Here is a 57,671-nt window from a genome sequence, read left to right as displayed (position 1 = left end):
ATCTTGTATTTTTTAATATCTATAGTCTTGAGTATGACTATCAATAAGGGTGGTACCATCATTAATAACCCAAATAAAAATTGATTATTAAGACTAATACTAGAAACAAGCGATGATGAGATAGTTGTAACAGCTATCTGTATGAATCCGAATATTGCCGATGCTACGCCAATCTCTGTATGTATATCCTTATAAGCACAAATGTAAGTAGCTGTATACTGAAAGACATTCCCACAAAAGGCTAAAGCACATAATACAACAATTACCTTAGCATCTAATCCAAAAATAAAATATGATAAAGCCAGTAATATACCACTTAATGCAGAAAAAGATCCACAATAAAGTATTACCTTATCCATATCTAGTTTACTGATCTTATTTTTAAAGATTATTAAAAATATTGCTGAAGGGACAATTACAGCTGCTGATAAAAATGAAAACTCAACAGCAGAAAATCCTAATTTTACTTGGAAGAAAAATGGTGAAAGTGTTGCAAATACAAAAACCAGCGATAATGCCAAACCGCTACATATTGCATTAAGGGCAAAGACTTTATGAGATAATATTCTCTTATATGACTCTAGAAGCTTGTAATTGCTTTTTGGAATAGCTTCTAAATGTAAATACTTAACAATCAAAACTGTAATAGTAAGTGCCATTATTGAATGCAAAGCAAAATTACCACGCCAACCAATAGTCTCTTGGATAATTCCTCCAGTAATCGGGGCTAGAGGCGGAGTTAATGAAACTATACTAGTGATTACAAGACTAGCCTTTGCAAGTGATTGGCTATCACTGAAAACATCTTTCATAATTGCACGAAAAGATACAAAAGAACTACCCATTCCGATCCCTTGCAAAAAGCGAAAAAATAGTAACTGAGATTCACTCCGAGCCAACATACAAAGTATACTTGCAATACAAAATACAAAATAACCTGCTAGCAATGCCCGTTTGCGTCCATATTTGTCAGATAAATAACCAAATCCAAGCATAGAGCACGTCATACCAAAGAAATATATCCCGACAGTTAACTTAATATCTTTTGCAGCAGCATGAAAATAATCAGCAATATGAGGTAATGACGGTGTAAAACTATCAGTAGCAAATTGTGACATCAAACCAAAAAGACAAATTATGAGAATAACTGTTTTATCAGATGATATTTTTTTAAAAGGATCATTAGGCATTCACTAATCCTAAATTTTTAAAATGATTGAATTCTGAAGAGATTATAGACTAAATATTAGCTTTGGAAATATTTTTTAAATGAATCTTTATATTTAACTAGTTCATCATAAGTAAGTAAAAACACACCATCACCACCATCAGCAAAGCTTAACCACGTAAAAGGAATATCAGGACACATCTCCATAAGAGCATACTGACTATTGCCCACCTCAACGATCAACACTCCCTTTTCTGTCATATACTGGTCAGCTTCAAGAATTATTCTTTTAGCTAAGTCTAACCCATCATCTCCAGCCTCTAGAGCAAGTTTAGGTTCATAATGATACTCTTGTGGCATACTATTTAAATCTTCTCTATCAACATACGGAGGATTTGAGACAATCAAATCAAACTTTTGGTCCTGAAGACTACCAAATAAATCAGACTTAACAGCTTTTACCCTATCACCTAACTGGTGCTTTTTGATATTATGATTTGCTACAGCTAAGGCATCATCAGATATATCAACCAAAGTTATATTTGCATCTTCAAAAACATTACTACAAGCGATGCCTATACAGCCACTACCCGTACATAAGTCCAATACATTATTAACATCATCAATATCATTAATCCATGGTGAAAACTCATTACGTATAAGCTCAGCTATTGGTGAACGAGGAATAATAACTCTCTCATCAATATCAAACTCCATACCTGCAAACCAAGCTTTTTTTAGAATATATGGTAAAGGTCTGCGCTGACAAGCTCTTTGATAAACATAATTAATAATTATTTTTTTCTCTTCTTTGAGCAATCTTGAGCCTACCATATTACTATCAATATCATGAGATACATTTATTGCACTAAGTACAAGGTGTACAGCCTCATCCCAAATAGATTCAGAACCATGACCAAAATAAACATTATTTGCTGTCATCTCTGAGATTGTCCAACGGATATAATCTCTAATTGTATGTAGATTATCTATAATATCTTGTTGTTTTTCACTTGAATACATCTATTAACCTTTCTTCCATGTAGTACCAGTTGCACTATCTTCTAATATTATTCCCTGATTCTGAAGCTCATTTCTAATCTCATCAGCTCTAGCATAATTTTTATCTTTTTTAGCTTGAGCACGCTCTGCTATAAGCTTCTCAATTTCGCTAGCATCTACATCATCACCCTGCTTGAAGTAATCTTCTGTATCAGTAAATAAAATACCCAATACATCACAAAGCTTACGTAGTAAAAATGCATAACCACTAGCTTTATATTTATTTGTTGTTTTTAATGTATTTATCTCTTTAGCCAAGCTAAATAGAACTGCTAAAGCTTCCGGAGTATTAAAGTCATTGTCCATAGCTTTGATAAACTTCTCTTCATACTCGTTAGCATCATCAGGCAGATTTATCTCAACTGGCTCTATATCTCGAAGAGCATTAAACAGCCTTTCGACAGACGCTTTGGCATTATCAAGATTCTCTTTCGAATAGTTGATTTCACTTCTGTATACAGTAGAAGCCAAGAAATATCTTATAACTTCAGGATGATATTCTTGTAATACCTCTTTAATAGTAAAAAAATTATTCAAAGACTTTGACATCTTCTCTGCATTAACTTTTACCATACCAGAATGTAGCCAATAATTTACATATTTACAATCATTACAAGCTTCTGATTGAGCTACTTCATTTTCATGATGTGGAAATCTAAGGTCTGAGCCACCAGCATGAATATCAAAAGTATCACCCAAAATCTTCTTTGACATTGCTGAACACTCTATATGCCAACCCGGACGACCAGCACCCCAAGGCGACTCCCAAGCAGGCTCACCCTCTTTTGCTTTTTTCCAAAGTACAAAATCCATTGGGTTTTCTTTTTCTTCAACAACGTCTACTCTTGATCCTTGCTCAAGTGCTTCGAGATTTTGCTTACTCAATTTACCATAATCAGCAAACTCAGCTACTCTATAAAACACATCTCCATTTGCACCTTGATAAGCAAAGCCTTTCTCAACGAGAGTTTCAATCATAGCTATCATTTCTGGGATGGTTTCTGTTGCTTTAGGTTCAAAAGATGGCTTAAGAATGTTAAGTTTATCAAACACTTCATGCATTGCTTTAATATTTCTATCAACTAGCTCAGTAGTAGATTCACTATTTTCTTTAGCTCTTTTGATAATTTTGTCATCTATATCTGTAATATTACGCACGAATGTAACATCAAAGCCACGATACTTGAAATATCTATTAATAACGTCAAAAGCTATGTATGTTCTAGCGTGACCGATGTGACAATCATCATACACTGTAACCCCGCATGCATACATCTTAATTTTATTAGGCTCAACTGGCTTAAATTCTTCTTTTTTACCAGATAAAGAGTTATAAAAAATCATAAACTAAAAGTCCATCTCTCGAATCTTATAATATAAGTTATCAGTATAACTAAATTTTAATATTTTTGGAAAAAATCTTAACTGTCCAAGCTCTTATGGACTATATTTAGATATGGATCAACATTAGTCAATTCAGCAAGAGCATCACAACCACCTGCATAATCAGCACATCCAGTTTCAAAATAAACTCTACTACCGCAACTAGAACCTACTGTACAATTCAAGCCATCATCTAACGCATATATCCTACCATCACTAGCTCTATGTATTTGATAATTTGATCCAGTAGCTACCAATCTACTAATGCGCGAATTATCTGTAGGATTCATGAGATAAATATAGCTATTTGTAATGACAAAAATCACCCCATACTTAGCTATTATCTTTTGTATTTCCTCTCCTGGAAAAGGCTCTGGAGGTAGTGCTGTCAGAGATGATCCTAGACTATATAGATATTTATAATAAGTATCTCCATTGAAAACTATCATATACATCTGTGTAGTATTCTTCTTAATCATGATTGGTTTTTGGCTTGGCTCTACTGATAACGTATCTTTTGTTGTTGATGAGCCACCTCCTGTACCTAATAGATATGTACCTAGCCTATTATAATCAAATATATTATTACCTTGAAATATAAGAGGAACTCCTGCATCTAGCATAAACATAGTATCAGGAATCACAACATGAACATGTGACTCATCAAAATCTGTAGATCCAGTTGTAAAAGTATCTGATAAAATTGCTGTAAAAATCCTAGTAATACTATCATAAGTCGATCGATACACATCTAAGTCGTAATTACCGTCACGAGGCATTTTTCTTAATACCAGTGGCTTAGGTACCTGATTATTGAAGTCATGATACCAAGTAACTAATATAATATTGCCTTCAGGATCACTCCCAGCGCCACCATCATCGCCATCTTCATCTCCTGAATCAACAGGTCCTACTAGATCCCATGCAGATGACCACGCACTTCCTGTACCTGGTGCATAATACGATGCAGCCGTACTAGAGCACCATCCCCATTCTTTACAACTATATAAATTCTCTCCAGATATTACAATATCTCCGTTTTGATATGATGTCCCTGCTGAGTATGTTGGATAACTATCAGAACCTCCTCCCTCACTAGGAGCACCACCAGACTCAACAAGATCCCATGCTAATGACCATGCACTTCCTGTGCCCGGAGCATAGGCGTCAATATTAGCTTGAGCATCACTAGAACACCACGAGACAACTTTACAACTATATAAATCACCACCTGAATTAACTACATCACCAACTTCATAATCTGTACCTGGCGAATACGTAGGAAAGTTTGAAGCATACCCTCCTGGTAAATCAGCGATAGCTTGCCAGTTAGATAAATCTTGTTGTGCTTGTGCCTGTCCTGCCACAAGGTTTCGTAGAGTTGTAGAAGAGGTGTATACTTTATTGCCATCATATATAGCTAAAAATATACTCCAACGACCATCTTGTAGATCCCAACCAATAGCCAAAGTATAGCTGAGAAGTGATAAGTCATTTGGTACAGTAACATTAAAACTACCACCAGCGTTACTTATAGTTAAAATACTGCTGTTTTTATGGATATAGCCTATATAACCTCTTTCTAAATCTTGTAATCTACCCTCTTGATCTAACTTATAGCTTGCTAGAGTTCCGCTCATACCAGCTACATTGACAAATGGTACATTTACTGGAAAATAATCCTCGTCATAGCGATTCATCAAAGTGCCCGGCAATGTGTTATAAACCAAACTCCTAACATACCTTGAAACATCTCCTTCAAAGAATTCATGCGAAATATCATAACTTATCACATAAGGGATTCCATAATAAAGTTCGGAATTAGTATTATGATGATCAAATCTAGATGTAACAGAATTCGATGTTGTTAAAAACCTAAAATTATCTACTGTTTCATCATGATTCTCAGTAAGATCAAGTGCAGCAGGTATACTATTAAAATAGCCCTCATCAACATGCAAACTTTGTTTTTCATTAACGATAGTTTCTATTGCCAAAGAATCCATTCTAAAATTATATGCAAGTGCTGATATTACTACCAATATAACAAAGGCAAATATTAAAGATGCTAATAATGCTGAACCTTTGATATTCTGATACATAGCTAACCCTTATAAATTAATTATTCTGCTAAATGTCTGCTCACCAATACTAAATGATATTCTTAATGCTAGCGAATTAGAACCACTTAAATCTAGTTCTGAAGGAATGCTATTCCACGTCAAAGTACTATTAGCAACTGTCGCCGTTTCAATTTGTAAATTTTGCACACCTCTAACTAACTCATAAGATATTCCATTAGAGTCACTATCCTTGATATATACGTATAAAGAGAAAATGGCTTGCCCAGATTCATCTACAGCACCACTATCTCGTATGTATAACACCTCTAAAGAGTATCTTCCAACATAGTCACCTGGATAATAATCACTTCCCTGAGGGGACTCTGATAAGTTAACAACACTACTACCACTACTTATGCTAGCAACCTTTAACAAATTAATATCATTTTTATTACATAGGAGCAAGTAATCTCCTACTGAAATATCCTCCACCGAGTCTAAGGATAAGTTTGAGCTAAGAGAATTCACATCAGTAAGAAAAGTCCTAGACTCTTCTCTTTTTATCATGATATAGTCTGTACCAGGCTGAAAACACTCACCTGAACAACCAGTCTCAAGAGCTTCAGAGATATGATCAGACGTTGCCAAAGGTAACTGGCCAACTCGAATCATTGAAGAGTCATGAAAAAAATCATCTAAAGAATCTGATGTTCTATCATGATACGTTTGATTCTGACTACCAAACTGACATGCAAATCCTGTTCTTTTAATAAAATTATAAAAAATACTCTTAACCTGTAGTTCTTTAGCGTCAGCTGTAGTTTTATCTTTATACTCCTGATAAGAATTTTTAACTCCTATATAAGTACTAATTAAAGCAGTTAGTACCACTATAGCTATCACAGTAGCTACCAGAAGCTCCGGTAATGAAGTCCCAATTATTTTACGCCTATTAAACTTCAAATTCATATATTACCTAGCTATAAAACACACCATGAAGGTAGTAAATCACCATCAAACCCACCAACTGCTACACAATGCCAAGTTAATCCTTCTGAGGTAACATCAGCATCTGTTCTAAGCTCTATCCTAAGAGCGACATTTGCTTGATCAATAGGAGGATTATCCATTGGTACAGTACTAGATACCGCGGTAGTTCCAACATTTAACAACACATTTGTTATATGTCCTGAAGAAATCATTGTACTACCCCCATCATCTAAATAATCTCTTCTAGCCTGTTCAACGGCTGCTCTGAGTTCAGGGCTCTCATCAAGGCGAGTCGCTCCAGCACTACGATATATCTCCCATACGGCAGCCATATAAGGACCGAGAACCTGAGTTATCGCATCATTTGCTGGTGTAACTGCTGAATATGTTCGTTTAACCGCCTGTAACGAATAATCCGGATTAGTAGCAACAAACTCACGTATTGCACTACTCCCATCATCAACTCTTGAGAAAGTGATATTACCCTGCGCACTATCATCAAAATTTCCTGTTAACATATAGTTGTCAACTCTAGCCTCTAACTCATCTACAAGCTCAACTTTTTTTTCAGATAAAACAGCATTAGAGAGTATATTGCCAATCGCATAGAAAGCCGCAATAAGAGCAAATACACCTAGTAATGAAGCAATTAGAACTTCAAGAAAGGTAAATCCTTTATATTTTTTAGTATTTAAGTTCTTTTTGTACTTTCTCAAGATATAAATCACATCAGCATTTCTATATAGATAACTAATATAATATCATAAAAACACTCATCTATCCTTTACTAAATTTAATATTAATCTAATTTTTGGTAAATAATGCCAAAATTTAGATAACCCAAAACTTTTTGTAACGATTTATGATTTTCTAAATTATTTTGATTTAGAAGCTTTATCCTACCATCACAATCATCATTTAATGTACATTTGAAGCCATCTTTAATTGCAAAGATATCTTTTGATGTAGTTCTATAAAACTGAGGATTATTACCACTACTTTTTTGAATTTTGTATGAGTTTTTTACAATTCCGCCCCAAAGAACCTCATAATTCAAGTTACTATTCTTTTTCACAGTTATTTTTAGTTTTACTGGTTTATCCTTATATGCAAAATAATCAAAGTCGATAAACAAAGTTTTTTTTGAGATATTTAAACTAACTCTTTTAACATTTTCAGCAATATCATTAACAGAGTATTTAACATCTGCATTTGCAAGATCTATTGAATCAACATCAACACCTTTTCCAATTAGGTAAAAAACAATTTTATTATCATCAAGCGATATTTCCGCATCACAACTAAACTCTAAAAATCCCTTATAGCCACTCTGATTATCAATAAGCTGACAACTACTAGCATATACCAAATTAGAGACCAGAAAAAAAATAGATACTAATACAACATATTTTAGCTTTATCAAGTTATTCACCTATATCTCAACTGTCTCAATACGCTCATTATTAAAGCTCTCTATATAAATTTTCATCCTAGTAACTATAAACTTTAGACCGTATTTAACTATTATATTTTGGATTTTTTCTTTAGGATATCTTATTATTTTTACAACTCTAATGAGTTTAGTATTATTAGTATATAAATACTGATAATAGTGATCCCCATTATAAGCCAAAATATAATTACTATATTGATTTTTCCTAACAATTATAGGAGGGTTCTCAACAACTTTACCTAAATCAACCTCTTTTTTACTAGCTTTGAAAGAGTTATCTAAACCATAAACTATTAATTTATTTCCAATGAATAGATACAGTAAGCTTTTTGAAAGAGTTCTACTTGGGTCTAATGCCTGTACATAAATATTACTATTATTAGTTTCCTCATTCGCATTTATTATATCTTTTATCAAAACTGTATATCTACTATTAGACTCGTCATATTCAACATCTTGAACAATAATACTCATACTACCTGAACTATCTCTACGTGTAGATAAAACTACCAAACTAGGTTGCGTTTCATCTAACTGATAGTACCAACTTAATGCTGCTATATCCTTGGGTGTATTAATTATTTTACATGGCGTTGACAAATCTAAAATTGCCTTAGAAAAATTATTTGTCAGATCGCTTAGCCTAGTTTTGAATATATACAAATGCTGACTATCATATATGGCTAATAATAAGTGCCAGTTACCCTTACGAAGCTGCCAACCAACTTTAATATTATAATTTTCAGACAAATCTAAATTTTTCAGATTTATAATTTGGATATTATTAATCGATACCAACAGCCAATCATACTCTTTTTTGATGTATCCTATATAGCCTCGCTCTGAGTCACTAATCTCCTGATTTGTATTAAGTCTATAAAACTTCTGTGAACTACTCATTCTTGCAACATCAACATACGGAACATTAATTGGTATCAAAGATGAGTGATAGTCAGTCATCGAATGTTTTGGTAACTCTTTATAGATTATTTTCTTAGTTAACATTAGCTTATTTTTATAAAAAAGCTTATGCTGCATATCCATACTTATTGCCGTCGGCTCCGAATCATATAGATTTACCACAGTATTACTATTAGAGAAAATAGCTTGTCTATTACGCTGTAACGCATTTTCTATGAGATAATCGCCAAATTCAGAACTTCCTGTAGCTATAGCTCCTTTGCGAGATATTTCTTGAATATATTGCTGCTCCACCGTTGATATTATTTCTTGTGACTGGAGACTTTTTATGCTCAATAAATTGTACCTAACAATATATGCAAGGCTTGATACTGTAACTAACACCACAAAGGCAAATATCATTGCCGATAATAATGAGGATCCTGATTCTCTTGTCAAACTCATTAAACGAAAATATTTCATAATAAAACTACTTTATCATAATACTGATTATCCAATTTAAATGATATTTTTAGTGCTTTAGCTCCTATTTCATTCAAGCTTGTATCTTGATATATTTCTTTCCAAGAAAGATTCTTGTTATCTGAAGCAGCATAAGTTAACTTAAGATCAGAAACCCCTTCCACGATGGGATATACTGTTGCATGAACTTGACCATTTTTAACTAACATATACAAAGAATACTTATATTCACTTGGTTTCTTAGGATCGACTGTAGCAGCTGTAAAAAAAATTTGAATATTTATCTTACCTATATAATCACCCTTGTTAAATTCATTAGCTGGCGCTGAGGCAAGTCTTATTTGTTCTGTTTCATTATTAGTGCTAGATATTTTAACAATATCTATATAGTCATTATTACAAAGTGCTAGATAATCACCATTCTGCCATTGCTGAGTTTTGTCTAAATACAAACTTAAATTTAATGGTTTTTGCGTAAGTTCTGCAGATGAGTTTTCTGTTTTAACCATCAAGTAATCTGTACCAGAATGGAACAAAAATTTTTGCTTAGAAGAGTTTTTTAATAAATTTTCTATGGTCGATAACTTTCCTAATCTAACTGAGTAATTATCGTAAAAAAACTTAAATTTACGAGGGTCTTCTCCAGTTCTATTGACATAAAGTTGATGATCTGATCCATATTTACATGATAAACCTGCATTTACAATAGCATCAGAAAGCACTTTCTGCGCTGAAATAACTTTTATATTTTGCTCAATATTAAGCTTTGCTTTTTGATAACTCCTTTTTGTAGACACATATATATTAACTGCCATCGTAATCACTATGATAGAAATAGTGATACCAACCATGAGCTCAACTAGCGTAAAGCCTGAAATCAGCCGATTCCTATGAATTTGACACATATTTCATAACTTCCTTAGAAACACAAATATCAAAATTCTTATTTTTAGCGATAAATTTGATCATTTTAGGATTACTAACTCTTTTCTGAAAAAAATAATCACTACTAACTGCCTTAGTATTAAATTTACCAGTTAAAACATAAATAGCTATTTTTTTATCTAACTCCTGTATTAGCTGTGTTTTCTTTTCTGCTATTACTGAAGTGGTTATCGAGGAATTTATTATCAAAAATGATGATGACAAAACAAACAAAATTAACCCTGATGAGATTATACTCTCAACCAAAGATATTCCTTTTTGTTTGTTAGTTTTATAGAACCTAAAGTTAACCATTTAATCATTTTTTCTTAATAAAATTTCTGCCATATACTAACACAGCTATTTTTTTAAGTCACTTTTTCATGCTTTGAATTTTAGGCATCCTACTTAAGCTCTAGAATAACCTCTTCTAGAGAATTACCCTCAAACCTATACGGTCTAATATAAAAACTCTCCTGCTCCCATACATCATCTATTGTTGGCTGATGCCCAAATAAAGCAATTAGCAAATCAATAACAGTATCTACTGGATATTCAGAAAGATCAACATCTGCTAATTTTTCTATTGCGTACACAGGTGCCTGAGCCTTTATCAAGAATTTGTTATTCGCTAATGTTACCCATGGCTCTTTAACAAGATGGAATTCATCAGAGATTCTACCAATCATTATTGTTAATAAGTTATCTAACGTAATAAACCCTATAGGTTTATTTTTTTTATAGACTAATGCAAAGTGAGGCTTACCTTGCTGGAATTTTCGCAAAACATCAATTAATTGATCATTATGAGACACTTTTAATATCGGCCTTAAACTCTCTTGCCGTAAATCATTATCTAATGCACACAGAATATCCTTTGTATGAATTACCCCAATAATATTACCTTTATCTCCTTGATAAACAGGATATCTCGTATAAAGATTGTCTTTGACCACTTCGAGCTTTTGTCTAACTGATGAATCATAATCAATAACTACCATCTCTTCTATAGGCCTCATAGCATCGATTGCCTGTAGATGCGAAAACTCAACCATTCTTAATAAAATATCTCTATGCTCTTCTGTGAGAGGTTTTTTTAGGTGGCTACTTTTTAAAATAATTTTGACCTCATCTGTAGTATACCCATACTCAGCCTCTGCCACAGTGTCTAAATTAAATAACTTCAAAAGCTTGTTTGCTGTAATATTTAATATCCAAATAAATGGAAACATTAACCAATAAAAAACATATAGAGGTATACAAGTAAGCAAGGATAGCCTTTCAGTTTGTCTGATAGCCATTGACTTAGGCATAAGCTCGCCGATCACTATATGCAGAAATGATATAATTGCAAACCCAATTGCAAAAGCAATAATTCTTGAAAGATTCCCTGTAACTCCAAAAAATACAAAAACTGGCTCTAATAGTTCAGAAAAGGCAGGTTCTCCAACCCATCCCAAACCTAATGAAGCTAGTGTTATACCAAATTGACAAGCAGAAAGATAGATATCTATATTGCTATGAACCTTGTAAAGTATTCTACCCTGTAATCCATTTCTCTTACTTAAAACCTCAACTTGCGAACTTCTTATCTTAACTAATGAAAATTCAGCTATAACAAAAAAAGCATTAAGAAGAACAAAACAAAAGGCCACAATCAAAAAAATAAGATTATCATACTCCATCATCAATATTACTCTAGTATTTCGCCCTACCTAATACTAACACGCACAGTATAGTATTTAAAAAAAGCAATATACTTGGCAACATACATAACAGGTATAGATAAAAATCTACTTGGCTATAAAGCTTAGAAATAGAATATATTGCTATTGAAAGACCTAAAATAGAAAAGCTTAATTTACCAAAATTATCATAGATAACCTGAGTCCAGCCTTCAACCTTATCAAAAACCTTACTTGTTGGTTTCCAGCCTTGGGGTTTATTCAAATAGTAGTTAATCTCAGCTTTTATACCACACCAAAATACAAATGATGATAACATAAACATCGCTATATAAATCTGAGAAATTTTACTTATAAAATTACCTTTAATATTTCCATATAAATAATACCATACACTCAATATAACTAATGGGATAAGGGTAACATTTACTATTGATACAAAAGCTACATTACTTCTTGGAAAAAGCACTAATAATAATGCAAATATTGGAAAACCTGAAGCTACAACCTTAAAAAGTAAATACAACATATCAAGCTTAACTCTAAAATTCAGATTTGAGGAGCTTATTATCTTTGACATATACTTATGCATAACTTGCATACCACCAAAAGACCACCTTAACCACATTTTCTCGAATTCTTTGAGAGATGTAGGAACCCACTCACCTGTTTTAAGAAATATCGGCTTACTATTGAACCCTGCTTCATAACATCTAAATCCAGCAGCAATATCTTCTGTTACCATTACTTGAGATCTATAGTACTCTTCCCATTTAGATGTCGCCATCAGAGCTTGCTTACTCCAAATACCATTATGCCCTTGATAGTTACAATATCCATATTTACCTACAAACTCGTTAAAATAGCGAATTGTATTTTGGAAAATACTGGCCACTTTTGTAACTAAATTAGTGCTATAGTTAGTACTTTCTATCAAGAAGCTAACAAAACCAAGCTTAGCGTCTTTTTTAAACTCCGGCAACCCCACTTTTAATGTACTTTTAGGTAACGTTGAGTCAGCATCTAAAAATAAAACATAGTCATAGCAAATATGCTCCATGGCAATATCAAGATTGCGTGGCTTAAATCCCTCTGTGCCTTTTCTATGGATAAATTTACAGCTAACGTCACCTTTCATATTATGTTTACTAACATAGTCTTGCCATTTTAAGAAGTCTGGATGATCTAAGTCACTGTTATCAACAATTATTATCTCAAATTTATCAGCAGGATAATCAAGCTGATACGCCGAATCAAAAGTTAACTTACAAACTTCAAAAGGTTCATTACGAGTAGTTATAACTACGGAGCATCCTAACTCTTGCTCAATTCCCTCATAACTCGTGCTTCTACCAAAAAGACTATCAATAAAGCAATGGATACTCAAAATAATTCTATATCCAAGTAAAAAAAAGGTAGGCAATAAAATACACAATATCAAGATGGATATGAAAGGATGAGAACCATAATCAACATTCAATATAGCTTTTGTCACAAATGTAACAAAAACAAAGCTCAAGCATACGTATACTATAGTTACAAAATTCAACCTGCGAGATTTAGATGTTACAAAAAGATAAATAACAAAACAACACAATAGTGACAACAAAGCTATACTTGCAAGATCTTCACCAGCTTGAGAAAGACCATAAAAAACTAGCAAGGCTGTTATAGATGATAACAGTTTTTTCATAAAAAATTACAGAATTCAAATGATGAGAATTTTACTTGAAAAAAGTAACTCTCACAATAAGTAATTATAATGATTGTTTATATTTTTGATATTCTAACTGCACAGACTCTTCAGGCTTAGATGTTAGTAAGCTAACCAATACTATACATATACTACTTAAAGTAAATCCTGGAACCATAGCATAAACTTTAAACCATCCTCCTAAATCACTAAACATTGGCCAAATCAAAACAGTCAGCGATCCTACCAGAATCCCTGCAATGGCGCCTTTTTTATTCATCCTAGACCAAAATAGTGAAAAAATGACCACAGAACCAAATGAGCTACCAAGTCCGGCCCATGCAAAACCTACTAACTTTAAAATACTTGTCTCTGGATTATACGATAGTATAATCGCAAAAACTGTCACCAATAACACTACCAAGCGGCTAATATTAAGAAGTTCTTTATGGGAAGCATTCTTCCTAAGAAACTTGGCATACACATCAACAGAGAAAGCACTTGATAATGATAACAATTGCGCTGATGACGTACTCATCACCGCTGATAAAACTGCAGCAAGCAAGATTCCTTCCACCCAAGGGTTAAAAAATACTGCCGACAGTTTTAAGAATACAGATTCCGAATTAGTCAAGCCATCACTATAATAGGCAGCTCCAAGAATACCTACACAAGCTGCTCCTATCAATGCTAAAATCATCCATATCATACAAATCCACATTGCTTGTGAAGTCTTATTTGGATCTTTTATGGCCATAAAACGCACAATTATATGTGGCTGACCAAAATATCCCAATCCCCACGCAAGTAACGATACTATAGTAATCAAAGGCACTCCTGAAGTAACATCATAAAAACCCTGAATTTTTATATTTGATAAATTATCTATAATATTCACACTACCTAAATTGAAATAGACTACAGCTGGTACAACCAATAATGCCAGAAGCATTAAAGTTCCTTGGAAAAAATCAATCCAAGATATAGCTAAAAAACCACCAACACATGTATAAATAAATATAATTGTTGCCGTTAGTAACAGTGCTTCATGATAAGAAATACCAAACATTGAGCTAAACAAAATACCACCTGATACAAATCCAGCGCCTGTGTATATCGTAAAAAAGATAACTACTACTATGGCTGTTAACGATCTTATTACTCCTTTACTATCATGAAACCTATTTTCAAAATATGCAGGAATTGTTATCGAATCTTTAGCAATTTCCGTGTAAATACGCAATCTCCTAGCGATAACCCCCCAGTTAACAAAGGCTCCCAATGTTAATCCTAATGGCAACCATATCTGGTTAAACCCCGAAGCCATGAATGCTCCCGGCAAAGCTAATAACAACCAAGATCCCATATCAGATGCGCCAGCACCTAACGCTGCTATTGGAGCACTCAAAGACCGCCCGCCCAACATATAATCCGAAACTTTTTTTGTTTGAAAATATGAATATATTCCTATACTAAATATAATTAGAATATATATTATGAATGTAACCCAAAGTATACTATTTTGACTCATTATCTAGCGACTATTTAAAAAATACATCCTATAAACTTAACATTTTCAAAAGTCATTTTAAAGTTTACTATGCAAGCTTAATAATATAGAGATTTACATATTGGATAAATATAAAATAGAATAATAGGAGTTTGAAGTAAGTTTAAGACATAAACTTCTCAACACCATCCTTAAAATCAAAGCTATGCTCTGCTGTGATATGTCTTACAGTCTTGGTTGTTGAACGCATAACTACACTATGAGTAACAGCATATGAGCCTCTACGAGTACTATTAACTCTCTTCACGCCTCGAAGCATATTACCATCTGTAACACCTGTAGCAGCAAAAACTATATCTCCTGATGCTAAATCATCAATATCGTACTTTTTATCAAGATCTGTAACGCCTAACCTATGCGCTCTCTGAACTTCTTCATCACTATGAAATTCAAGCCTAGCTTGCATTTGACCACCAAGACATTTAAGAGCTGCAGCTGAAAGAACTCCTTCAGGAGCTCCACCGGTACCAATAAACACATCAATACCTGATCCTTCCGTAGCTGTAGAAATAACTCCTGATACATCACCATCATCAATAAGCACAACTCTAGCACCACACTCACGTGCTTCTTTGATAATATGTTCATGACGAGGCCTATCCATAGTACAAACAACTAGCGCAGACATATGCACACCCTTAAACTCAGCAACCCTTCTTAGATTCTCAGTAACTGAGTCATCCAAATCTACTATACCTTTAGGTGCATCAATACCACCAACAGCAATTTTTTGCATGTATACATCAGGAGCATTTAAAAAACCTCCTTTATCTGCTACAGCTAAAACTGTAAGCGCATTTGGACCGCCTTTAGATGTTATAGTTGTACCTTCTAGTGGATCTAAAGCTATATCAACCTCACAGCCACCTGCTCCAACCTTTTCTCCAATATATAGCATAGGAGCTTCGTCTAATTCACCTTCTCCAATAACAACAGTTCCATCAATAGCTACTTCATTTAATGCCTTTCTCATCGCATCAACAGCTGCTTGGTCTGCAGCAATTTTATCGCCTCTACCCATCTGACTCCATGATGCTAAAGCTGCTAGCTCAGTGACTCTTACTGCTTCTAGTGCTACATTTCTATTCATTTGCTTTGGTCCTTTTTTGTTTTATAGTTCATCTACGGTTGGTATTAAAAATTTTTCTACCTCATCTTTCAACTGTATAAGCTTACCATGAAAAAAATGTCCAACCTCATTCATTTTAACTAATGTTAAATCTGATTTAACTGTTTTAAGAGTAAAATCAAACACAGAATTAGGATTTACGGTATCATCATCTATTCCCTGTACAACAAGCCAAGGAATGTTATTAGGCTCACCAAACTTAGTCAAATCAAACCTGTCAACAGCTGGCGCTATGGTTACTAGACCCACAACATTATCAAGTTTATTCAAACCCATATAAGCTATAGCTCCACCAAATGAAAAACCGCACAATATGATTTTTTTGAAAGAAGTATTTTCCTTAATCCATTTACAGACAGAAAGAAGATCTTCCAGCTCACCAACCCCCTCTCCATACTCTCCTTGACTATCTCCAACACCTCTATAATTAAATCTATATGACTCAATATTTAATGTCTTCATAGCTCTAGAAAGAGTTGTCACAACCTTATTGTGCATACTGCCTTGATATAAGGGATGAGGGTGACATATAACTGCGACAATTTCTTGATTAGCACCTTTGACTTTATCATAGACTGCTTCAACTCGGCCAGCCCTGCCTTGAATAAAAAAAGTGTTCATAATGCTACAACTAAGACTCCCTTGAAAGATCACAATCCTCAAGTTTTATTAGTTTTGTTTTTTTGATTATTTTATATGCAAAATATAGTATCACAAATGCAAAGAAACCTACATAAGTTGATAGAAACTCAATTATAACACTAGACCAACTTCTACCCTCCATAGTCAGCATAGTTGCTCCTTGACCAACTATTACGATAGAAACCAAAATTAATGCAATAATCGGAGCCCAAGGGAAGAACTTCGCAACAAATGGTAAATCATTCAAGCTCTTACCTTGTTTAATATATGCTCTTCTAAAGCGATAGTGGCTCAAGGCAATTGTGAACCAAGCTATAAAACCAGCTAAGCTTGATACATTAACTAACCATGTAAATATTTTCCCACTTCCGACAAATGATACAAAAAAGAACGAACTACCAATTAAAGCTGTAATTAAAAGAGCAATTATTGGCGTGCCTTTTGAATTAGTAGTTGCAAAAAACTGAGGGGCTTGCTTAATCTTACCCAAATGCCATAAGACCCTAGTCGCACTATACATACTAGCATTACATGCTGATATTATCGCAGTAAGAATAATCACATTCATAATAGTAGCTGCTGAGCTTAAGCCAACGCTCTCAAAAACCATTGTAAATGGACTAACCGAGACATCATCTCCAGCACTAGACTGTATCAAAGAAGGATTATTATATGGAATCAAGAAACTAATTATCACTACTGCTAATATATAAAATATAAACAAACGCCAAAAAGTTTGTTTAATAGCTTTAGGAATAGACGTATCAGGATCTTTAGCTTCACCAGCTGTCACACCTATAAGTTCACTCCCTTGAAATGAAAATCCAGCAATCATAAATACAGAGATAAATCCCCACCAGCCATTATGAAATGGTGCATCGCCTATACGCCAATTTTCAAAACCTACACTGTCATGATTCCCAACCATACCAAGAATCGATAAGAAACCAACTATAATAAATATAATAACTGTTGAAACTTTGATAAATGATAACCAATACTCAACCTCACCGTACACTTTCACTGAGAATATATTCAAAGCGAATACGAGCACAAAGAAAAACGCACTCCATAATAATATAGAGCTTCCTGGAAACCAGTACTGCATAATTATCGCAGCTGCAATTACTTCAGTTGCCACGGTTATCGCCCAATTAAACCAATAACTCCAACCTGTACTGAAACCCAAAGCAGGATCAACATAGCGAGTTGCATACTCACAAAATGTTCCACTAACAGGACTATGAGCTGCCATCTCACCAAGACTAGCCATTAAAAAATAAACCATTATTGCAATTATGACATACGCTAAAACAGTACCTCCAGGCCCTGCATCGGCTATGGCCCCACCAAGTGCTACAAATAAACCTGTCCCTATACAGCCGCCTAAGGCTATCATTGACATATGACGAGTATGTAATCCACGTTTAAGCTTTTGTGACATCTATTATTTTTCTCTCCCATAGGCAATATTAAAAAATCAAAGAGGCAAATTAATAAGCTACTCTTTACAATTAGGTCGGTATCTAGGAAATTTAAGATTTTTTTAGAGCGATTAAATAGTTAGAAAGTTAGAGATAAAACAATGCTTCTCTATATATTCCAAACCTCTGCCATAAAAATAAAACCTAAATCCATAATACTGCTCCGACCAATATCTTCAATTATGTATGTTTATAACCTATAAATCAACGTTATTTTTCCGGTACATAATTGCATAAACAATCCATGTACATATATAAACGAATACTCCACAGAACACCACATCACTAAAGAAATGGCCTCCTTGTGCTATTCTCATCAACCCTAGACCACCTCCGGCTAATATCGCAGCAGTAAATACTATGGCTTTTTTTCTACGTGTAGCAACCAGTGGCATAAATGCAAATATCCAAAAGCCCATTGAAGCATCACCACACACAAAAGAGCAGTTCTTATCACACTGTGATGATATCACAAACGGGGGTTGAAAGACCTTATCACCACTGAATTCCTGAACCATAACTGGTCTAGGTCTACCCCAGTGATCCTTGAATACATAATTGACAACCAAACCTGGTCCAATCCATAAGCAGACAGCCACAAAGAATATAGCCTTTCTAGCCTTAATCTTAAACTTATCTATGAAAAGGGACCCCAACAAAAATAAAATAACAGCTATAGAAAAAAATATTGGAAAAAATCTCGCAAACCAGTGAAGAAAACCCAAAAAACCATCATAACCACCCGTAAACTGGTGCATAGATGAATCATAAAAATAGCTTGCTATTTGTATGTCGAGATGTGGAAATATTAAAAAAAATACCCACGCAAAAAAGCAAACTATAAAACCCAATACGATATGAAATCTAGCCAAATCTTGTCCCTTTAATACTTATGCTTGATAAATTAGTAGTATAGTCTAACATTTTTAGAGTTTTTTTTGTTAGAATTATGAATTGGTTTTTATCATTAATTTTTAAACATTTTACAAAATCATGGCTGACAACAATATAAACAAAACAAATCATGCGGTAGGTAGGCTTAAGATAACTCTCATAGTTATATTAACCGCGATAATAGTATATCTATTCATAGCACTATTTAGCTTTAATATAAATGATCCAGGCTGGAGCAGTATATCTTCTGAAACTACAATCAAGAACTATGCAGGTCCTGTCGGAGCTTACATATCTAGTTTTATACTCGCAATTTTTGGAATTATTGGCTTCATTCTGCCTTTTCTGCTTATCGATTTTGTTAGGATTCTTCTGCTAAAAAGAAAACAAGAAAGCCTCAGCTACTTGATGTTCACGATCAAAACAGTTGGAATCATTACCTTTATACTCTCTTGTTGTGGGTTATCTGAACTTTATCTTAATTTTTTTAACTACTGGGTGCCCCAGCGTTCAGGAGGAATCTTAGGATATGAAACAGCAAAATTTGTTATAAAATATTTAGGTTCCGTAGGTGGGACATTTACATTACTAATATCACTATTTGTTGGTTTAATACTATATTCAGGCACAACATGGATTTATATATTCAAAAACATAGCTATGTTTTTGGGCAGAGCCTTGAACTACTTATCAAAAGCTAAACCTAAAAATGATAAAGATATACCTGACATAAATGATTTTGACGCATTCGAAGGAAAAACAAACTCAACAAAAAACCTTGAAAAAAATAATTCAAATGAATTATCTGTTGATATAAAAAAGGATAATTCTCCAAAAAAGAATGATAATTTCCGTGAAGTTCTAGAAAACACAGATATTGATAACGAACTTTCATTCAAAGATCCTAAAAAAGATTTAAGTAAAACAACTTCAATAGAACAAGAACCTATCTTGGACCTTGATATCGATTTTGATGACGTCAAAGCTGAGGAGTCTTCCCCTTCAAGTAGAATGACTAAAGAAGATCTAAGAGAAATTACACGCACTCAAACTGTTACTAAGCCTCTAAAAAAGTCTAGTTTACCATCACTGGATCTACTTACAGAACCCGAGCCAAAACAGACTGTTATTTCACAGACACAGCTTAATGAAACATCATCTTTACTAGAGCAAACATTAAATGACTTTAACATAAATGCTAAGGTAGTCGCCGCTTATCCTGGTCCTGTAATTACCAGATACGAGATAGATTTAGCAAGAGGTACAAAAGTTAGCAAACTTACCAATATTGCTCAAGACTTAGCTAGAGCCTTATCAACTACAGCTGTTAGAGTTGTAGAGGTTATACCAGGTAAGCCTTATGTAGGTTTAGAATTACCAAATCCAACTAGACAGATGGTACGCATCAAAGAAGTACTTGCCTCACCTGAATTCATGAAGTCAAAAGCCCCTACTTTAATGGGAATAGGTGTCGATATATCCGGTAAGCCAACTTTTGCTGAACTTGCTAAAATGCCTCATTTACTAGTAGCTGGTACAACAGGATCTGGTAAGTCTGTTGGTGTTAATGCGATGATTCTCAGTATGCTATACAAATGTAGCCCTGATGAGCTTAAATTTATTATGATTGATCCTAAGATGCTTGAGCTTTCTATCTATGATGGCATACCTCACCTACTAACACCAGTTGTTACAGATATGACAGAAGCTGCTAACTCTTTGCGTTGGTGTGTTAAAGAGATGGAGCGTCGCTATGCGCTAATGTCTGCTGCTGGAGTTAGAAATATCGCATTACTTAATGATAAAATTGAGCAGGCAGAAAAAGCTGGCAGACCTCTCAAAGATACAATGTTCATCAAAATGAATCCAGAAAGAGCTCACGAGGCTCCAACTCTTACAAAAATGCCATACATTGTAGTTGTTGCAGATGAATTTGCCGATATGATTATGGTTGTCGGTAAGAAAGTTGAGGAGCTAATTGCAAGACTTGCGCAGAAAGCTCGTGCTGCAGGTATCCATATCATTTTGGCAACTCAAAGACCTTCAGTTGACGTTGTGACAGGACTAATCAAAGCAAACATTCCAACAAGAATGTCATTCCAAGTATCTTCAAGGATTGACTCTAGAACAATCCTTGACCAGCAAGGTGCTGAGCAACTTCTTGGACAAGGTGATATGCTCTATTTAAAGCCGGGTTTTGGAGCTCCTATGCGTATTCATGGTGCTTTTGTTGATGATAATGAAGTACATAGAGTAGTAGAATCATGGAAAGAATATGGCGAACCTGACTATGTACAAGATATTTTAGAAGCCTCTGAGGATGCTGATAATGGTAGTGGTGGCTCTAGCAATGGTAGCGGAGACAGCGAAGATCCACTATATAATGAGGCTGTAGAAATTGTTATCAAAACACAAAAAGCTTCTATATCGGCTGTCCAACGTAAATTAAAGATAGGTTATAACCGTTCTGCAAGGCTGATGGAAGAAATGGAAGAAAACGGTATTGTTTCAGAAATGAATCAAAATGGTATGCGCGAAGTTCTAATTAAAAGAGACTCTTAAATGAAAAAAATAACTTTACTCCTAACTCTTATATTTGGCATCAACTATAGTTTTGCTAATGCTAGTGATGATCTTATAAATAAAATCAAAAACATTCACTCAATGACTGCAAGCTTTGATCAAAAACTCATTAATGGTGGAAGAGCTAGCGATAATATTAGCTCAAAAGGCCACATGAGTTTAAAAAAGCCTAAATTTTTCAGGTGGATAACCACTTCTCCTAATACTCAAGAAATCATCTCAAATGGATCAAAGCTTTGGATATATGATGGCGACTTAGAACAGGTTATCATAAAGAAAGTATCTAATAATATAGCTCAATTCCCTTATCTTATTTTGCTTTCTAAAAATACTAACAATATAAATAAACTGTTTACTGTTAAAGAGCTCGACAAGAACACATACCTACTAAAACCCAAAAATGATCAAATGATTGATAGTATACAAATTAAATTCTCTAATAATGAAAATCTTGAATACCTAGCTATATCTACATCTTTGAATCAATTTACCAAAATCTCTTTCTCAGATGTGAAAACCGATATTGACATAGATAATACTAAATTTGATTTTGACATCCCTAAAGATACTGATGTAATTGATGAAACTAAAGATTGATAGTTTTATTTTATATACTTCTTAAAAATCACTCTAAAGAAAAAATAGTAGTAAGCAGCTAGCAACACCGGCAATGAAGTAATCCATACAAAAGATACTACCTGAGTCAAACTATGCACTCTTATAACATCTAAAATTTTAAAAAATATTGTTGAATTTTGCACTCTAGCAAACACATAACTATAAATTGCAACACCAATAAAAAAAGTTATAACAAAAACAATCAGCAGCAATATTTTTATAAAAAAACTTTTATTTAACATTATTTCATATCCTACTTTTAGTTAACCAACAGTCTTACAAGCGACACTTTTAAAACCATAAAAATCAGCATAAGCTTGATTATTATAAAGATCTTTATTAGGTGTAATATCATCAATAAAAACAGCTGGTGATATATAATCAACTATACACGGTAATGTTGGATCAGCAACTCCCGAATGTTGATATTGTTCTACTAAAACATCACGCTTTTGCTCGAAGTTATAAAAAAACAAGCTCATACTAAATATTAAATATAATTGTGCTACCAACAATAACACAAATATCGGACTTAGCTTTTTGAGAGCTACATATAGTTTAATAACAAATAAACTACTATGACTATAAATTTGCATATAAGCAGCCATAAAAAATATCGCATAATAAATAAGTAATACTCTTTGATTTAGATCGTATGACTTTGCCACTGGCACTAATACAAACAGTGATAATACAAGTGCTGCAGAATATACAACTATTGATAGTTTTTTGAAATTTTTATTAGTGAAAGCTAATATTAAAAAGATCACAATCATAATCAACAGTATAAGCGTATACTGTGGCGTAAATATTAGCTCACTTATCAAGCGAGTAACATTTTGCAATAGTGATGAGTGAACTCCTGATGATAAATGATCTAACCTTGCATAGTTTCCAGGTGCTGTTATTAATACAATCCCTCCGACTCCACACGCCACAAAAAAAGCAACAAGCGTATCGTTTATAACTTTCTTTGTTAGCACTCTTTCAAAAAAGTATGCTAGACAAAGTAAAATACTGACACATACAAATATCTCATTATATAAACCAATAATCGAGCCAATAAATAAGCCAAGCAACATACTATTTTTATTTTTGACTATAGAGAAATAGTATAAAGCAGTAAGTAATGTTAATCCCCAAAAGTACTGAATAGCTCCTGTTTTCCATAGGATATTTGCCATAAACCCTGTTTGATAAAAGACAAAAACAAAGAAAAAACTATATATAACAAAATCTTTAGATAATATTCTACCTCGATCATAAGTGACTATTTTGAAGGTCAGCAACATGAATATATAAAATGCTATCGAATTAACCACATTGACTATAAATAGTGACAAAGTTATATATGTTTTACTCATCAGGAAGTAGATTAAAGCCTGAGCAGAAACTCTGCCTGTCCAAGTAAAATAATCAGCATGAATAGAGTGAACCATAATTATTAAACCCTTTGCCAGGGTATCCGTATTAGCTCTACCAAAATCATCTGCTCTCATTGGTTGCAGATAATTTAGAAGCAAAAAAAATGCAACTATAAAAACCGATATAGTAGCGATAATAAAATAATTCTTTTTCATAACTTACTAATAATCAAAAAAGGTATACAAATGTATCATAAGTGTATTATATTTGGGATACTAATAAAAGCTGATTGTAAAAGTAGAACTAACTAAGAGTGTATTAAGTTGCTTTTATAAGAGAACTAACCATCAAGAAAATCTGTCTTAGGCTTAGCTTCTCTTTTGTAGATATTTCTGTGCTTTAATATTTCTTTTTTTTGTGATTCCGACTTCTGTGGGTTAGCTTTATCGAATTCCTGTAAAAACTGGTCTATTTCACTCACATAGGCTCTATCTTTTTTGTTATCGAACAAGTGAGCCAAACGCAATATAAGCTTCATCATACGACGACTTCTCCTAAAATACTAAATATAAATTATCTTGTAGCTTGTGTATAATTATACTAAACTAAACATCAAAGTCATATACAAAACATTAAGCTTTTTAAGTATTAGCAGATTATGTTGAGTCAAAAACCAAAGATAATTGGTATATTCTTAATGTTTTTAAGCATCACTATGCTTAGTCCATTATTAGTTGACTACATATATGCCGAAAAAAATGCCTATCCTTATATTTTAAGCTTTGCTGTGACCTTTTCATGTGGCTTCTTTTTATGGTTTATCTCCAGGAACACCCAAAAAAAACTTTCTAATAGAGATGGTTTTTTGATAGTAACTTTAGTTTGGATGTTTGTGACTGTATTTGGTGCTATTCCTTATATGTCATTTCCAGGCCTAAACCTCTCATTCACTGATGCCGTTTTTGAGTCAGTCTCTGGTTTTACAACTACGGGTGGTACCGTAATTGAAGGACTAGACAAACTACCACACAGTATACTATTTTATCGTCAACAAACTGAATTTTTTGGCGGTATGGGGATTATCGTTTTGTCAGTTGCCATCTTACCACTTTTAGGTGTAGGTGGTATGCAGCTATATAAAGCTGAAATATCAGGACAATGGAAAGATGATAAAATCGCGCCCAAAATTTCAAGTACTGCCAAAGCTCTATGGCTAGTATATCTATTGCTAACATTCCTATGCTTTATTTCTTATTTATTAGTTGGCGTAGATCCCTTTAATGCTATATGCTACACATTTTCGACTGTATCTACAGGAGGATTTGCTCCATCTGACTCAAGTATGGCTGATAAGCCTTTTGGAATGATTCTAGTTTGTGGTATTTTTCTTTTCTTAGGTGCTACTAGTTTCAAAGCACACTATATAGCTTTATCAAAATTCAAGATAAGTCACTATTTCAAAAATGTTGAATTTAAAGCATATTTTTATTTTATATTTTTTGCGTCTTTTATAGTATGTATAACCATGATTGCTCACACTGATGACTTGTCTAATGTTTTTAGCATAGTTACAAATAGTATTTTTCAAGTGATATCAATTTCCTCCAGTGCTGGTTTTGTTTCTGACACAAACTACTACTTATGGCCTAGTTTCTTACCAATAATGCTAATGTTTATCGGAATAATTGGTGGTTGTGGTGGCTCAACTGCCGGCGGTTTGAAAATGATTCGTGCCATTCTTTTTAAGGAAAAAGCTATCCTAGAAGCTAAAAGAGTGATTCACCCTCAAGGAGTATTTACTGTTAAGCTTGGTGACATCCATATCTCTGAGCAAGCTCTAAATAGAGTATCAGGATTTATTTCCGTCTATATTATAATTTTTGCTGGTGGCTGGTTAGCTTTATTAGGTTGCGGTCTAGACGTCACTACAGCATTCTCCACTATCGCAACTACGCTATCAAATGTCGGTCCAGGTTTAGGAGAAATAGGCTCTAATTTCAAGAACCTTCCCAAGGAGGCTCTATGGATATGTGATTTTGCAATGATTGCAGGACGTCTTGAGATATTTACTATTTTAGTATTATTCATGCCAGATTTTTGGAGAAAGTAGAGCTAGAGTCCTCCAGAAGCAACCAAATAAGACAGATTCCCTATTTTGTCGTACTCAGTATTATTGGCATAGACAACAATTTTATAAAAAATATTAGAATCTTCTCCTTTACATTCAAGCTTTAGTAACTCATTACTGCCTGACAAATATGATACAAAAGAACTAGTTTTGGTGATCTCTTCTTTCTTGCCATCTTTATTCATAGTATAAATAAACTTACAGCCATAATTATCGCCAATATATACGTTAACCAAAAACTGAGTAGGCTTTTTGTCAAGAATATTGTAAATACCTCTAGGCGTATTTTCGAACTTAAAGCCGTATATATTATAAGCTATCTGTTTTTTCTTTGAATAACCATGTTTTATGACAGGAAGCAGTTGACCTTGATAGTCATCATCAGTTGCACAACTGGTTAGTAGCACAAAAAATACCGATAAAACCGAAACTATTAAAAAATTTTTAGAGAAAATTTTATTTATTTTTGAATTCACAACATAATATAAATTAGTAATTCATACGTAAAAGAATAAACTTAAAAGACAAAAGAGGCAATGATTTACGGTGATTTAAAATGATTTAAGAATTTACTCTTCTGTATCTACTTTTTCTTCTTGCTGCTGCTTTTTGTATTCGTAATAATCTTTCATAGTCAAACCTTTTGCTCTAAACTCAGCTTTCTCAGCAATCTCATCAAGACGTTTTTTAGAGTACTCAACATGCTCAGGAGCATAATCCTCAACCGGTTGACCTTGTAGATTAAATCTCTGTTTAAGCTCAAAAACAGCTCTATGATAGCGTGTATCACCAACATATCGGCGCAATACATTTCTAAGAACCATTTTATCTACAGGAGCGAAATGCTCATTTTGATAAATTATTTCAATTTCTTCGCTTATGCCAATTTTTAGTGGCTTTTTATTGATCGGATCAAAACATTTTGGAAAACGATGACATAGCCACTTAAATAGCTTAGCTTCTTCTTTTTGTCTTTCTTTTTCAACATCAACAGTAACTACAATTTCTTGAGCATCTTCTAATTGAGGATTCTGTAGCTCATTTACTGTCTTGTTGTTTATCCTATGACCATATTGTGGAATACGTATAAAAGAGGTATCTCTATCTTCTACTTTCTTAGCAGGAGCTTTAGGAGTATTTTTACTCTTAGAGATATTCTTATCTCTAGCTTGCTTCATTCTAGAAGTCTTCTCTTCTATCTTAGATGACCCACCTAACAATGATTGTAACAATGAAAAATCGTTTAATTTGTTTCTACCTTCAGACATTTCTTATTTTATTAATAGTTATATAGGGTAAACCCTGTGTATACTTGGTTTATATCGTACTACAAAACTAATATATTTAGCAAGTAATAAAACATCAGTAATATTTTTTTTAACATCGATATGAATTAATATTGACAATTTAACTAAATTACATATAATATCAATCATCTTTTGTGGCTATGTAGCTCAGTTGGTTAGAGCACAGCATTCATAATGCTGGGGTCGGTGGTTCAAGTCCACTCATAGCTACCACTTATTTACTATAGGTTATTCATATCCAGTTACTTGTGTTAAATTAATTTTGATATTTTCACATAGAAATATAATATTTATTAACTTCAGTATTAATTGAGAAAATTTAAAAGATATCTAGCCTATTATAGATAGAGTATATCAAAGATTAAAACTCATTACTCTGTTTGGGCAACCATAGGTCAGCTAATTCAGATGAGCTTAGTTTTGTAGTAGTTTGAACTGTACCATCTACACTTCCTCCATCCATATCTATATCATCTGCTCCAGCTGCTGCTAATAGTTCCGCTATCTTATTTGAGTTAGCAGATAAATCTAGTGCAAACTCATCATTAGCATCGATAATTAAACCATCACTGTTATTAAACTGTTCTGTGAAATAATCATCTACTATTACAGATCCCAATATATTATTATCAAAGTTTATATTTAGATCATCTCCATCTCGTGAAAATAATATATCATCGTGGTCAATATCTGTCAGTTCAAGTGTATCTGTAGATGTACCATCTGATGAAGCTTGTTGGATAATATCATTACCATCTCCTTGGGAATATCTATAAGTATCTGCTCCACTCTCTCCTCTGAGAGTATCATCTCCTATACCTCCTGTAATAGTATCTGAGCCAGCACCAGACTCTACATAGTCATTACCAATACCACCATCAATAATATCTTGACCTGCTCCTGTACCTATAGCATCATCTCCTGCTTCACCATACATTGTGTTATTACCACTATTATAAGCATTGATGTCATCATTACCATCACCACCATATACGATATCATCGCCCGAACCTGTAAATGTAGTATCATCTCCAGCCCCTGCTTGAACTATGTCTGCAATATTTTCTGAGCCCCATATCTCTTCTGATGCTTCTGTTCCATATATCATTGTTGGAATATCTGATTGTTTAAGAACACTACCATCTGAAAACTGCATAGTTTCTAATGTACTATTTTTAAAATTTTTGACTATAACTTTATCAGTATCATTATTGGCAAAAGTTACATGTAAATCTAAACCATCATAATCGAACCTTACATCTTCTTGATTAAGTCCTTCTCCAAACTTAATAGTATCTCTTGAACCACTATCATAATATTTTTGACTATAATCTCCTATCTGCATCTCTTGGATAGTGTCTACTCCATCTCCCTTATTAAAGATATACGTATCACTTCCATAGCCTCCAGCCAAGAAATCTTCTCCCGCACCTCCTGCTAATACATCATTCCCCTTGTTATATCTAGCATCCATTGCATTATCATTGTTATAGCCAGTATATGAGTTAGTAATGTTATCTCCAATCAATGTATCATTGCCGTCTCCTCCCAACAATGTATCTGATTGACTTCCTCCATGTAAATAATCATCCCCTGATCCACCACGAACTTCATCATTCCCTGAGCCAGCATTTATAGTATCATTAGCATCAGTACCCAATATAAAATCTGCTCCAGTAGTGCTTGCTAAAGAACCTAATGTAAAACTCCTGCCATCAGCTGTAAACTTATAAGATCCTGCATCTACAAGCTCAATATTTACACCTAAAGATTCAGCTAAAGCATCAGTCACTTCATTTTCAAGTAAACTATTTACATCCTAACCATTTGTAGAGAAACTACCATCATTAAAATCTGAAAGTTTTTTAAGTAAAGCAACTCCATTAGCTGGCTCATCAATAACTTTATTTGTTAAATACTCATTAACCCCATCAAAATTAAGTCCGATCTCACCACTCTCGGCATTATAGTCAAAACCAATGTTCTCTAGTATTTGTGGATACTCTGTCTGTGCAAAAATGTTTTCTTTGACTGTGTTTAATATAGAGTTATAGCCATTAGCTACACTTATTAAGTTCATATCTCTAAGGACTGTATTTCCAACTGTATACTCATTCCAACCAGCTGTGAAATAACTATCTCCTAATACATTCTCCTGTCCACGAACTATGTTATAGCTTCTGCTTTTACTACCATGAGTAATAGTTAATGTATCTCCGTCTATACTTGTTTGAATAAGCTTATTTGATGAAAATTTTTCTAATGTCTGAATCTTATCTAATTGGCTTCTTGTAGAGTCAGATATATTAAATGTAAAGCTTGTACCATCTTCTAAGGTGATATTCTCAAGATTGTTTGTATCTGAGAAATTTGATGTCTTTGTCCACTCTGTTAATAAGTCATCTGCTAAACCTAATTTAGCTGTATAACCCTCTGTATTCATCTTACCTAATAAGTCTGCAAGATTTTGATTTTGTGTAGCTGCTTCTTGTAAGTCTCTAACCTCACCAATACCAGCGATGTTCATCATGCCATTAAAGGCTGTTGTATCTAGATTATCTGTAAACTCTCTATAGATATTATTTTGATTAAAGTTTAAGTTACCTATAGTTGAAGTTGTGCCATCTGTACGACTAAATGTCCCTGTCTTTGAGATTACCCCGCCATCTGTAGCTGTAGTTGTCGTTGTAGCATCTAGATTAATACCTGCTATTCCAGCTTCTGATAAGCTCATTAGCTCATCTGCTTGAGAGATCCCATCTTGGTTAGCATCTTGCCATACTTTGACCTCTTCAAAAGCTGTATCATTAGCATCAAATACACCATCATTATTACTATCTAGGTCTGATAATGCATCAAAACCATCTGTAGCTATACTACCATCACTCTTAACTGTAGCATCTCCAAATAACTCCTGACCATTATCTATAGTTCCGCTACCATCTATATCACGAACTAGTAAACCATCATCATCTCCTACCCAGCCTGTGCCTCGCTTAACACCATCTGCATTACTGTCAAACAGTACAGAACCATCTGCACTAACTGTCTCAATTCCATCTCCGTCTAAGTCTAATGTCAGTGGATCTCGGCGGATTACTCGTAGGGTTTCTTGGTTGCCGGATTGGGATGAGTTTTGGGTAGTAGCACCAATATCAAAACCATAAACTCCTGGCATCTTTATTTGATTCATGAAGTCAACTATTTTAGTTAAAATATTGTCGTGATTATAGTTAAAGCCTTCTCCTGCCTCACTATATATAACAGATGGAAATGCCGTGCTATCTATAGCTCCTTGCATATCTAATATAGAAACCATTGGTTTAGTATCTAATCCCAATAAACTTCCATAAGATGAAAGATCAAGATTATAACCTAAAATAGACCCTCCCCAGAAGCCTTCCCCCATCCATTGATTTGGATTAATTCCTATAGCTGTTGTATTTCTTTGAGAGTCAAAAGCCACAAATGAGTCCATAGTTTGTAAGCCTAAATCTTGAAGATTTGTATTTTCTTGCCACCCTAACTCTGTATATGTATCGTTAAGCATCCCATAACGCACTACTGTTTCTAAACTGTCAGCACCTGCACTATCAAAATTATTATAGAAACTATCTTTAAATGCTTTTAACTGTCCATTATCTTGTAGATGTTTTTCATAAAGCTCTCTTTTATATTGATCTGCCATAGACTGACCATGTGCTGTACCACCAGTTCTTTGAATTAATTCATACATCTTAGTTTGGTCAGCTGTCATAAACTCAGGATGTCTTTCTGCTTCTGCAAATAGCCTTTGCTGATATGAACCCTCTCTAATATACTGAAAGTTTGCAACTGCTGATTGCTGTTCAGCATTTAAACCCATTGATTGTAGCTGTGTATTATCAAAGTCTGCTATTGATGACTTACCATCAATGAAATTAACTACTTTACCTTCTGTATGACTATAATATTGCTTTCCACCTGAGGCTGTAAGTATATTTTTCTCAACCGCATTTAAATAATTTTTATCAACTACCTTTCCTTGTTCTAATGCGCTATATGAGTTATTAAGAAACTCTCCAGCTGCTACTATAGATCCTTCATTATTTAATATATTTCTTAAAAAAAGTTTGGGGCTCTACATTTAATGAATAGTGAGAGGAGTCTGTTGATGTGCGAGCATCTAAATGTTGAGCATCTAACTGTCTATTTACATATGATGAGTCTTTGGCATCTTCGACTTTTCCTGTATCATCAGATAACATTCTAATAAGAATATCATTTGCTTTTTGTAAGCTTTCTTCTTGTGTTAAAAAATAGTTATTAGTTCCTGACATTTTATACTCCATTATTTTATAAATATTTCTTTGTTTGAATATGCATTGACTATACCAAAAAGCTCTTTCTCAAAGCTCTTCGTATCTAACTTATTTAAGTCTATATATAAATAAACTATCATTTCTAAACTAAAGCTATCATCAAAATTCTTAACATTTTTAACATAACTGCATTTAAGATAATTTTTATCTTTTTTATAACAAAATAAATAATCGTTATTATTTTTCCATTTAAAGGTCTTATATTCATCAGATTTTATTTTATTTAAAAAACTATCAATATTAGATAAGTTTTCTTTAGGTACATAATCACTTTTATTTTTTCTATTTATTGAAAATGCCACTCCTTTACCAACTATTACACTATTATCAGTATCAACTATTTTCGATATTGATATGCTATTAAGATTACTTCTACAAATATTATCCTTACAATGGCGAAATATTGAATTAGGTAAATATTTACCTTTTGATTTTACTTTAGTGCTATATTTGTAATCCTTAATTTCAACAGAATAAATACCATTATCTTGCTTATACTCTGTATAAAACTTAGTTCCATATAAGTATGCCGGTGTAGCTATAAAGTAGATGATAAAAACAAGCATATTGACTTTGAGTATTTTAGCCATACTAAAATATCTTGCACAGAAACGGTTTATTAAATACCAGCCGTATACAATTACAAAGATAATTACACATAGATATATCAGCATATCTAATATATCAGCTGCTCTTTGTGCACTTGAGGCAAACCCTATCAGGCTTAACCCAAAGAAAATAAATACTGACAATATAATTATTGATGATACTAGAAGATAAACAAACATTGCTGTTCGTGAATAAATAGTCGGATTTTCTTTATCATAATTTTCACTATTTAATGACAAGTATCCTGCATAACACAATACGCCTGACAATATATAAGCATTAAATATAAACTGGTGATCTCCTAAATTAAAATATGATATCAACCCTTTTTGAAAAAATAATAAGAAACTAGCTGTAACCCAAAAAGCAATAGCTCCAAATATATATAATGTTAGTGGAAATGATCTACCTACTTTTCTTTCCGACTTATCTTTAAAAAAGATTTTTGCTATTCCAAACTCAACTCCTGTCATAACTAACAAAATAAAAAATAAATAAAATATATACTAATATCATCACGCTACCATCCTTTAACATTTATAATTTCCAAAACTTGTTTCATCTATCTTACCTTTCTCTAAGACTATTATCTATTCCTCTTGTAAGTGGCTCTGTGAAGAAATCTATCACTCTTCTTGTTCCAGTCTTAACCTCTACCACCACTGCCATTCCGGGCACTATAGTGTAACTCTCACCATCTTTATGTAAGGTGTTATCTTTTAAATCAACTATCAATTTGTACACCAATCCCAACCTCTCATCTTCTATAGCATCTCCTGAGATCTTCTTCACAGTCCCATGTAATACACCATACTCAGCAAATGGGAAGGTATTTACTTTTATTTCAGCTTCTTGACCTTTCTTTAGGTATCCAATATCTTCATTCTTGACATACACTTCTGCCTCAAGCTTCTGATCTAACGGTATTATCTGCATTAACACCTGTGCCGGTGTAACTACAGCCCCTATAGTATGTATCTGAAGTTCATGCACTACACCTGATATTGGAGCTTTTATCTGATTCTTACCATTTAGTGTAGTTGCCTTATGTAGCTCCTGCTCTGCGGAATATAAATCTTTCTTATCTTGCCTAATAGTCTTTAATGTTTCCAAATATGTCTCTGACTTAAATGATTCTAGATTACTTCTCGCTTCTGCTATTTCTGCCTCTAACTGTTTATCTTTAGCTTTCTCTGATCCCAACTCATAATAGGTATTAAGATACTTTTCTCGTACTTCTAGATACTCCATCCTTGACACTGCTCGTTTCTCTAATAGCGTCTTATAAGCATCTAGCTTCTCTCTTATTATTTGTACAGTCGCTTGTAGTTGTTTCGTTTTATTTAAACTTATATCTAGTTCTTTCTCTTTTGCATCTAGTGTTGCTTCCAATGTCATTAGTTTAGCAATACCAGACTGCCATTGTTGCCATAATAATCTCTTTGTTTGTTCTATATCTAGCTGATCAGTAACTCCATCTGGTACATCAAACTTTATTTTTTCTAATGGAATTTGCTCACGTAAATCACTCTTTATCATATTATAAAAAGCTTCTTGCCTTGCTATACGCAACTTATAGAACTCAACATCTTCTCTTAGCTTATTGATATCAGCCTCTGTATAGTCAGATTCTAATATAACTAGTACATCTCCTTGATTAACTAGCTGCCCATTCTCTACATTTAGCTTAATTACAGAACCCTTCTCAGATGATTGAATAGTCTTCACATCACCAGTTGGAGTTATTTTACCTTGTCCTTCCGTGATAATATCTATATTAGATATAGATGCCCAAACCACCACAAAAACTATCAAGAATATCAAACAATATAGAACCTTTCTCATCAATGGGTGCGGTGGTTTATCTGTAACTTCTAATACTCCAGGTAAAAAACTATAAGCATCTTTCTTAGCATTATCTTCTTCTGCCAAAGTCTTACGATTCTTCCAAAAATCTAATAGCTTAGACATTACACCTCTCCTCTATGTTGAGCATTATATAGTTCTGCATAATGTCCACCTCTCGCTAAAAGCTCAGTGTGAGATCCATCTTCTACAACCTTGCCCTTATCCATATAGATAATACGATCACAGTCTTGTACTGTTGTTAGTCTATGTGCAATGATAAACACTGTCCTATCTTTAGCTATCTTAGCCATATTGTTTTGAATAATTTTTTCTGATTCATAATCAAGAGCTGATGTTGCTTCATCCAAGATTAGAATCTTAGGATTATTGATTAATGCTCTAGCTATGGATAATCTTTGCTTCTGTCCACCTGAGAAGTTTGCCCCTCCTTCCTCTATAACAGTGTCATAACCATCTTTTAATTCTAATATAAAATCATGTGCTCCTGCATACTTAGCAGCTGCTACTACACTTTCCATACTTGCACTAGGATTGGTCAATGCAATATTCTCACGAATACTACGATTAAACATAAAGCTCTCTTGTAAAACAACACCTATATTCTGCCTTAACCATACGGTATCTATAGTAGATAAATCTGCTCCATCTACTAGTACCTTACCAGTTTCTGGTTGATACAATCTTTGGATAAGTTTTGTAAGCGTACTCTTACCACTACCAGAACGTCCTACTATACCTATAGACTCGCCAGTTTTTACATTCAGATTAACACCATCTAATATAAGTCTAGTATCAGCAGAGTATCTAAACTTAACATCCACGAAACTAACTTGCCCCTTAAATGTAGGTAATGCACTCTTACTTGATTTGTTACTACTCTCTGTAGGTGTATTTAAGATATCACCTAATCTTTTCAATGAAACTCCAGCTTGCTGAAACTCTTGCCAAATATTCACAAGTTTAAGGATCGGCTGAGTTACTCGACCTGCTAGCATATTAAATGCTATTAGTTGACCAACTGTAAGATGACCTGCTATTACCATATGTGCTCCAACAAAGATAATAGCAATAGTTGTTAACTTACTAACAAGCTCCGCTATCTGCCCAGCTATATTACCTAAATTTTGCGATCTAAAAGATGCCTTAACATATTCTGTTAGGTTATCTTCCCATTTTCTTTGCATCTGTGGTTCTATAGCACTTGACTTAACTGTTTGAATACCTGTGATAGACTCTGTTAAAAAAGATTGGTTCTTCGCTCCAGTATAAAAAACTTTATCTAAACGATGTTTTAAAATGGGGGTGATAAATAATGATAAGATAAAGTATATTGGGATAGTTGCTAATACTATTAAAGTTAATTGCCAACTATACATAAATAACACTGCTACAAATATAAATGTAAATGATAAATCTATTATTAAAGTAAGCGCAGTACTTGTGATAAAGCTTCTTATCTTATCTAACTCTTTTACCCTTGCTACATTCTGTCCTACTTGGCGTGTTTCAAAATATGATAGTGGTAATTTCATTAAATGACTAAATAATTTAGATCCCAATACCACATCAACCCTTGATGTAGTATGAGAGAACAAATATGTCCTAATGCCTCCAAATACAACTTCAAATATAGCTACAACAAAAAATACTATTGCTAATGTATTAAGTGTTGTCAAACCATTATGCATAATCACCTTATCCATGACTACCTGAAAGAAAAATGGCGTTATTAATCCAAATAGTTGTAGAAAAAGAGAGGCTATTAATACATCTCTAAATATATGCTTATATTTCCATAATGCTGGTACAAACCATTTAATGTTAAAAGAATCTTCTTGAGATGCTTCACTAACTTTATGAGTAACTAATATTGCTTTACCAGAGTAAACTTCAGCAAACTCTTCATAAGTTAAAGGTTTTACATTTTGTTGACCCTGCATTAATACCAAGTATTGACCTTTATTAATTGCTGCCAAAATAAAGTAATTATCACTCTTGTCTTGCAAGATAATTGGAAATGTCCTTGGATTAAAATATTCAGCTTTTAAATCAGTTGCTTTTGCTCTAAATCCTTGAGCTTTAATTGCTCTCAAAAGATTAACTTGAGAAATATTGCCATCTGGATCTGCATATTCGTGAATTATTTGTTTGGGATCTACTGCTATTTTATTGAAGTTAGCAATCTGACAAAAAGAATATATTCCACTATGCATAAATGTCCAAGCCTCACACTATGTTTATTAAATATTTTTAATCAATAATTAATTCATAAAAAATAATCATAAATATAATTAACATTTATGGAATATATTTACAATATACCCAAGGACAATTATTAATAAAAATTAAAATAAATATTATTTGGTATTTAATTATTGTTACAAATATAATCAATAAACCAATATATAGATAATCTCCAAAAATGAAACATTACGGGGCTTTTAAAAAATTGCTTTTTGCTCTGCCATTTTTTTATACTTGTCATGCTACAGCTTGGCAGGTTATTTACTACTGTCCTGCACCTGAAGATTTTATAAGTACGAATAATAAACTAATAGCTAAAACAAAGTATCATCAATTTAAATATACTTGGCTAGCTGAAGATAAGACACCCTCTCAATTTCCCGAGTACCCTCTAACATTCAAAGGTGCTAATCTAGTCAACTGTAAAGGCGGTCTATGTGATATAAAATGTTACTATTACTCAAATATTGAAGGACACTTAATTACTTCTACAATATCTTCAACCAAAAATATTAGTATCTTTGAATATCCTAATCACTATCTAAATAACTTTAGTTGCCAGTATACAGAGCACGTCGATTGCCCTTTTTTAGTAGATATTTAAAGTGAGATTAGTGAAATCTGTAACTGCTAAAACATAATAAAATAACTACTTTCAAGCTTTAAAGAATTCATATTCCCAAACCATCTAAAAAAGTAGCTATATCATAAACAGTATTTTGCTCACTAAGCTCACTTGAATGAATAGATTAAATCTAATGCGAAGAAGAATTCCTCTAAGAAGTAGTTTTTTGCATAAGAAAAAAATAACTTAATATTGCCAATAACGACATACAAAATATAGTTATTACAAGAACAAAAGTATTAATACCAAATAATTTACCAATAAATGAAGCACATAGACCTGAAAAACCAATCTGAGCAAAACCAACTAGTCCAGAGGCTACTCCTGATTTATCTTTAAATATATTTATTGCAGAAGCTATCCCCAACGGTAAGACTATGCCGTTTGATATTGAAACAATGGACATTGGTATTATTATTTCAAAAGCATAATTCATACTCGACAAAAAATAAAAAGCTGTAAACAATACTCCACCAATTAAGAAAGATAGCAACCCAATATAAAATACTTTTTCACTCCCCCAAATATTTATTACTTTCTTACTAAAAAAATTTCCTAAATAAATCATTATCGCAAGAGGTATATAAAAGTATCCAACAGTATATTGTGAATAACCCATTTGATTAAACAAAAAAGTCGACTGGGATAAATATGTAAACCATGCACCATATACTAAACATACAGGAATAAGATAACTCAAAAAAGCATAGTTTGATATCAGTAAAGGATAATCATGAAAAATATATATTATCTTCTTTTGCTCTCTATTATGATTCGTTTCTTTCAAGAATAGAAAACTTATAATGAATAATACTATGCCATATATTGCGACAAACTCAAAAGTTGCTTGCCACCCTAGAAAACTAGAAATATATCCACCAATTAATGGGGCTATTGCAGGTGAGATTGCAACTATTGGATAAATTATATTATATATTTTTGTTGCCTCACTGAGATTAAATTGGTCACTAATAGTTGCCCTTCCAACAACCAAACCTGCAGAAGCTCCTATCGCTTGAACAAATCTACATATTATCAGCACATGTACAGAAGAAGATAAACCACAGCAAATAGAAGCAATCGTATATATACCAAAACCTATTAATAAAGTCTTACGGCGTCCATAAATATCAGATAAAAAACCTATAAATATCTGAGATATAGCAAGTCCAAATAAGTAAACTCCCAATGTTAACTGTAATGACGAGCTAGTTGTTGATAAAGCTTTTGATAAACTAGGCATCGCTGGCACATATATATCGGAAGCTAACAATCCCATGCTACTCATCATAGCCAAGATGACCATATACCTAAAAAAGTATTTTTTGTCTTTTATATACATTTTTTTTTAAATACTCCTAACTTATTTAACCCAAATCTATCGCAAGTAAGCTATTTGCAACTCTAGGAAATCCTGCAAATGGAGATACTAATAGTAAAGTTTCAACTATCATATCTTTAGAAGCACCAAGATTAATTGCAGCTTCTAGATGCGACTGTACTTGTGCTTGGCAGTCACCTATTGCACAACATACAGCAATTGTAATTAATTCTTTTGTCAGCATAGACATCTCAGTATCTCTAGCAAAAATACTTTCAAATGCAAAATCAAAAGTTAACTTTGAGAAATCTGGGGCTATTTTCGATAAAGCTTTAATCAACTGTTCTCCAGCATGTTTACCATGTAACTGATTAAATAATTCTCTACCATCTTTACTAAAGTTTTCACCATTAATTAAATTCCTAAAACCTAGTGATGATTTAGTAGGTATAAAATCCTTAATATCAAAATCACCTATGTCATTTAGATAAAAAGGATCATTTCTAACATATTCTTTTGCTGACTCAAGATCCATTACTGAAATGATGAACCCTCCGGAGCGGTTATTATAAGGGCCTGATGCCAAAATTAACCCATCATCATAAAACTTTGAAAGATAATCCATGTGTGACTGTCTATATTTATCCACAATATCTAAACTTTTCTTATATTCAACATTTATCAATATCATCTTTTATCCTAATTACTCATGTTTCAAATTAACATAGAAATATTACAATGATTTTTATATGATATTAATAATCAAAATATAGAAACACTGATATCAAAAAAGAATCAATGAAAATAGAAATTTTACACTATAAAATTTTTGATAAACTCGCACATACTCTGAATTTCAGACAAGCCGCAAAAGAATTAAACCTATCGATATCAGTAGTATCTAAAAAAATTAAAGAACTAGAAACATATTACAACTCCACTCTCTTTTACAGAAATACAAGATCAGTTTTTTTAACCGAAACAGGTATCAATATATTACCAAGAATCAAAGAACTTATACTTATTGAAGATCAAATCAAAACAGATCTTAACACTAATTACCAATTTATAGGAAATTTAAAAATAGGCATTCCTTTTTCATTTTTTGAATCAATTCTTGATAAAGTAAAGCTTTATACAACAAATAATGAAAATGTTTTTGTTGAGTGGAAAATTGGAAACTACTTAAATAGATTATACGATGAAAATTTTGATGCTATTATTTTCTGTGGAACTCTACCAGATGGTGACTTCTATGCAAAGAAAATAGGAGAATGGAAAAAAGTTGTATGCGCTTCACCTGATTTCCTCAAAAGTTATGGGACACCAAGCAGTCCAAAAGACCTAGTAAATTATCAATGCTTAGACCACTATCAAAACTTCAAATCTACTTGGGGAATATCTGGCAAAGAATATAGCATAAATTTAAAACAAAAATGCTCTTTCTCTAGACTATTAACCAGTATGGCAATTAACTCATTAGGAATAGTTTATCTCCCATCATTTACTGTAGATGATGCAATACAAAAAGGAGAGCTTGTAGAAATTTTTGAAAAATATACCTCTCAGAGATTTGACATTTTCTTAGTGTCTAAAAAGCCTTTTTCAGAAAGTAGAAAAACTCAGGAAATTTTAAACATGCTTTTATGAGTATCTTTTTCTTATATAAAGCCTATATTCCCAAACCATCTAAAAAAGTAGCTATATCGAAAACAGTATTTTGCTCACTAATCTCATTTGAATGAAATGATATTCTAAAGTATTTGAGCACTCCGGCAATAGGTGCCCCACCAACAGGTCTGCCTGATGGTGTTTGATTATAAAATACAAAATCAACTCTTTTAGAGTTAAATGTTTCGATATTTTCCAAAACATATTCAAAACCAGACCTTGGTAAAAACACTCTCTTAGTGTTCAAAATGTAATACCAGCTATTATTAAAATATGAATATTTTCCTTCTGTATAATCTTTTGGAGGGGTATAAAAACTCTCCAATCCCAGAAAGTTGGGATTTTCTATAAATTCTGACTTATATAGGGCATGTAAGGCCGTATTAACACAATCATAAGATATTCCACCAGTATCTCCAGAGGTGCGCATATATTCTAAATCTCTACCTATTACCTCAGCCATTTTTTTAATTTTATCCTTATCTACACCATATACCAAAAGAGTATACGTAGGTCTATAGTTCTGCTGACCTTGTGATAAATGTCCAAAATAATCTTCATAAGAAACCTTTGCTGGCATCATTAGTTTCTTATTCTTAGTAGTATAAAAATTATAAAAGCTAAAATTCTCGAGCTGTCCATGTTTAACAGTTGCTTCACCTAAAACAAAATGTCCTCCAACTGTAACTAGATCATCGCCTTGACGACCCGACAAAGAAATAATCAAAACATGATCACCATTTTTAACTTTTGCATCATCAAATAAAGTAGCCTTAAATGGCTCTAGATTTTTACTAAGAGCATCTTCCATTAAAGTATCTGTCACAAACTCTACATAATCCTCTTCGATAAGTTTTTTATAGTTACTATCTAAAGGGAAGAGGTTATTTATACTCTCAAAAACATTACTAATCACAATCGCTGATATGTAAAGGACCCCATGATCAAATTCAGCTATAACATTAACTTTCTTATTAAGATAGTAGTCTATGGATTTTTGATCAAAATGATTACCCCTAAAATCAACTGCTTCTATAAATTTAACAGGAATATCTTGATCACCAACCTTCAAATATAGGTCACGATTTTGTCTAACCAAAACACCTGTTAGTCGCTCGCTCCCACTAATAGCAGTCGGAACATCATTAATATACAAAGCATTATCATTAATTTGGTTTTGATTATCTATAAATACCAACGTATCAAGATGAGCCATACTTTTTGATTCACCTAAAACACTTGAACTACCTAGTACACTATACTCTCTATCTTTTGTTACAAGCTTCAGATTATCATTCTGTAAACTTAGTTTACCTATAAGTGCCCATGAATAATTTGATTCCATAAGTAATAAGAAACAAATAAATAATCTACATAAAATTCTTTTCATGTTATTTCTAAACCTAAAAATCATAAATATAAATAAGGGATTTAACTACCTAAAAAGGCTTGTGCTATCATAGCACAATTTCTCAAGAAATATAGTTACAAAAAGTTTAGATATCTTTAACAGCAGATAACGCACTTATCATTTCTGATGTTAGATTATTGAAGCCTTTTGGAGAATTTGGAGTAAAGATTACATTTGATTTACCTGATTTTGTCATATTCTCTAACGTATCTAAATATTGATACATCATTACTAAAGATGAAATATATTCAGAAGAAATATTTCCTCCAGTACCCTCTTTGACATCTTCTATCGATACACGCAAACCTCTTGCTATTGCCTTACGCTGCTCTGCTATACCTTCACCAAGTAGCTTCATTGACTCTTTTTGCCCTTCTGCTTCTTTGATTTTGATAAGCTTCTCTGCTTCTGCTTTTGCTTTTGTAGCCTCAAGCTGTCTTTGCGCAGCATTAATCTCGTTCATCGAACGCTTAACATTTTCCTCAGGATTAATATCAACAACTAATGACTTAATTATCGTATATCCATAAGTACTCATTTCTTCTGATAACTCTTTTTTAATATCTAGTGCTATTGCATCTTTATTTTCAAAAGACTCATCCAAACTCATACGTGGTAGTGATGATCTAATCACATCAAAAACATACGACTCCATTTGCGCTCTAGCATTTGTTAGCTTATAAAAAGCATCCACAGCCTTCGACTCTTCAACTAGAAACTGTACAGAAACTTTCATGTGTACAAATACATTATCTCTTGTTTTGGTCTCTGCAACTATATCAAGCTGTTGTACTCTCAAACTGACTCTACCAGCTATTCTTTCAATAAAAGGTATTCTAAAATTAAGTCCAGCACGCTGGATTCTAACAAACTTACCAAATCTCTCTATTACATTTACCGACTGAGTCTCAACTATACTTATTGAAAAAGCCAATAAGAATATAGAAACTATTACCAAAAATATCAAAAAAAACATAACATCTCCTCTTATACCTTATATAAACTATGACTGTGGAAAATCTACTATTATAGTATAGTTATCTTTACCATCTTTTTGCCAAACAAGTAAATCGTGACCTGTAACAACCTTACCATCAGAACCATCCCATATAAACTTTAATATAACTAACTGATGATTCTCATCAATGTTTCGACAATACTCATAGTTAAGTTTTAACTTACCCATATCTCGTTTGCCAGCTTTATTTGCAGCAAATCCATCAAGATAATGCTTTAACACAGCATCTTTACTTGTATAAGTTTTACCTCCACTCATATACATAAAATCATCATCATAGAATGATACAACTTTATCAAGGTCAGCCGCATCCCAAGCTTGCTCCATTTGCTTAGCCTTATCTCTTATTATAGTAAAGCCTTTATCAGCACAATCTGCGGCAGTTGCACTCAAGGCAACCAACATCGCAGATATTATTATCAGTATTTTCTTCATATATGCTCCTAATCTAAAAGTGATAATACTGTCACATCTTTTGTTAAAATCTTAGGATGTTCCTCGAACGGTCGAAAACATTCAAAATGTAATATAATTTTATGAGGTACTTTCCTAAACTTTTTAGTGAGTTTAAGTTTAAAATTATCCATACCAGCCCATTTTGATTTTTCAACATTAACACTCTCATGGGTATAGCCACTATCATCTATATAATCATAATCTGGTGGAATAAGAAACCATCTATATCCATCTATCGAATCTACGGGTAACTCAACATTAAAAGTATAGTGCCTACTATCTAGAATGATTGGTTTTGTATATATCTTTTCTATATCTGCTTGAGTCATTTCTGCCAATCCTAAGCAAGGAAGAAGCAACAAAAACACTAGTATTTTATACATTTTCTAAGTTTAAGCTTACTACCTATATAAAATTATTATATACACAAAAGCACTCTAAATGCATAAATTTGTTCTAATGTATTTTACTAATTATCTAACAATATGATTTGATAGATATCTATATTTCTAGATATTTTGAGTATATAATTATTGCTGTTATAAATACACATGACAATTTTTAATAAAATGGCTTTGGAAAAATTTGAACTTGAACTAGTTTCATTTAAAGATATTACAGACAATGTTAGACATTTCGTATTCAAAAGAACTGATGGTAAACCTCTTAACTTTATCGCTGGGCAATTTATCACATTCCTATTAACAGATAAGGAAGGTAACCTAAAACGCAGAAGCTACAGCTTAGGCTCACTACCTTCTGATAATATGCTCCTAGAAATAGGTATCACTTATGTAAAAGGCGGTGTAGCAACTGATACTTTCTTTAATATGAAAATTGGTGAGACTGCTCCTGCTATGGGACCAGCGGGTAGACTTGTTCTAAAAGAAGAAGAAATTAATAAATTAGTTCTGGTTGGTACTGGTACTGGTATTGTACCATACAAAGCAATGTTCCCAGAGCTGTTAGAAAGAGCTGACAACACTGAAATACATATACTACTAGGAGTCCAATATCGCAAAGATGCTCTTTATCAAGATGATTTTATAGAGTTTGCAAAAAAGCATGATAACATTCACTTTAAGTTATGCCTTAGTAGAGAAACTCAAGATCTTAAAGATTATGAGATCTCTGGATATGTTCAGAATCAATTTGAAAGTATAGGGCTAAACCCTGAGACTGATATTGTTTACGTTTGTGGCAATCCCAATATGATTGATCAATCATATGAGATGCTTACAAATGCAGGTTTTGGACCTAAGAGTGTACGTAGAGAGAAGTATATTTCTTCGAATTAAGCTTGATACTGTGGATATTTTAAGCTACAATCTCTGAGCTATTCTAATAAGGGATATGGTGCTTAGATGAGATAGTCTAAGTGGCGATGTCAGATTATAAATATAAGGAAACTATAAAAATGAGACAAGAAATTCATCCTAAATATACTGAAGTAAAAGTAACTTGTAGTTGTGGAAATACTTTTGTTACTAAATCAACTTCTGGTAAAGATGCTATGAACATCGATATCTGTTCACAATGTCATCCGTTCTACACTGGTAAGCAAAGAATTGTTGATACAGCTGGACGTGTTGATAAGTTCAAGAAGAGATTCGGTGGTATCAAGAAAGTATAGTTTTTTACTTCACTTGTACCATAATATCAAAACCAGCCTTGAGCTGGTTTTTTTATGCCTATCAATTTATACAGAAATAACAAATTAAAACAAAGTTTAACAACACCCTTTTGAAGATTCGTAATACCTATTAATATATTCGTCTAGAGATATGCTATCATTTGCAACCAACTCTTTTTCTGCAACTTCAGACTGAGAAACTTGACTTTGTAGTTCAGACTCAACATCTGCTGATAGTGCATAGCCTCTAAACTCTTCAGATGCTTTTTGAGACACCTTTAACGCAAAATTTTTATATCCTTGCTCCTCTGCAATCTTAACTATTTTAGAAGATGGTGTTTTATTAATATCCAAAATCTTTTGCTTTTCTAGATATACTGCTTCAAGATACTCAGATGACATCTTTTCTGCTGTTGCTTCAATCTTATCAAACAACTCTAATGCATAATCCTTTAGTAAGACTTCTCTAGCATCATCTAGTTTTTTTAGCTTAAGCTGTGGATTACGACCCTGTATTGCCACAGCAGTCAAATTTTGCTTAGCCTGCTTGATTTGTTCTTTACTATATCTTACTGCGCCTTCCTCCAAACAAGTCATCAACATTGCTTCAACGAAAAGAGCTGTATTTTTACTTATTCCAACTGGAGTAAAAAGGTCAACATCAAGAACTCTAACCTCAATATACTCTACACCTCGGTTATATAATGCACATGCAGGTCTTTCACACCTTTTAGCTATCTGCTTAGGTCTAATCGCACTGTAGTACTCATTTTCTATCTGTAAAATACTCTCGTTTAATTGCACTCTTTGACCTTCAGCATCATATAAACCCAAATTTCTATAATCATCAAAAATATCATCAGTCGCATGTATCAAATCTTTAACATAAGATTTAACGTCATTATATGATATAGCCAGATCCTTTTGTGCTGGACTCGTATAACCAAGATCGCTCATTCTCAAGCTTGTAGCATATTTGCCAACAAAAAACTCATCATCTAAATCTGACAAGTAGTCAGGCTTATTTTTAACAGAAGTCTTAGCACATATTGGACTAGCTCCAAATAGATATGGTAATAACCACATAAATTCAAAATATTTATTAAGAACATCAAAATAAACATCAGAAACTGAACTTTGCTTATCACTAGCAATATTTTCTATCAGCTTTCTATCAAAAGAGAAATTATAGTGTATGCCTGAGATTATTTGCATAATCTTACCATATCGAACAGACAATCCCTTGCGATAAACTCTCTTCATCTGTCCAGAGTTCGAACTACCAAAATCAGCCTCTTCTATTTCACTTTCATCAGCTGAAAGAGGCATACTAGTATTAAGTATAATCTCATTATCTGCCATATTCGCTAATGTGAAAGCTGAAAGATCATATAGCTCACAAAAAGTACTTTCTATACTCTCATGAGGTCTAGTAATCAACTCAAGAAGATTCTCCGAAAAATCAACAGTTATACTACTATTAGTTAGTTTATGCCCAAGAGCATACGGGTGGCACGAATCAGCAAGCACTCCATTACAAGTGATTCTCAAAGTTTCTCTTTCTATTCCCCTAAGATTATTTATTTTTTTGAAATCGTACATTTTTATCCTAAATAAATTTGTCCTGATAGCTTGATAAAACTATTACTGTTTTAAATCTTTCAAAGATCTAAAACCTCCCAGTACTATCATAACTACAGAATAAGCAATTATACCACTAGACACTATTAGAGCTATACTTTTGAGTCTATCAAACATTGATAAAGTAATCCAATAACTATCACTTAGATTAAATGATTTTAATACTAAAACCATACATATACTAGCAATTGTTATCCTAATAATTGTCATCAAATCTAAATAACTATCAACAAATAATCTAATATTAAAATCACAAAGCACCCACATCTGAATAACCAAATTGATTAATGCAACAGAGGAACTTACCAACGCTAAATACAAAAATGCATGATCATCTTTTGCAAACAAATTCACAACTAGCATATCAGCAACTATAGTAATTATTAGACATATTAAACTAATATAAAAAACTATTGAGGTTTTATTCTGTATGTAAAGTGCTGAAACAACTACTCTGACGATTACAAAACAAAACAATGATACTAAGTAACCAAGCAAAGCCAGATAAGTAAAATCGATATCCTGCAAATTAAACTTACCATAGAAAAATAGTGAAATAACGATAGGCTTAGCCAATATAAATAGACCTATAACGGCAGGAACTGTTATTATTAAAGTAAACCTTATAATAAAGCTTAATGTCTGGAAAAATTTCTGCTGGTTTCTCTTATAGTTAATCAGGTACGGAATCATAACCGTTGCTATAGCTGTCCCAAAAACCCCATATAAGAATTGATTAACTCTATCTGCATAATATAGCCACGCCAAGCTTCCAGATAGCAAAAAAGATGCAAAAAATGTTTCTATCAATCCATTTATTTGTAATATTGCTGTTCCGAAAAATGCTGAAGGAAGTTTTTTTAAGAATGTTCTTGACCTGAGATCCTTAACCAAAAACACATCTTGATTAAGCTTAACCTTACCCATTAATCTTTTAAGACTATATCCCCCAATGAAAACTTGGATAATCCCTGCTAAGAGAACCGCATAAGCAACACTAAAGATAGGAACATTAAACATTGGTGAGATAATTATACCCACTATCATTAAAATATTTAGTACAATTGGTAGGATTGACGATATTAGATATTTACTATAACTATTTAAGATAGCCGATATCACTCCCATAATCCCATTGAACAACAAGTACGGGATCATGATCACAAACATGCTTTTGACTAAGCTCAAAACACTTCTATCATCAACTAGGCCATATGCATATATTTCCACCCAAACATTACTAAAGACTATTACTACAATAGTCAAAACCAATAACAATAAAGCTATGAAATAAAGTACAGTTATAATAAACTTCCTGTTTCTATCATTAGTATTACCATTTAAATATGGATTAATTATTTGTGTCAAAACACCAGATGACGTAACCTTGCGCATGAATTCAGGAAACCTAAAAGCTACCAAAAACGCTTGTAAAGCTGATCCACTACCAAAAAAACTAGCTAATAATAAGTCTCTAACAAAACCTAATAATTTCGATAAAAATAAGAATACAGATACAATTAAACTATTTGAGAAGAACTTTTTCATTTTCTCAAGTCACAGAGATACTCATTAAGATTAATTTGACTCTACTTGTGTTTTTTCGCTAACTTGTTGCTGAACTGCAGAAGATTCTTGCTTTTGTCCTTCTTGTTTAGACTGAACATTTGGATTCCAATATACCTCTAAACTCTCCTGCTCTTTAACAGCTAATTCTTTCTCTTCTGCTGTAAGCTTTATTTTAGCTAGCTCCTGCTCAGCTTTCTTTAATCCGCTCTTATCAGAAAGATTTGGCATACAGTACTGATTAAACTGACGCCAAAAACCTAGTAGTGGATTATTATATAACTGAATAGCCTCTGATAGATATGCATACTTAGCAACTTTATTGTCAGTCAATGATGCCATAATAGCAAATGCTGGTGCATATGGCTGTGTTATAGCTTCACGTGCATACTTATACGCTCGTTGCTTATCACCTTTAGCGATAAGTGCCTCTGCCATCCCAGCATGTTTAAACGCATGCTTACCTTGAGTAATATTTTTATACTCTGCATAATAAGCCTCTGCTAGGCCAACCTCTATTTCGGATGAATGATCTAAATTATATGCCTTCTGATACCACTTAATAGCATAGTTAGGGTTTTTAGGTAATCCACCAGTTCCATTTAAATAAGCATCTGCAATAAAAGCTCTACCCAAAGACATACAGTATGGATACTCTTGGATAAATTTTTGCTGATTGTTAATTAAATAAGCTCCTCTAGCTTCTAAACTACCATTAGCTATAGCAAGCTTATACCACTTATAAGCCTTAGCAACATTCATACCTGGTACTTTATCATTTCTTACATATAAGTTACCTAGCTGATTTTGTGCAATATCATAGCCCAAATTCGCAGCCTTGGTTATATATTCAATCCCTTTAGGTTGATCAACCTCAATACCATCTGCTCCAAAGAAATATAACTCACCAATCAAATATACCAAATATGAATAAGACCTAACTCCTTCAGGATCAGTTGGGGCACCATTTTTCTCATAGAAATCAGCAGCCCAAAGAGCATAATCTAAAGCATTTTTATCACTCATATCAAGTTGAACATTTGCTTCTGCCAAAAGCCCTGCAGCTCTAGCATCAGTTTTAAGATATGGCTTACATGACTCTAAGACTCTTTCATACTCTTGATCAACACCATCTTTATAACACTCTTTTAAAGTTGCGTATGATGAACCAAAGAACATAACTGATAAAAAGGTGATTATAAACCTAACTTTCATCCTTCTCTCCCACAGACAAATAATATAAATACAAAATATTTTTAACAGTATAATATACTTTCATACCATATTTATAGAGATTTTTAACAAAAATTTATTTGCCTACCATTAGGTAAATATTTTATATATATATCAGTACTGTTTTTTGGCAGGAACCCTTTACCTTTTTCTGGCCACTCAACAAAACAGATTGAATCATTATTGAAATAGTCTCTAACACCTATCCATTCAAGTTCTTCAGGGTCTGCCAACCTGTACAAGTCAAAATGATAAATATTAAAATTATCAAACTCATAACTCTCAACCAACGTATAAGTTGGACTTTTAACATTACCTTTATAGCCCAAAGACTTAAGCACTCCTTTTACAAAAGTAGTTTTGCCAACACCCAAGTCCCCATGTAAATATATAATCTGACCTGCTTGAAGTTTTTTAGCATACTCTTGAGTAAACTCAAATATCTGCTTTTCACTTTTCACTATTATGCTTTTCATACTGCTTTATAAACTCTCCAGCTAATACAAATGATCCAAAAACAACTGTTACCGTATCTTTTTTTGACAAATATATACTACCTAGGTCTGTGTTAAAATCAACTCGCACAATTTTTTGTGATTCAAACTCTTGCTTTATTTTGTCTAAATCAGCCGCTCGACCATCTAAATATTTAAGATCCACAATATCCCATTTATATATACGGCCTCTTGCTATATTTAATATCTCATGTAGATCCTTACTTGCTAAAATCCCAAATACCGCCTCATACCTAACATTATTATTGCCAAATTTTGCATCTAAAAGCTCAAATAGGTGCCTCACAGAAGCTGGATTATGTGCAACATCAACAACAACATAACTATTATTGAAACTATTATTTTTTAATATTGAAAATCTTGCTTTAGCTCTTATCTCTTCTAAATTTGGAATATAAGATATCAACAACTTATTAAAAAGATAATTAGCTATAGTTACGGCAATATTATAACTATGTATAAAGCACTCGCTAGAACTATACTCATGATTTTCTTCATAAATTATTGCACCACAAGCTTCTGCATATTTATAAACACTATCAGGCATTTTTGTTCCCAAGAACAAAGGTACTCCTGCCCTAGCTATACCAGCCTTTTCATGTCCAATTTTATCTAACGTATCACCAAGAACTTCACAGTGATCAAAATCAATATTAGTAATAGCTGTAATGTCAGCATCTATTATATTTGCTGCATCTAAACGACCACCTATACCGACTTCTAAAATCAGATAATCAATAGCAACCTTCTGAGAATACATACAAGCACACAAAAAAGCTATTTGATAATAAGATAGTCGATATTCAGGAGTTATCTCACCTAATCTTTCTAATAGCTCTAATAAAACATTATCTGGAATCGATTGTTTATTTAGAGATATTCTTTCATTAAATTTAAAGACATGCGGAGATGTATGACTTAACACCTGCTTGTTATTCGACACCAATAGCTCTTCTAACATAGCTACTGTAGTACCTTTACCATTTGTCCCCGCAATTGTTATTACTTTAAACTTTTTGGTAAAGTTAAATCTATCAAGAATAAGTAACAGATCTAAAAGATCACAGTTACGAGCATCTGGCTTAGCCATTATTTTAGCTATTTTCACTTCAATGCTCATTTTTAATTTAGGACTATACTTGCTGTTCAGATTTATATTCTAGAGATTGAGAATGATTAATTTTAGTCAAATTAGGCATAAGCTTATCTATTAACTTTGCAACTTCTTCTCTTAAGTTTCTACGATCAACGATCATATCTACCATGCCTTTCTCTACCAAAAACTCACTTCTTTGGAATCCTTCAGGTAATTTTTCTCTTACTGTTTGTTCAATTACTCTAGGTCCAGCAAAACCTATCAGAGCTTTTGGCTCAGCAAGATGCACATCACCAAGCATAGCTAGAGATGCAGATACACCACCTGTAGTAGGATCTGTCAGTACAACTAAGTACGGTAGCTTAGCTTCTGCCAACTTTTGTAAAGCAGCACTAGTTTTCGCCATTTGCATTAATGAGAATAATGATTCTTGCATTCTAGCTCCACCACTTGCTGTGAAGCATACAAAAGGAACTTTTTTCTCGATAGCAAGCTTAACACCTCTAGTAAATTTTTCACCTACAACAGAACCCATAGAACCACCTAAGAACATAAAGTTAAATGCTGCAGCAACTACTGGGAATCCTTTTACAGTTCCTTCCATCACTACCAATGCATCTTGTTCTTCAGTTTTTTTCTGTGCTTGAGAAAGTCTATCTTTATAAGACTTAGTATCTTTGAACTTAAGCATATCCACAGGAGATATATTAGCAAAATGCTCTTTTGTACTCTCTCTATCGAAGAATAAGTTTAGTCTGTGTCTAGCAGATATTCTGTAATGATAATTACAGTTTGGACACACTGACTTATTATTGTGTAACTCTTCAGAGTACAACGTTACTCCACAGCTTGGACACTGACTCCAAACTCCTGTAGGCATATCTTTTTTCTGTGCTTCTAAACCAAGACTTCTACCAATTACTCTAGTTAACCAACTCATTATCAATCTCCTCCTAGGTATTATTCGATATAGACCGGCTTAGCCAACAATCTCTATATCACTAAAGAAATACTTAATTTCTTGTGCTGCTGTTTCTGGAGCATCTGAACCGTGCACAGCATTAGCATCAATACTATCAGCAAAATCAGCTCTAATTGTTCCAGCATCTGCTTCTTTAGGGTTTGTAGCACCCATCAACTCACGATTTTTAGCTATCGCATTTTCACCTTCTAATACCTGTATCATCACAGGACCTGAAATCATAAACTCTACAAGAGCGCTAAAAAACGGTCTATCTTTATGCACCGCATAGAAGCCTTCGGCCTCTGTTTTTGACAAATGTTTCATTTTAGCTGCAACAACTTTCAAACCAGACTTCTCAAAACGTCTGTAAATTTCTCCGATTATATTCTTTTCTACAGCATCAGGTTTAATAATAGATAAAGTTCTTTGATTACTCATATAATTAATTCTCCAATTCTTAGTTAATTCAGATTATATCACTTTTATTGACAAAATTTCAAAACTAGGGATTATTTATTAGATTTTTCGACAGCTGCTTGAATGTATGATTCAAATAATTTATGCCCATATCTAGGAGTAGATGTAAATTCTGGATGAGCTTGGCAAGCTATAAACCATTTGTGTTCAGAAATTTCTATTAGCTCCATTAACTTATCATCTTCAGATCTTCCTGAGAAAATCAGACCCGCACTTTCTAAACGATCAACATAATTATTATTTACTTCATATCTATGACGGTGTCTTTCAATTACCTCATCTGCCTGATAAATTTCTCTAGCACGAGAGCCTGCTTTTAACACACATTTATACCCACCTAGACGCATTGTACCACCTAGATCCGACTCATGAGTTCTTTGGTGTATAGTACCATCCTCTGCTTGCCACTCTGTTATTAAACCTATAACTGGATTAGAGGTTGATGGATCTAATTCACTTGAATGCGCATCTTGTATACCCAATACATTTCTAGCATACTCCACAACTGCTAACTGCATCCCCAAACAAATACCCAAAAAAGGAATTTGATTTTCTCGAGCATACCTAATAGAGACTATTTTACCCTCAACACCTCTGCTACCGAAGCCACCAGGTACTAAAATAGCATCAGCATCGTTAAAGAATGACTCTACATTAGTATCATTAACCTCTTCAGAGTCAACAAATTTTATTTTCACTTTAACACCTCTTTTATAACCTGCATTATAAAGGGCTTCGTTAAGAGACTTATATGCTTCTGTAAGAGATACATACTTACCTACCATTGCGACAGTTACTTCACCTTTGACATTTCTAATGGTACTTACAACATTTTGCCACTCAGATAGATCTGCTTCTTTTGTGTTAAGGTTTAATAGTTCAACCAACTTAGCATCAAAACCTTGATGATTATATTTAAGTGGCACTTCATAAATAGTATCAACATCTTCAGCTGTGAATATACAATCTTGATCAACATTCGTGAAAAGAGCAATTTTACGCTTCTCACTTTCATCAAACTTTTTCTCACAGCGACAAACTAACATATCAGCCTGAATTCCAATCCCTCGTAATTCTTTAACTGAATGCTGCGTTGGCTTTGTCTTCAACTCTCCAGCTACTTTTATATATGGGAGCAGAGTCAGATGTACAAATAATGTCCTATTTCTACCAAGCTCAATTCTTAGCTGCCGTATTGCTTCTAAAAATGGCTGAGACTCTATATCACCAACAGTTCCACCAATTTCAACAATTGCCACATCGACATCCTCAGCAATCCCTTCACATACTCGTCTTTTTATTTCATCTGTGATGTGAGGTATTACTTGTATAGTAGCACCGAGATAGTCGCCCTTACGCTCCCTTCTTAAAACACTTTGGTAAACCTTACCAGTTGTAAAGTTGCTTGCTTGAGTCATTTTATTACGAATAAAACGCTCATAGTGACCTAAATCAAGATCAGTCTCTGCCCCATCTTCAGTTACAAAAACTTCACCATGCTGTAATGGGCTCATTGTCCCTGGATCAACATTTATATATGGGTCGAGCTTCATCATAGTTACATTTAAGCCACGACTTTCTAAAAGAGTAGCTAAAGAAGCTGCCGTTACACCTTTACCCAACGACGATACAACGCCACCTGTTACAAAAATAATTTTAGTATTTGGATTCATTTGAACACATGAAAATATAAAAAATCATGGAACATAATAATAACATTTTTAAGGGCATGTTGCTATTTGAAAATATGACAATCTTCGTTAATTTTTGTATCCTTTTTTTATCAAATGCTGATAATCTAAATAAATACTCATAATAAAATTATTCCATAGATGAGAAGTCAAAAAAAAATACAAATGCCTGATACTTTAGTTATACTATTCTGTATCGCGATCCTCGTAGCTATCACAAGCTATTTCATACCTGTTGGTAAATTTGATGTAAAAAAAATCCAATACTCTTCAGATGGCCAAACATATTCTAGAAATGTATTAGTTGCTGATAGCTTTCAATATAAGTTAGATTCTCAAGGAAATCCAGAAACATCCCCTGTCAAAGTCTTTGCAGCCGAAAATAATCAAAATCGAGGTTTTACTAATTTTATATACAATGGTATAACTTCAGGCTCAAAAGATGGTGGTGCTGTTGCAATTATAGCTTTCTTATTAATTATAGGAGGCTCTTTCGGAGTTCTTCTTAAAACAAAAGTTATTGATCAATCAATTCTCAGAGTAGTAAATAAATTCCAAAATAACAAAATCATTCTACTACCCGTTTTATGTTTTATTTTTTCTTTAGGTGGCGCTGTATTTGGTATGGGAGAGGAAACGATTCCTTTTATAATGTTGCTTGTGCCAATTTTTGTACTTATTGGGTTTGACGCTCTAACTTGCACTGTGGTTATCTACTTAGCAACTCAAATTGGGTTTGCAACTTCTTGGATGAACCCTTTCTCAGTTAGTATTGCTCAAGGAATTGCAGAAATTCCAATATTATCAGGTAGCCTTTTTAGGATTATTATGTGGTTTATATTTACTCTATCTATAAGTATTTTTGCAATGATCTATGCACTAAAAATACAAAAGAAACCTCAATCCTCACCTATGTATATTTATGATAATTTCTATAGAAACTCTGATGAACATAGCTTAGAACAAACACAAAAAATGTGTATTTACTCATGGTTAATACTCTTGAGTTTAATCGCTACAATAATATGGCTAGTGTATGGCGTAGTAGAACTAGGCTATTATATCCCCGAAATTGCGACACTTTTTACAATACTAGGATTATTAACTGGACTGTTTGCTATAGTTGGTAAAGTAAATGGCATGAACTTAAGCATTGCTATTGATGCTTTCAAAAATGGTGCCAAAGATCTTTTACCTGTTTGTTTAATCATTGGTTTTGCTTATGGTCTGATATATCTTATGGGAGGCTCTAATCCCCAAGATTACACTATGCTAAACACCATATTACACTATGCTTCAGAAGCCATCTCAGGCACCAATGAATATGTATCTGCTATAGGGATGTTTTTATTCCAATCGATATTTAATTTCTTTGTCACATCTGGCTCAGGTCAAGCAGCTCTTACCATGCCAATTATGTCACCATTAGCAGACCTAACGGGTCTAAGTAGGCAAATTGCTGTCTTAGCATTCCAACTCGGTGATGGCTGGACACATTGCTTAATGCCTACATCAGCCACACTTATGGCTGTGCTTGGTGTTGCAAGAATACCTTATGGGTTATGGCTAAAATTCATCTTTAAATTCTATCTATATCTAATGACTTTAAGCTCTATCATGATAATTATAGCTGTGTACATAGGATATAAATAAAATCTCAGCCATGTAAATATTTATTCACATTATACGCAATAAAATCCTTGATATCGAATATTAATTTGATAATATGAATAAATATTCAAATAAACAACTGGTAGTAAAAATGTCAATCTCATATCAAAAAGTCGCAAGTCATGAAGCAAAAAAAGGTGATTTCAAACGTTGTCTTCTACTATACTCAGGTGGACTTGATACATCAGTTATGCTCAAGTGGATTCAAGAAGAATATGATGTTGAAGTTGTTGCCTTAACAATAGATATTGGTCAAGTTGCTGATAATCTAGAACAAATAAAACAAAAAGCTATCAGCTTAGGTGCTATAGATGCTGTGGTGTATGATGCCAAAAATCGTTTTGCAGATGAGGTTATAAGCAATGCTATTAAAGCAAATGCCGATTATCAAGGTGGCTATGCTCTTTCAACACCTCTTGGCAGAGTTATTATTTCAGAGATAGCTGTTGAAGTAGCTAAGAAATATGATTGTCAAGTGGTTGCTCATGGCTGTACAGGCAAAGGCAATGATCAAGTTCGTTTTGAAAGCTATCTAACAACATTAGATGAAAATATAAAAACAATTGCTCCTGTTAGAGAATGGGGAATGGGTAGAGAGCAAGAATTAGAATACGCTGAAAAACATGGTATTCCAGTTAAACAACAAAAAGACAAGCCATACTCATATGATGAAAATATGTGGGGTAATACCGCAGAAGGTGGCGAAATAGAACATTCAAATTTAATTGCTCCTAAAGAGGCAATTTTACAATGGTGTAAGACTCCCGAAAATGCTCTTGATAAACCACAAAATATTACCTTAGAGTTTGTCAAAGGTATACCAACCAAGCTAGATGGAAAAGCTATGCCTTTAGCAGAACTAATAATGCAATCTAATAAAATAGGTGGCGAACATGGTGTTGGGGTATTTAACCTTATTGAAGATAGATTGATTGGTCTAAAAGTTAGAGGTATTTATGAAAACCCAGGTGCTAGCATTATAATAGCTGCTCACAAAAAGCTTGAGCAACTTGTTTCTACCCGTCAGGAAAATGAGCTAAAAACATTTATGGACAACAAATGGGCTTACCTTGCTTATGCTGCTGAATGGTATAACCCTGTTATGAATAATATCCTTGCATTTATCGAAGAGCAAAATAAAAAAGTAACAGGAAAAGTGACTGTATCTTTATATAAAGGTAATATAGAAGTAGTAGCAGTCGAATCACCATTTTCTATGCTAAAACCTGAGTTAGCAACTTTTGAAGCTGGTGGCGATTTATTTAATCATAATGCTTCTGCCGGATTTATAGAACTTCATAGCTTAGCTCAACGTACAGCATATTCAATAATGAAAAATAAGAAGTAATATTATGAGCAAAAAACTTTGGCAAACTGAAACAGATAAGCTCTTACCTATAGTTGAAAAATATACTGTAGGTCAGGACTATATACTTGATCAGAAACTATTAAAATACGATCTACAAGCTAGTTTAGCTCATGCAAAAATGCTTTATAAGATGAAAGTCATTACTAAAGATGAACTTAATCTTCTCAAAAAAGGATTACAAGAAATACAAGAGCTCCTATCTAACAATGAATTTAGAATAACTCAAGATCAAGAAGATGGTCATACTGCAATTGAACAGTATTTATGTACGCATTATGGTGAAGTTGGCAAAAAGATACACACAGGTAGAAGTAGAAATGATCAGTCATTAGTGATGCTACGTCTTTTCATGATAGATAAGATTCAATTCTTAGAAAAAACTATTCAAGAGAATATCTACACTCTTCGCTCTAAAGCTAGTAAATTCAAAAACATACCCATGCCTGGCTATACGCACATGCAAAAAGCAATGCCAACTACGGTTGCAACTTGGTTAGGTTCTTTTGCTGATGCACTAGCAGACACTCTGTTATTAATATCAGCTACTAGCAAAGTTATTAACCAAAACCCCCTAGGATCTGCATCAGGATTTGGTATCAGCAACTTCAAACATGATAAAGAATATACCACCGAACTACTTGGCTTTAATAGAACACAAGACAACCCTATTTATTGTGCGTTCTCTAGAGGATATTTTGAAAAACTG

General features: G+C 33.2%; 51 protein-coding genes, 1 tRNA gene and 1 pseudogene (2 of these 53 only partly in view). 11 read left to right on the top strand and 42 right to left on the bottom strand.

Translation table 11 applies throughout. The features are described 5' to 3' along the window. From F3D59_RS01910 to lpxF, 17 genes are all read right to left on the bottom strand, one after another. Positions 1–1,190, bottom strand: the 5' portion of a protein-coding gene (locus tag F3D59_RS01910) for an MFS transporter (protein WP_150463577.1). The gene continues 4 nt to the left of window position 1, outside the view; the window shows 1,190 of its 1,194 coding nt (coding positions 1–1,190); its start codon is at positions 1,188–1,190; its stop codon lies off the left edge, out of view. Positions 1,191–1,246: 56 nt separating this feature from the next. Further along, complete coding sequence (gene prmB, locus F3D59_RS01905; RefSeq protein WP_149369183.1) at positions 1,247–2,191, bottom strand: 50S ribosomal protein L3 N(5)-glutamine methyltransferase; 945 nt, start codon at positions 2,189–2,191, stop codon at positions 1,247–1,249. Between the two features lie 3 nt (positions 2,192–2,194). Further along, positions 2,195–3,574, bottom strand: a complete 1,380-nt coding sequence (gene cysS, locus F3D59_RS01900; protein ID WP_150463576.1) for a cysteine--tRNA ligase — start codon at positions 3,572–3,574, stop codon at positions 2,195–2,197. Positions 3,575–3,651: 77 nt separating this feature from the next. Further along, positions 3,652–5,715, bottom strand: coding sequence for a hypothetical protein (locus F3D59_RS01895; RefSeq protein ID WP_150463575.1), 2,064 nt, complete (start codon positions 5,713–5,715; stop codon positions 3,652–3,654). 9 nt (positions 5,716–5,724) lie between these two features. After that, positions 5,725–6,645, bottom strand: a complete 921-nt coding sequence (locus F3D59_RS01890; RefSeq protein WP_150463574.1) for a photosystem I protein M (PsaM) — start codon at positions 6,643–6,645, stop codon at positions 5,725–5,727. A gap of 11 nt (positions 6,646–6,656) precedes the next feature. Then, the gene (locus F3D59_RS01885; protein WP_150463573.1) at positions 6,657–7,382 is read right to left on the bottom strand and encodes a type II secretion system protein; all 726 of its coding nucleotides are present in this window, start codon (positions 7,380–7,382) and stop codon (positions 6,657–6,659) included. Positions 7,383–7,465: 83 nt separating this feature from the next. Further along, positions 7,466–8,098 carry a hypothetical protein gene (locus F3D59_RS01880; RefSeq protein ID WP_224721129.1) on the bottom strand — a complete coding sequence of 211 codons (633 nt, stop codon included), beginning with the start codon at positions 8,096–8,098 and terminating at the stop codon, positions 7,466–7,468. Beyond that, positions 8,099–9,502, bottom strand: coding sequence for a hypothetical protein (locus F3D59_RS01875; protein ID WP_191092414.1), 1,404 nt, complete (start codon positions 9,500–9,502; stop codon positions 8,099–8,101). It lies immediately after the preceding gene. Then, on the bottom strand, positions 9,499–10,407 hold the full coding sequence (locus tag F3D59_RS01870) for a PilW family protein (RefSeq protein ID WP_150463572.1): 909 nt from the start codon (positions 10,405–10,407) through the stop codon (positions 9,499–9,501). The genes F3D59_RS01875 and F3D59_RS01870 overlap by 4 nt, the downstream gene beginning before the upstream one ends. Then, positions 10,391–10,741: a type II secretion system protein gene (locus F3D59_RS01865; protein ID WP_013922107.1), complete on the bottom strand. Its 351-nt coding sequence runs from the start codon at positions 10,739–10,741 to the stop codon at positions 10,391–10,393. Before F3D59_RS01865 ends, F3D59_RS01870 begins: the two co-directional genes overlap by 17 nt. Before the next feature lie 89 nt (positions 10,742–10,830). After that, the gene (locus F3D59_RS01860; protein ID WP_150463571.1) at positions 10,831–12,114 is read right to left on the bottom strand and encodes a hemolysin family protein; all 1,284 of its coding nucleotides are present in this window, start codon (positions 12,112–12,114) and stop codon (positions 10,831–10,833) included. Between the two features lie 10 nt (positions 12,115–12,124). Further along, on the bottom strand, positions 12,125–13,804 hold the full coding sequence (locus tag F3D59_RS01855; RefSeq protein WP_150463570.1) for a glycosyltransferase: 1,680 nt from the start codon (positions 13,802–13,804) through the stop codon (positions 12,125–12,127). A 64-nt stretch (positions 13,805–13,868) separates the two neighbouring features. Next, positions 13,869–15,335, bottom strand: coding sequence for a sodium/proline symporter PutP (gene putP, locus F3D59_RS01850; RefSeq protein WP_150463569.1), 1,467 nt, complete (start codon positions 15,333–15,335; stop codon positions 13,869–13,871). A 142-nt stretch (positions 15,336–15,477) separates the two neighbouring features. Further along, positions 15,478–16,464, bottom strand: a complete 987-nt coding sequence (glpX, locus tag F3D59_RS01845) for a class II fructose-bisphosphatase (RefSeq protein WP_013922103.1) — start codon at positions 16,462–16,464, stop codon at positions 15,478–15,480. Positions 16,465–16,485: 21 nt separating this feature from the next. Further along, a complete protein-coding gene (locus F3D59_RS01840; RefSeq protein WP_150463568.1) occupies positions 16,486–17,124 on the bottom strand; it encodes an alpha/beta hydrolase in 639 nt (212 codons plus the stop codon). Between the two features lie 10 nt (positions 17,125–17,134). Continuing rightward, positions 17,135–18,589 carry an amino acid permease gene (locus tag F3D59_RS01835; RefSeq protein ID WP_150463567.1) on the bottom strand — a complete coding sequence of 485 codons (1,455 nt, stop codon included), beginning with the start codon at positions 18,587–18,589 and terminating at the stop codon, positions 17,135–17,137. Positions 18,590–18,826: 237 nt separating this feature from the next. Further along, positions 18,827–19,501: a lipid A 4'-phosphatase LpxF gene (gene lpxF, locus F3D59_RS01830; protein WP_150463566.1), complete on the bottom strand. Its 675-nt coding sequence runs from the start codon at positions 19,499–19,501 to the stop codon at positions 18,827–18,829. A gap of 121 nt (positions 19,502–19,622) precedes the next feature. Between lpxF and F3D59_RS01825 the strand changes: the two genes are divergently transcribed. Beyond that, on the top strand, positions 19,623–22,085 hold the full coding sequence (locus F3D59_RS01825; RefSeq protein ID WP_150463565.1) for a DNA translocase FtsK: 2,463 nt from the start codon (positions 19,623–19,625) through the stop codon (positions 22,083–22,085). Next, positions 22,086–22,703: an outer membrane lipoprotein chaperone LolA gene (gene lolA, locus F3D59_RS01820; RefSeq protein WP_150463564.1), complete on the top strand. Its 618-nt coding sequence runs from the start codon at positions 22,086–22,088 to the stop codon at positions 22,701–22,703. 5 nt (positions 22,704–22,708) lie between these two features. On the opposite strand, the gene F3D59_RS01815 is transcribed toward lolA, so the two are convergent. The 3 genes from F3D59_RS01815 to F3D59_RS01805 form a co-directional block, all read right to left on the bottom strand. After that, complete coding sequence (locus F3D59_RS01815) at positions 22,709–22,966, bottom strand: hypothetical protein (RefSeq protein WP_013922097.1); 258 nt, start codon at positions 22,964–22,966, stop codon at positions 22,709–22,711. A 21-nt stretch (positions 22,967–22,987) separates the two neighbouring features. Beyond that, positions 22,988–24,304, bottom strand: a complete 1,317-nt coding sequence (locus tag F3D59_RS01810; RefSeq protein ID WP_150463563.1) for a DUF6056 family protein — start codon at positions 24,302–24,304, stop codon at positions 22,988–22,990. Positions 24,305–24,429: 125 nt separating this feature from the next. Continuing rightward, complete coding sequence (locus F3D59_RS01805) at positions 24,430–24,630, bottom strand: CBU_0585 family protein (protein WP_004286565.1); 201 nt, start codon at positions 24,628–24,630, stop codon at positions 24,430–24,432. Between the two features lie 114 nt (positions 24,631–24,744). Here F3D59_RS01805 and F3D59_RS01800 point away from each other — a divergent pair, with 114 nt between their 5' ends. Next, a complete protein-coding gene (locus tag F3D59_RS01800) occupies positions 24,745–26,199 on the top strand; it encodes a potassium transporter TrkG (RefSeq protein ID WP_149377251.1) in 1,455 nt (484 codons plus the stop codon). Between the two features lie 2 nt (positions 26,200–26,201). Here the strand turns inward: F3D59_RS01800 and F3D59_RS01795 are convergent, their stop codons facing one another. Both F3D59_RS01795 and F3D59_RS01790 read right to left on the bottom strand, forming a co-directional pair. After that, positions 26,202–26,681: a hypothetical protein gene (locus tag F3D59_RS01795; RefSeq protein ID WP_150463681.1), complete on the bottom strand. Its 480-nt coding sequence runs from the start codon at positions 26,679–26,681 to the stop codon at positions 26,202–26,204. Positions 26,682–26,786: 105 nt separating this feature from the next. Next, complete coding sequence (locus F3D59_RS01790) at positions 26,787–27,485, bottom strand: ProQ/FINO family protein (protein WP_150463562.1); 699 nt, start codon at positions 27,483–27,485, stop codon at positions 26,787–26,789. 175 nt (positions 27,486–27,660) lie between these two features. Here F3D59_RS01790 and F3D59_RS01785 point away from each other — a divergent pair. Further along, positions 27,661–27,737 (top strand) — tRNA-Met (locus F3D59_RS01785). Between the two features lie 148 nt (positions 27,738–27,885). On the opposite strand, the gene F3D59_RS01780 is transcribed toward F3D59_RS01785, so the two are convergent. The 6 genes and pseudogenes from F3D59_RS01780 to F3D59_RS01755 form a co-directional block, all read right to left on the bottom strand. Next, positions 27,886–29,316, bottom strand: coding sequence for a calcium-binding protein (locus F3D59_RS01780; protein ID WP_150463561.1), 1,431 nt, complete (start codon positions 29,314–29,316; stop codon positions 27,886–27,888). 123 nt (positions 29,317–29,439) lie between these two features. Beyond that, positions 29,440–30,150: pseudogene (locus F3D59_RS01775) on the bottom strand (hypothetical protein); the annotation flags it as partial. A gap of 1,459 nt (positions 30,151–31,609) precedes the next feature. Beyond that, on the bottom strand, positions 31,610–31,843 hold the full coding sequence (locus F3D59_RS01770) for a hypothetical protein (protein ID WP_150463560.1): 234 nt from the start codon (positions 31,841–31,843) through the stop codon (positions 31,610–31,612). An 11-nt stretch (positions 31,844–31,854) separates the two neighbouring features. Beyond that, positions 31,855–32,967 (bottom strand): hypothetical protein, encoded by a 1,113-nt coding sequence (locus tag F3D59_RS01765; protein WP_150463559.1) that lies wholly within the window; start codon positions 32,965–32,967, stop codon positions 31,855–31,857. Positions 32,968–33,061: 94 nt separating this feature from the next. After that, complete coding sequence (locus F3D59_RS01760) at positions 33,062–34,465, bottom strand: HlyD family type I secretion periplasmic adaptor subunit (protein ID WP_150463558.1); 1,404 nt, start codon at positions 34,463–34,465, stop codon at positions 33,062–33,064. After that, positions 34,465–36,576 carry a type I secretion system permease/ATPase gene (locus F3D59_RS01755; protein WP_150463557.1) on the bottom strand — a complete coding sequence of 704 codons (2,112 nt, stop codon included), beginning with the start codon at positions 36,574–36,576 and terminating at the stop codon, positions 34,465–34,467. The genes F3D59_RS01760 and F3D59_RS01755 overlap by 1 nt, the downstream gene beginning before the upstream one ends. 209 nt (positions 36,577–36,785) lie before the next feature. On the opposite strand from F3D59_RS01755, the gene F3D59_RS01750 reads away from it, so the two are divergent. Beyond that, positions 36,786–37,211, top strand: coding sequence for a hypothetical protein (locus tag F3D59_RS01750; RefSeq protein WP_150463556.1), 426 nt, complete (start codon positions 36,786–36,788; stop codon positions 37,209–37,211). Positions 37,212–37,383: 172 nt separating this feature from the next. On the opposite strand, the gene F3D59_RS01745 is transcribed toward F3D59_RS01750, so the two are convergent. Next, positions 37,384–38,574 (bottom strand): multidrug effflux MFS transporter, encoded by a 1,191-nt coding sequence (locus F3D59_RS01745; protein ID WP_150463555.1) that lies wholly within the window; start codon positions 38,572–38,574, stop codon positions 37,384–37,386. Positions 38,575–38,599: 25 nt separating this feature from the next. Next, positions 38,600–39,244 (bottom strand): carboxymuconolactone decarboxylase family protein, encoded by a 645-nt coding sequence (locus F3D59_RS01740; RefSeq protein ID WP_088820812.1) that lies wholly within the window; start codon positions 39,242–39,244, stop codon positions 38,600–38,602. Positions 39,245–39,351: 107 nt separating this feature from the next. Here F3D59_RS01740 and F3D59_RS01735 point away from each other — a divergent pair, with 107 nt between their 5' ends. Beyond that, complete coding sequence (locus F3D59_RS01735; RefSeq protein ID WP_150463554.1) at positions 39,352–40,203, top strand: LysR family transcriptional regulator; 852 nt, start codon at positions 39,352–39,354, stop codon at positions 40,201–40,203. Positions 40,204–40,225: 22 nt separating this feature from the next. Here the strand turns inward: F3D59_RS01735 and F3D59_RS01730 are convergent, their stop codons facing one another. From F3D59_RS01730 to F3D59_RS01715, 4 genes are all read right to left on the bottom strand, one after another. Continuing rightward, complete coding sequence (locus F3D59_RS01730; protein WP_150463553.1) at positions 40,226–41,614, bottom strand: hypothetical protein; 1,389 nt, start codon at positions 41,612–41,614, stop codon at positions 40,226–40,228. Between the two features lie 106 nt (positions 41,615–41,720). Then, complete coding sequence (locus F3D59_RS01725) at positions 41,721–42,611, bottom strand: SPFH domain-containing protein (RefSeq protein WP_146421753.1); 891 nt, start codon at positions 42,609–42,611, stop codon at positions 41,721–41,723. 27 nt (positions 42,612–42,638) lie between these two features. Then, the gene (locus tag F3D59_RS01720) at positions 42,639–43,088 is read right to left on the bottom strand and encodes a nuclear transport factor 2 family protein (protein WP_150463552.1); all 450 of its coding nucleotides are present in this window, start codon (positions 43,086–43,088) and stop codon (positions 42,639–42,641) included. An 8-nt stretch (positions 43,089–43,096) separates the two neighbouring features. After that, a complete protein-coding gene (locus F3D59_RS01715; RefSeq protein WP_150463551.1) occupies positions 43,097–43,492 on the bottom strand; it encodes a hypothetical protein in 396 nt (131 codons plus the stop codon). 186 nt (positions 43,493–43,678) lie between these two features. On the opposite strand from F3D59_RS01715, the gene F3D59_RS01710 reads away from it, so the two are divergent. After that, on the top strand, positions 43,679–44,407 hold the full coding sequence (locus F3D59_RS01710) for a ferredoxin--NADP reductase (protein WP_150463550.1): 729 nt from the start codon (positions 43,679–43,681) through the stop codon (positions 44,405–44,407). A 119-nt stretch (positions 44,408–44,526) separates the two neighbouring features. Further along, complete coding sequence (rpmE, locus tag F3D59_RS01705) at positions 44,527–44,742, top strand: 50S ribosomal protein L31 (protein ID WP_013922062.1); 216 nt, start codon at positions 44,527–44,529, stop codon at positions 44,740–44,742. 96 nt (positions 44,743–44,838) lie between these two features. Here the strand turns inward: rpmE and gshA are convergent, their stop codons facing one another. From gshA to F3D59_RS01665, 8 genes are all read right to left on the bottom strand, one after another. Next, positions 44,839–46,344, bottom strand: a complete 1,506-nt coding sequence (gene gshA, locus F3D59_RS01700) for a glutamate--cysteine ligase (RefSeq protein ID WP_150463549.1) — start codon at positions 46,342–46,344, stop codon at positions 44,839–44,841. Between the two features lie 42 nt (positions 46,345–46,386). Further along, a complete protein-coding gene (murJ, locus tag F3D59_RS01695; protein ID WP_150463548.1) occupies positions 46,387–47,931 on the bottom strand; it encodes a murein biosynthesis integral membrane protein MurJ in 1,545 nt (514 codons plus the stop codon). Positions 47,932–47,961: 30 nt separating this feature from the next. Next, entirely contained in the window at positions 47,962–49,164 is a 1,203-nt protein-coding gene (locus F3D59_RS01690; RefSeq protein ID WP_150463547.1) for a tetratricopeptide repeat protein, read from the bottom strand. Positions 49,165–49,247: 83 nt separating this feature from the next. Continuing rightward, positions 49,248–49,658, bottom strand: coding sequence for a tRNA (adenosine(37)-N6)-threonylcarbamoyltransferase complex ATPase subunit type 1 TsaE (gene tsaE / locus F3D59_RS01685; protein ID WP_150463546.1), 411 nt, complete (start codon positions 49,656–49,658; stop codon positions 49,248–49,250). After that, a complete protein-coding gene (locus F3D59_RS01680) occupies positions 49,633–50,817 on the bottom strand; it encodes a bifunctional folylpolyglutamate synthase/dihydrofolate synthase (protein WP_150463545.1) in 1,185 nt (394 codons plus the stop codon). The genes tsaE and F3D59_RS01680 overlap by 26 nt, the downstream gene beginning before the upstream one ends. Before the next feature lie 13 nt (positions 50,818–50,830). Next, the gene (accD, locus tag F3D59_RS01675) at positions 50,831–51,733 is read right to left on the bottom strand and encodes an acetyl-CoA carboxylase, carboxyltransferase subunit beta (protein WP_146421746.1); all 903 of its coding nucleotides are present in this window, start codon (positions 51,731–51,733) and stop codon (positions 50,831–50,833) included. 39 nt (positions 51,734–51,772) lie between these two features. After that, a complete protein-coding gene (gene ndk / locus F3D59_RS01670; protein ID WP_146421745.1) occupies positions 51,773–52,195 on the bottom strand; it encodes a nucleoside-diphosphate kinase in 423 nt (140 codons plus the stop codon). A gap of 71 nt (positions 52,196–52,266) precedes the next feature. After that, complete coding sequence (locus F3D59_RS01665; protein ID WP_013922054.1) at positions 52,267–53,907, bottom strand: CTP synthase; 1,641 nt, start codon at positions 53,905–53,907, stop codon at positions 52,267–52,269. 159 nt (positions 53,908–54,066) lie between these two features. Between F3D59_RS01665 and yfcC the strand changes: the two genes are divergently transcribed. The 3 genes from yfcC to argH all read left to right on the top strand — a co-directional run. Then, on the top strand, positions 54,067–55,578 hold the full coding sequence (yfcC, locus tag F3D59_RS01660) for a putative basic amino acid antiporter YfcC (RefSeq protein ID WP_150463544.1): 1,512 nt from the start codon (positions 54,067–54,069) through the stop codon (positions 55,576–55,578). Between the two features lie 73 nt (positions 55,579–55,651). Further along, complete coding sequence (locus F3D59_RS01655) at positions 55,652–56,944, top strand: argininosuccinate synthase (protein WP_224721125.1); 1,293 nt, start codon at positions 55,652–55,654, stop codon at positions 56,942–56,944. Positions 56,945–56,948: 4 nt separating this feature from the next. Continuing rightward, positions 56,949–57,671 carry the 5' portion of an argininosuccinate lyase gene (gene argH / locus F3D59_RS01650; RefSeq protein ID WP_150463543.1) on the top strand. 471 nt of this gene lie beyond the right edge of the window, so the window shows 723 of its 1,194 coding nt (coding positions 1–723); its start codon is at positions 56,949–56,951; its stop codon lies off the right edge, out of view.

The sequence above is a fragment of the Francisella sp. XLW-1 genome (genome assembly GCF_008711455.1).
GTDB classification, from domain to species: domain Bacteria; phylum Pseudomonadota; class Gammaproteobacteria; order Francisellales; family Francisellaceae; genus Francisella; species Francisella salimarina.
Note: the sequence above shows the minus strand (reverse complement) of the source record. Positions and strands in the feature narration are given on the sequence as shown.

What these genes read in the sequence shown, in the direction of transcription:
- prmB (WP_149369183.1), bottom strand. Translation starts at nt 2,191, where the DNA reads ATGTATTCAAGTGAAAAACAACAAGATATTATAGATAATCTACATACA.
- cysS (WP_150463576.1), bottom strand. Translation starts at nt 3,574, where the DNA reads ATGATTTTTTATAACTCTTTATCTGGTAAAAAAGAAGAATTTAAGCCA.
- F3D59_RS01895 (WP_150463575.1), bottom strand. Translation starts at nt 5,715, where the DNA reads ATGTATCAGAATATCAAAGGTTCAGCATTATTAGCATCTTTAATATTT.
- F3D59_RS01890 (WP_150463574.1), bottom strand. Translation starts at nt 6,645, where the DNA reads ATGAATTTGAAGTTTAATAGGCGTAAAATAATTGGGACTTCATTACCG.
- F3D59_RS01875 (WP_191092414.1), bottom strand. Translation starts at nt 9,502, where the DNA reads ATGAAATATTTTCGTTTAATGAGTTTGACAAGAGAATCAGGATCCTCA.
- F3D59_RS01870 (WP_150463572.1), bottom strand. Translation starts at nt 10,407, where the DNA reads ATGTGTCAAATTCATAGGAATCGGCTGATTTCAGGCTTTACGCTAGTT.
- F3D59_RS01865 (WP_013922107.1), bottom strand. Translation starts at nt 10,741, where the DNA reads ATGGTTAACTTTAGGTTCTATAAAACTAACAAACAAAAAGGAATATCT.
- F3D59_RS01860 (WP_150463571.1), bottom strand. Translation starts at nt 12,114, where the DNA reads ATGATGGAGTATGATAATCTTATTTTTTTGATTGTGGCCTTTTGTTTT.
- F3D59_RS01855 (WP_150463570.1), bottom strand. Translation starts at nt 13,804, where the DNA reads ATGAAAAAACTGTTATCATCTATAACAGCCTTGCTAGTTTTTTATGGT.
- putP (WP_150463569.1), bottom strand. Translation starts at nt 15,335, where the DNA reads ATGAGTCAAAATAGTATACTTTGGGTTACATTCATAATATATATTCTA.
- glpX (WP_013922103.1), bottom strand. Translation starts at nt 16,464, where the DNA reads ATGAATAGAAATGTAGCACTAGAAGCAGTAAGAGTCACTGAGCTAGCA.
- F3D59_RS01840 (WP_150463568.1), bottom strand. Translation starts at nt 17,124, where the DNA reads ATGAACACTTTTTTTATTCAAGGCAGGGCTGGCCGAGTTGAAGCAGTC.
- F3D59_RS01835 (WP_150463567.1), bottom strand. Translation starts at nt 18,589, where the DNA reads ATGTCACAAAAGCTTAAACGTGGATTACATACTCGTCATATGTCAATG.
- F3D59_RS01825 (WP_150463565.1), top strand. Translation starts at nt 19,623, where the DNA reads ATGGCTGACAACAATATAAACAAAACAAATCATGCGGTAGGTAGGCTT.
- lolA (WP_150463564.1), top strand. Translation starts at nt 22,086, where the DNA reads ATGAAAAAAATAACTTTACTCCTAACTCTTATATTTGGCATCAACTAT.
- F3D59_RS01815 (WP_013922097.1), bottom strand. Translation starts at nt 22,966, where the DNA reads ATGTTAAATAAAAGTTTTTTTATAAAAATATTGCTGCTGATTGTTTTT.
- F3D59_RS01810 (WP_150463563.1), bottom strand. Translation starts at nt 24,304, where the DNA reads ATGAAAAAGAATTATTTTATTATCGCTACTATATCGGTTTTTATAGTT.
- F3D59_RS01805 (WP_004286565.1), bottom strand. Translation starts at nt 24,630, where the DNA reads ATGATGAAGCTTATATTGCGTTTGGCTCACTTGTTCGATAACAAAAAA.
- F3D59_RS01790 (WP_150463562.1), bottom strand. Translation starts at nt 27,485, where the DNA reads ATGTCTGAAGGTAGAAACAAATTAAACGATTTTTCATTGTTACAATCA.
- F3D59_RS01770 (WP_150463560.1), bottom strand. Translation starts at nt 31,843, where the DNA reads ATGTCAGGAACTAATAACTATTTTTTAACACAAGAAGAAAGCTTACAA.
- F3D59_RS01765 (WP_150463559.1), bottom strand. Translation starts at nt 32,967, where the DNA reads ATGACAGGAGTTGAGTTTGGAATAGCAAAAATCTTTTTTAAAGATAAG.
- F3D59_RS01760 (WP_150463558.1), bottom strand. Translation starts at nt 34,465, where the DNA reads ATGTCTAAGCTATTAGATTTTTGGAAGAATCGTAAGACTTTGGCAGAA.
- F3D59_RS01755 (WP_150463557.1), bottom strand. Translation starts at nt 36,576, where the DNA reads ATGCATAGTGGAATATATTCTTTTTGTCAGATTGCTAACTTCAATAAA.
- F3D59_RS01750 (WP_150463556.1), top strand. Translation starts at nt 36,786, where the DNA reads ATGAAACATTACGGGGCTTTTAAAAAATTGCTTTTTGCTCTGCCATTT.
- F3D59_RS01745 (WP_150463555.1), bottom strand. Translation starts at nt 38,574, where the DNA reads ATGTATATAAAAGACAAAAAATACTTTTTTAGGTATATGGTCATCTTG.
- F3D59_RS01740 (WP_088820812.1), bottom strand. Translation starts at nt 39,244, where the DNA reads ATGATATTGATAAATGTTGAATATAAGAAAAGTTTAGATATTGTGGAT.
- F3D59_RS01735 (WP_150463554.1), top strand. Translation starts at nt 39,352, where the DNA reads ATGAAAATAGAAATTTTACACTATAAAATTTTTGATAAACTCGCACAT.
- F3D59_RS01730 (WP_150463553.1), bottom strand. Translation starts at nt 41,614, where the DNA reads ATGAAAAGAATTTTATGTAGATTATTTATTTGTTTCTTATTACTTATG.
- F3D59_RS01725 (WP_146421753.1), bottom strand. Translation starts at nt 42,611, where the DNA reads ATGTTTTTTTTGATATTTTTGGTAATAGTTTCTATATTCTTATTGGCT.
- F3D59_RS01720 (WP_150463552.1), bottom strand. Translation starts at nt 43,088, where the DNA reads ATGAAGAAAATACTGATAATAATATCTGCGATGTTGGTTGCCTTGAGT.
- F3D59_RS01715 (WP_150463551.1), bottom strand. Translation starts at nt 43,492, where the DNA reads ATGTATAAAATACTAGTGTTTTTGTTGCTTCTTCCTTGCTTAGGATTG.
- F3D59_RS01710 (WP_150463550.1), top strand. Translation starts at nt 43,679, where the DNA reads ATGGCTTTGGAAAAATTTGAACTTGAACTAGTTTCATTTAAAGATATT.
- rpmE (WP_013922062.1), top strand. Translation starts at nt 44,527, where the DNA reads ATGAGACAAGAAATTCATCCTAAATATACTGAAGTAAAAGTAACTTGT.
- gshA (WP_150463549.1), bottom strand. Translation starts at nt 46,344, where the DNA reads ATGTACGATTTCAAAAAAATAAATAATCTTAGGGGAATAGAAAGAGAA.
- murJ (WP_150463548.1), bottom strand. Translation starts at nt 47,931, where the DNA reads ATGAAAAAGTTCTTCTCAAATAGTTTAATTGTATCTGTATTCTTATTT.
- F3D59_RS01690 (WP_150463547.1), bottom strand. Translation starts at nt 49,164, where the DNA reads ATGAAAGTTAGGTTTATAATCACCTTTTTATCAGTTATGTTCTTTGGT.
- tsaE (WP_150463546.1), bottom strand. Translation starts at nt 49,658, where the DNA reads ATGAAAAGCATAATAGTGAAAAGTGAAAAGCAGATATTTGAGTTTACT.
- F3D59_RS01680 (WP_150463545.1), bottom strand. Translation starts at nt 50,817, where the DNA reads ATGAGCATTGAAGTGAAAATAGCTAAAATAATGGCTAAGCCAGATGCT.
- accD (WP_146421746.1), bottom strand. Translation starts at nt 51,733, where the DNA reads ATGAGTTGGTTAACTAGAGTAATTGGTAGAAGTCTTGGTTTAGAAGCA.
- ndk (WP_146421745.1), bottom strand. Translation starts at nt 52,195, where the DNA reads ATGAGTAATCAAAGAACTTTATCTATTATTAAACCTGATGCTGTAGAA.
- F3D59_RS01665 (WP_013922054.1), bottom strand. Translation starts at nt 53,907, where the DNA reads ATGAATCCAAATACTAAAATTATTTTTGTAACAGGTGGCGTTGTATCG.
- yfcC (WP_150463544.1), top strand. Translation starts at nt 54,067, where the DNA reads ATGAGAAGTCAAAAAAAAATACAAATGCCTGATACTTTAGTTATACTA.
- F3D59_RS01655 (WP_224721125.1), top strand. Translation starts at nt 55,652, where the DNA reads ATGAATAAATATTCAAATAAACAACTGGTAGTAAAAATGTCAATCTCA.